This is a genomic window from Microbacterium sp. Leaf320 (assembly GCF_001423485.1).
Classification (GTDB): Bacteria; Actinomycetota; Actinomycetes; order Actinomycetales; family Microbacteriaceae; genus Microbacterium.
The window spans coordinates 110044-166331 of record NZ_LMOD01000003.1 but is presented as its reverse complement, the minus strand read 5'-3'; the positions used below and the strand labels follow the sequence as shown (position 1 = coordinate 166331).

54 protein-coding genes (2 of these 54 only partly in view) are annotated in these 56288 nt (G+C 68.3%); 28 read left to right on the top strand and 26 right to left on the bottom strand.

Annotated features, from left to right (window positions below; genetic code table 11):
* The 5 genes from glmU to ASF63_RS10630 form a co-directional block, all read left to right on the top strand.
* A protein-coding gene (gene glmU / locus ASF63_RS10650; protein ID WP_056513451.1) for a bifunctional UDP-N-acetylglucosamine diphosphorylase/glucosamine-1-phosphate N-acetyltransferase GlmU crosses the window boundary here: on the top strand, positions 1–953 show its 3' portion. It extends 478 nt beyond the left edge of the window; the window shows 953 of its 1431 coding nt (coding positions 479–1431); its start codon lies off the left edge, out of view; the stop codon is at positions 951–953.
* A 9-nt stretch (positions 954–962) separates the two neighbouring features.
* Complete coding sequence (locus tag ASF63_RS10645) at positions 963–1997, top strand: ribose-phosphate diphosphokinase (protein ID WP_056513449.1); 1035 nt, start codon at positions 963–965, stop codon at positions 1995–1997.
* Positions 1998–2082: 85 nt separating this feature from the next.
* Positions 2083–2550, top strand: a complete 468-nt coding sequence (locus tag ASF63_RS10640) for a hypothetical protein (protein WP_056513445.1) — start codon at positions 2083–2085, stop codon at positions 2548–2550.
* Positions 2551–2566: 16 nt separating this feature from the next.
* On the top strand, positions 2567–3424 hold the full coding sequence (locus ASF63_RS10635; protein WP_056513441.1) for an FAD:protein FMN transferase: 858 nt from the start codon (positions 2567–2569) through the stop codon (positions 3422–3424).
* A 27-nt stretch (positions 3425–3451) separates the two neighbouring features.
* Entirely contained in the window at positions 3452–5026 is a 1575-nt protein-coding gene (locus ASF63_RS10630; RefSeq protein ID WP_056513437.1) for an FAD-dependent oxidoreductase, read from the top strand.
* Between the two features lie 343 nt (positions 5027–5369).
* On the opposite strand, the gene ASF63_RS10625 is transcribed toward ASF63_RS10630, so the two are convergent.
* The 3 genes from ASF63_RS10625 to ASF63_RS10615 form a co-directional block, all read right to left on the bottom strand.
* Positions 5370–6203: a DUF559 domain-containing protein gene (locus ASF63_RS10625; protein ID WP_056513433.1), complete on the bottom strand. Its 834-nt coding sequence runs from the start codon at positions 6201–6203 to the stop codon at positions 5370–5372.
* 464 nt (positions 6204–6667) lie between these two features.
* Positions 6668–8152 carry a sensor histidine kinase gene (locus tag ASF63_RS10620; protein ID WP_056513430.1) on the bottom strand — a complete coding sequence of 495 codons (1485 nt, stop codon included), beginning with the start codon at positions 8150–8152 and terminating at the stop codon, positions 6668–6670.
* A 26-nt stretch (positions 8153–8178) separates the two neighbouring features.
* Positions 8179–8907: a response regulator transcription factor gene (locus tag ASF63_RS10615; protein ID WP_056513426.1), complete on the bottom strand. Its 729-nt coding sequence runs from the start codon at positions 8905–8907 to the stop codon at positions 8179–8181.
* 164 nt (positions 8908–9071) lie between these two features.
* On the opposite strand from ASF63_RS10615, the gene ASF63_RS10610 reads away from it, so the two are divergent.
* Positions 9072–10544, top strand: coding sequence for an ABC transporter permease (locus ASF63_RS10610; RefSeq protein ID WP_056513423.1), 1473 nt, complete (start codon positions 9072–9074; stop codon positions 10542–10544).
* 40 nt (positions 10545–10584) lie between these two features.
* The gene (locus ASF63_RS10605) at positions 10585–11310 is read left to right on the top strand and encodes an ABC transporter ATP-binding protein (RefSeq protein ID WP_200934013.1); all 726 of its coding nucleotides are present in this window, start codon (positions 10585–10587) and stop codon (positions 11308–11310) included.
* A gap of 56 nt (positions 11311–11366) precedes the next feature.
* Here the strand turns inward: ASF63_RS10605 and gndA are convergent, their stop codons facing one another.
* Positions 11367–12815 carry an NADP-dependent phosphogluconate dehydrogenase gene (gndA, locus tag ASF63_RS10600; protein ID WP_056513421.1) on the bottom strand — a complete coding sequence of 483 codons (1449 nt, stop codon included), beginning with the start codon at positions 12813–12815 and terminating at the stop codon, positions 11367–11369.
* A 124-nt stretch (positions 12816–12939) separates the two neighbouring features.
* Positions 12940–13065, bottom strand: coding sequence for a hypothetical protein (locus tag ASF63_RS19545; protein ID WP_268770598.1), 126 nt, complete (start codon positions 13063–13065; stop codon positions 12940–12942).
* A 222-nt stretch (positions 13066–13287) separates the two neighbouring features.
* On the opposite strand from ASF63_RS19545, the gene ASF63_RS10595 reads away from it, so the two are divergent.
* Both ASF63_RS10595 and pth read left to right on the top strand, forming a co-directional pair.
* A complete protein-coding gene (locus tag ASF63_RS10595; RefSeq protein WP_056513418.1) occupies positions 13288–13896 on the top strand; it encodes a 50S ribosomal protein L25/general stress protein Ctc in 609 nt (202 codons plus the stop codon).
* A 119-nt stretch (positions 13897–14015) separates the two neighbouring features.
* Entirely contained in the window at positions 14016–14597 is a 582-nt protein-coding gene (gene pth, locus ASF63_RS10590) for an aminoacyl-tRNA hydrolase (protein ID WP_056513415.1), read from the top strand.
* A 36-nt stretch (positions 14598–14633) separates the two neighbouring features.
* Here the strand turns inward: pth and ASF63_RS19540 are convergent, their stop codons facing one another.
* Both ASF63_RS19540 and trpS read right to left on the bottom strand, forming a co-directional pair.
* On the bottom strand, positions 14634–15395 hold the full coding sequence (locus ASF63_RS19540; RefSeq protein ID WP_268770595.1) for a hypothetical protein: 762 nt from the start codon (positions 15393–15395) through the stop codon (positions 14634–14636).
* A 24-nt stretch (positions 15396–15419) separates the two neighbouring features.
* Complete coding sequence (gene trpS, locus ASF63_RS10580; RefSeq protein WP_082478065.1) at positions 15420–16424, bottom strand: tryptophan--tRNA ligase; 1005 nt, start codon at positions 16422–16424, stop codon at positions 15420–15422.
* A gap of 57 nt (positions 16425–16481) precedes the next feature.
* On the opposite strand from trpS, the gene ASF63_RS10575 reads away from it, so the two are divergent.
* Positions 16482–16814: a hypothetical protein gene (locus ASF63_RS10575; protein WP_157534312.1), complete on the top strand. Its 333-nt coding sequence runs from the start codon at positions 16482–16484 to the stop codon at positions 16812–16814.
* 55 nt (positions 16815–16869) lie between these two features.
* Here ASF63_RS10575 and ASF63_RS10570 read toward each other — a convergent pair whose 3' ends face one another.
* The 6 genes from ASF63_RS10570 to sdhC all read right to left on the bottom strand — a co-directional run bounded on the left by ASF63_RS10570 (position 16870) and on the right by sdhC (position 22505).
* Positions 16870–17712: an exodeoxyribonuclease III gene (locus ASF63_RS10570; RefSeq protein WP_200934012.1), complete on the bottom strand. Its 843-nt coding sequence runs from the start codon at positions 17710–17712 to the stop codon at positions 16870–16872.
* 10 nt (positions 17713–17722) lie between these two features.
* Complete coding sequence (locus ASF63_RS10565) at positions 17723–18928, bottom strand: YihY/virulence factor BrkB family protein (protein ID WP_056513407.1); 1206 nt, start codon at positions 18926–18928, stop codon at positions 17723–17725.
* A gap of 83 nt (positions 18929–19011) precedes the next feature.
* On the bottom strand, positions 19012–19779 hold the full coding sequence (locus ASF63_RS10560) for a succinate dehydrogenase iron-sulfur subunit (protein ID WP_056513404.1): 768 nt from the start codon (positions 19777–19779) through the stop codon (positions 19012–19014).
* Between the two features lie 2 nt (positions 19780–19781).
* Entirely contained in the window at positions 19782–21608 is a 1827-nt protein-coding gene (gene sdhA, locus ASF63_RS10555; protein ID WP_056513401.1) for a succinate dehydrogenase flavoprotein subunit, read from the bottom strand.
* A 19-nt stretch (positions 21609–21627) separates the two neighbouring features.
* A complete protein-coding gene (locus ASF63_RS10550) occupies positions 21628–22071 on the bottom strand; it encodes a succinate dehydrogenase hydrophobic membrane anchor subunit (protein WP_056513399.1) in 444 nt (147 codons plus the stop codon).
* A complete protein-coding gene (gene sdhC / locus ASF63_RS10545; RefSeq protein WP_082478061.1) occupies positions 22071–22505 on the bottom strand; it encodes a succinate dehydrogenase, cytochrome b556 subunit in 435 nt (144 codons plus the stop codon). The genes ASF63_RS10550 and sdhC overlap by 1 nt, the downstream gene beginning before the upstream one ends.
* Before the next feature lie 176 nt (positions 22506–22681).
* Here sdhC and ASF63_RS10540 point away from each other — a divergent pair, with 176 nt between their 5' ends.
* The 10 genes from ASF63_RS10540 (at position 22682) to ASF63_RS10495 (ending at position 34203) form a co-directional block, all read left to right on the top strand.
* Positions 22682–23797 (top strand): mannose-1-phosphate guanylyltransferase, encoded by a 1116-nt coding sequence (locus ASF63_RS10540; RefSeq protein WP_056513397.1) that lies wholly within the window; start codon positions 22682–22684, stop codon positions 23795–23797.
* A gap of 148 nt (positions 23798–23945) precedes the next feature.
* Complete coding sequence (locus tag ASF63_RS10535; protein WP_056513394.1) at positions 23946–25058, top strand: BMP family lipoprotein; 1113 nt, start codon at positions 23946–23948, stop codon at positions 25056–25058.
* A gap of 161 nt (positions 25059–25219) precedes the next feature.
* Positions 25220–26734, top strand: a complete 1515-nt coding sequence (locus ASF63_RS10530; protein ID WP_056513392.1) for an ABC transporter ATP-binding protein — start codon at positions 25220–25222, stop codon at positions 26732–26734.
* Positions 26731–28047 carry an ABC transporter permease gene (locus ASF63_RS10525; protein WP_056513388.1) on the top strand — a complete coding sequence of 439 codons (1317 nt, stop codon included), beginning with the start codon at positions 26731–26733 and terminating at the stop codon, positions 28045–28047. The genes ASF63_RS10530 and ASF63_RS10525 overlap by 4 nt, the downstream gene beginning before the upstream one ends.
* Positions 28044–29330, top strand: coding sequence for an ABC transporter permease (locus ASF63_RS10520; protein WP_056513385.1), 1287 nt, complete (start codon positions 28044–28046; stop codon positions 29328–29330). Before ASF63_RS10525 ends, ASF63_RS10520 begins: the two co-directional genes overlap by 4 nt.
* A gap of 7 nt (positions 29331–29337) precedes the next feature.
* Positions 29338–29736 (top strand): cytidine deaminase, encoded by a 399-nt coding sequence (locus ASF63_RS10515; protein WP_042536471.1) that lies wholly within the window; start codon positions 29338–29340, stop codon positions 29734–29736.
* On the top strand, positions 29733–31025 hold the full coding sequence (locus ASF63_RS10510) for a thymidine phosphorylase (protein WP_056513382.1): 1293 nt from the start codon (positions 29733–29735) through the stop codon (positions 31023–31025). The genes ASF63_RS10515 and ASF63_RS10510 overlap by 4 nt, the downstream gene beginning before the upstream one ends.
* A gap of 51 nt (positions 31026–31076) precedes the next feature.
* A complete protein-coding gene (locus tag ASF63_RS10505) occupies positions 31077–32192 on the top strand; it encodes an adenosine deaminase (protein WP_056513379.1) in 1116 nt (371 codons plus the stop codon).
* Positions 32193–32210: 18 nt separating this feature from the next.
* Positions 32211–33314, top strand: coding sequence for a polysaccharide deacetylase family protein (locus ASF63_RS10500; protein ID WP_056513377.1), 1104 nt, complete (start codon positions 32211–32213; stop codon positions 33312–33314).
* 31 nt (positions 33315–33345) lie between these two features.
* Complete coding sequence (locus tag ASF63_RS10495) at positions 33346–34203, top strand: carbohydrate kinase family protein (protein ID WP_056513374.1); 858 nt, start codon at positions 33346–33348, stop codon at positions 34201–34203.
* Positions 34204–34256: 53 nt separating this feature from the next.
* Here ASF63_RS10495 and ASF63_RS10490 read toward each other — a convergent pair whose 3' ends face one another.
* From ASF63_RS10490 to ASF63_RS10455, 8 genes are all read right to left on the bottom strand, one after another.
* Positions 34257–35006: an alpha/beta hydrolase gene (locus ASF63_RS10490; RefSeq protein ID WP_056513371.1), complete on the bottom strand. Its 750-nt coding sequence runs from the start codon at positions 35004–35006 to the stop codon at positions 34257–34259.
* A 48-nt stretch (positions 35007–35054) separates the two neighbouring features.
* Entirely contained in the window at positions 35055–36362 is a 1308-nt protein-coding gene (locus ASF63_RS10485; RefSeq protein ID WP_056513368.1) for a flavin-containing monooxygenase, read from the bottom strand.
* Between the two features lie 85 nt (positions 36363–36447).
* On the bottom strand, positions 36448–37605 hold the full coding sequence (locus ASF63_RS10480; protein WP_056513365.1) for a mannitol-1-phosphate 5-dehydrogenase: 1158 nt from the start codon (positions 37603–37605) through the stop codon (positions 36448–36450).
* On the bottom strand, positions 37605–38036 hold the full coding sequence (locus ASF63_RS10475; RefSeq protein WP_056513363.1) for a PTS sugar transporter subunit IIA: 432 nt from the start codon (positions 38034–38036) through the stop codon (positions 37605–37607). The genes ASF63_RS10480 and ASF63_RS10475 overlap by 1 nt, the downstream gene beginning before the upstream one ends.
* Before the next feature lie 67 nt (positions 38037–38103).
* Complete coding sequence (locus ASF63_RS10470; RefSeq protein WP_056513361.1) at positions 38104–39630, bottom strand: PTS mannitol transporter subunit IICB; 1527 nt, start codon at positions 39628–39630, stop codon at positions 38104–38106.
* Positions 39627–41252, bottom strand: coding sequence for a phosphoenolpyruvate--protein phosphotransferase (ptsP, locus tag ASF63_RS10465; protein WP_056514843.1), 1626 nt, complete (start codon positions 41250–41252; stop codon positions 39627–39629). The genes ASF63_RS10470 and ptsP overlap by 4 nt, the downstream gene beginning before the upstream one ends.
* A gap of 56 nt (positions 41253–41308) precedes the next feature.
* Positions 41309–41590, bottom strand: coding sequence for an HPr family phosphocarrier protein (locus ASF63_RS10460; protein ID WP_056513358.1), 282 nt, complete (start codon positions 41588–41590; stop codon positions 41309–41311).
* The gene (locus ASF63_RS10455) at positions 41587–41904 is read right to left on the bottom strand and encodes a PTS sugar transporter subunit IIB (RefSeq protein ID WP_056513357.1); all 318 of its coding nucleotides are present in this window, start codon (positions 41902–41904) and stop codon (positions 41587–41589) included. Before ASF63_RS10455 ends, ASF63_RS10460 begins: the two co-directional genes overlap by 4 nt.
* A 169-nt stretch (positions 41905–42073) precedes the next feature.
* On the opposite strand from ASF63_RS10455, the gene ASF63_RS10450 reads away from it, so the two are divergent.
* A complete protein-coding gene (locus ASF63_RS10450) occupies positions 42074–43996 on the top strand; it encodes a BglG family transcription antiterminator (protein ID WP_056513355.1) in 1923 nt (640 codons plus the stop codon).
* A 29-nt stretch (positions 43997–44025) separates the two neighbouring features.
* Here the strand turns inward: ASF63_RS10450 and ASF63_RS10445 are convergent, their stop codons facing one another.
* The 3 genes from ASF63_RS10445 to ASF63_RS10435 are packed head-to-tail and all read right to left on the bottom strand — an operon-like array spanning position 44026 to position 46795.
* Positions 44026–44289 carry an HPr family phosphocarrier protein gene (locus ASF63_RS10445; RefSeq protein WP_056513352.1) on the bottom strand — a complete coding sequence of 88 codons (264 nt, stop codon included), beginning with the start codon at positions 44287–44289 and terminating at the stop codon, positions 44026–44028.
* A 5-nt stretch (positions 44290–44294) separates the two neighbouring features.
* Complete coding sequence (locus ASF63_RS10440) at positions 44295–45965, bottom strand: phospho-sugar mutase (RefSeq protein WP_056513348.1); 1671 nt, start codon at positions 45963–45965, stop codon at positions 44295–44297.
* On the bottom strand, positions 45962–46795 hold the full coding sequence (locus tag ASF63_RS10435; protein WP_056513344.1) for a purine-nucleoside phosphorylase: 834 nt from the start codon (positions 46793–46795) through the stop codon (positions 45962–45964). The genes ASF63_RS10440 and ASF63_RS10435 overlap by 4 nt, the downstream gene beginning before the upstream one ends.
* Before the next feature lie 48 nt (positions 46796–46843).
* Between ASF63_RS10435 and ASF63_RS10430 the strand changes: the two genes are divergently transcribed.
* Positions 46844–48298 (top strand): NAD(P)H-quinone dehydrogenase, encoded by a 1455-nt coding sequence (locus ASF63_RS10430; RefSeq protein WP_200934011.1) that lies wholly within the window; start codon positions 46844–46846, stop codon positions 48296–48298.
* Positions 48299–48441: 143 nt separating this feature from the next.
* Positions 48442–49242, top strand: coding sequence for a hypothetical protein (locus ASF63_RS10425; RefSeq protein ID WP_056513340.1), 801 nt, complete (start codon positions 48442–48444; stop codon positions 49240–49242).
* A 54-nt stretch (positions 49243–49296) separates the two neighbouring features.
* Here the strand turns inward: ASF63_RS10425 and ASF63_RS10420 are convergent, their stop codons facing one another.
* Together ASF63_RS10420 and ASF63_RS10415 are read right to left on the bottom strand one after the other, a co-directional pair.
* Entirely contained in the window at positions 49297–51063 is a 1767-nt protein-coding gene (locus ASF63_RS10420; RefSeq protein WP_056513338.1) for a biotin carboxylase N-terminal domain-containing protein, read from the bottom strand.
* A gap of 78 nt (positions 51064–51141) precedes the next feature.
* Positions 51142–51780: a Maf family protein gene (locus ASF63_RS10415; RefSeq protein WP_056513333.1), complete on the bottom strand. Its 639-nt coding sequence runs from the start codon at positions 51778–51780 to the stop codon at positions 51142–51144.
* 23 nt (positions 51781–51803) lie between these two features.
* Here ASF63_RS10415 and ASF63_RS10410 point away from each other — a divergent pair, with 23 nt between their 5' ends.
* From ASF63_RS10410 to ASF63_RS10390, 5 genes are all read left to right on the top strand, one after another.
* Positions 51804–53033 (top strand): class I SAM-dependent RNA methyltransferase, encoded by a 1230-nt coding sequence (locus tag ASF63_RS10410; protein WP_056513330.1) that lies wholly within the window; start codon positions 51804–51806, stop codon positions 53031–53033.
* A gap of 38 nt (positions 53034–53071) precedes the next feature.
* On the top strand, positions 53072–53734 hold the full coding sequence (locus tag ASF63_RS10405) for a response regulator transcription factor (RefSeq protein WP_056513327.1): 663 nt from the start codon (positions 53072–53074) through the stop codon (positions 53732–53734).
* Positions 53724–54956, top strand: a complete 1233-nt coding sequence (locus ASF63_RS10400) for an ATP-binding protein (protein WP_056513324.1) — start codon at positions 53724–53726, stop codon at positions 54954–54956. Before ASF63_RS10405 ends, ASF63_RS10400 begins: the two co-directional genes overlap by 11 nt.
* The gene (locus ASF63_RS10395; RefSeq protein ID WP_056513320.1) at positions 54953–55963 is read left to right on the top strand and encodes a hypothetical protein; all 1011 of its coding nucleotides are present in this window, start codon (positions 54953–54955) and stop codon (positions 55961–55963) included. Before ASF63_RS10400 ends, ASF63_RS10395 begins: the two co-directional genes overlap by 4 nt.
* Positions 55964–56265: 302 nt before the next feature.
* Positions 56266–56288, top strand: partial view of an ROK family transcriptional regulator gene (locus ASF63_RS10390; protein ID WP_056513318.1) — the beginning only. Its footprint extends 1177 nt past the window's final position; the window shows 23 of its 1200 coding nt (coding positions 1–23); its start codon is at positions 56266–56268; its stop codon lies beyond the right edge, outside the window.

Here is a 56288-nt window from a genome sequence, read left to right as displayed (position 1 = left end):
TCGAGCAGAAGGATGCCAGCGCCGATGAAGCGGCGGTTCGCGAGATCAACGCGGGCATGTACGTGTTCCGCGTCGGCACGCTGCGCAAGTACCTCCCGTCGGTGGGAGTCGACAACGCACAGGGCGAGATGTACCTGACGGACGTTCCCGGGCTCCTGCGCCGCGACGGCAGCCGCGTCGCGGCATCCGTGGTGTCCGACGTCACGGTGACCTACGGGGTGAACGACCGCGCGCAGCTCGCTGAGGTCGGCCGACTGCTCAACCGCCGCATCGTCCGCCGCTGGCAGCTGGAGGGCGTCACCGTCATCGATCCTGCGACGACCTGGATCGATGACGACGCGACGCTCGCACCCGACGTCACGATCCTCCCGAACACCCACATCCTGCGAGCCACCACGATCGCCGAGGGCGCCATCGTCGGGCCCGACACGACGCTCGTCGACTGCGAGGTGGGAGAAGATGCGATCGTCCGCCGCACCGACGCCACGCTCGCGGTGATCGGCGCCGAGGCCACCGTCGGCCCCTTCTCGTTCCTCCGCCCCGGCACCGTCCTGGGAGCACGAGGCAAGATCGGCGCCTACGTCGAGACGAAGAACGCCGAGATCGGCGAGGGCAGCAAGGTCCCGCACCTGTCGTACGTCGGCGACGCGACCATCGGGCGCGGCGTCAATCTCGGTGCGAGCACCATCACCGCGAACTACGACGATGTGAACAAGCACCGCACCGTGGTCGAGGACGAGGTGCACACCGGGTCGCACACGACCCTCGTCGCGCCCGTTAGGCTGGGAGCCGGCGCCAAGACAGGTGCCGGCGCCACGGTCCGCAAGGACGTTCCCGCCGGTTCCCTTGCCATGAGCGTCGCCCCTCAGCGCAACATCGAGGGTTGGGTCGAGAAGAACAGGGCAGGCACGGGCGCGGCAGACGCCGCAGCCCGATCCCGAGTGGCGGAATAGGCGAAAACGATGGCGCGCAAGAAGAAGACTGTCGATCTGGACCGGGACAACGGCATCGCCCCCGGACTCGTCGCCAAGACCAAGAAGCGGCTCGTGGTCGCGGGGGGTCGATCGCACCCCGAGCTCACCGCCGCGGTCGCCGCGTCGCTGGGCACCGAGGTCGTGCCCACCGAGCACCGTACGTTCGCGTCGGGCGAGATCTACGCCCGGTTCGACGTCTCGATCCGAGGGTGTGACCTCTTCCTCATCCAGACGTTCGGCGAGCCGGTGAACGAGTGGCTCATGGAAGCGCTCATCATGATCGACGCCGCGAAGCGCGCGTCGGCCAAGCGCATCACCGTCGTCGCCCCGTACTATCCGTATTCGCGTCAGGACAAGAAGGGCCGAGGCCGCGAGCCGATCAGCGCCCGACTGGTCGCCGACCTGCTGAAGACGGCCGGGGCCGACCGCGTGATGAGCGTCGACCTGCACGCCGCGCAGATCCAGGGCTTCTTCGACGGTCCCGTCGACCACCTCTTCGCCAAGCCCGTGCTGCTGGACTACTTCGAGCGCACGCTGAGCGCGGAGGATCGCAAGATCCTCACCGTCGTCTCTCCCGATATGGGGCGTGTCCGCGTCGCCGACACGTGGTCGGACAGCCTGGGTGCGCCGCTGGCCATCATCCACAAGCGCCGCGACCCGAAGGTCGCCAACCAGGTCTCGGTGCACGAGATCGTCGGAGCCGTCGAGGGACGCACCTGCCTCCTCGTCGACGACATGATCGACACCGGTGGCACCATCGTCAAGGCCGCCCAGGCGCTCAAGGCGAACGGCGCGCATCGTGTGATCGTCGCCGCGACGCACGCGATCTTCAGCGACCCGGCATCCGAGCGCCTCCAGGATGCATCGATCGACGAGGTCGTGATCACCGACACGATCCCGCTGACCGAGTCCCGCCGCTGGGACAAGCTGACGATCCTCCCGATCGCTCCGCTTCTGGGCCGCGCGATCCGCGAGGTCTTCGAAGACGGATCCGTCACGAGCATGTTCGGCGGCGACGCGTAAGCAACTCATATATCGGGCACAGCCCGCGCATAGATCAGGTCCCTACGGTCGAAGCAACACATCGATCAAGGCCGGGAGGACCATCATGATCCGCACGACTGTACCGACTTCTGTTCGCAAGGGCGCAGCTCTCGCCGGCGTCGCAGGACTCCTCGTCCTCGCGGGATGCTCAGGCACCGCTGACGCCGAAGACCAGTCCACCGACACCGGCACCGACACGAGCACCGAGTCGACCGATTCGGGAGCGTCGACCGGCGACTACGCCGACGGCACCTACACCGCAGACGGCTCGTACCAGACGCCCGAGACGGTCGAGTCCATCAGCGTGACACTCACGATCGCCGACGGCGTCGTGTCCGAGGTCGAGGTGACCGGCGATCCGCAGGCACGCGAGAGCGAGCAGTACCAGGGGCAGTTCATCGACGGCATCTCGGATGAGGTCGTGGGCAAGTCGCTCGATGAGCTGAACGTCAGCCGCGTCGCCGGCTCGTCGCTCACCAGCGGCGGGTTCAACGAGGCGGTCGATTCGATCAAGGAGCAGGCCGCCGCCTGAGGCGCCTGACACGGCCATGGCGATCTGGCGGTTCGACGCGATCGGCACGACCTGGGAGATCGCGACATCGAATGATCTCGGCGCCGACGCACGACAGCTCGTCGGCGCCGAGATCGAGCGGTTCGACCGGGAGTGGTCGAGGTTCCGTGAGGACTCATCGGTGACCCGTGTCGGTCGAGCCGGCGGCTCGATCTCGTCTCCCGATGCGGGAGCGATGCTCGATGCCTATCGCGACCTGTCGACGGCGACCGCAGGCGCCGTGAACCCCCTCGTCGCCGAAAGCCTGTCGGCCCTCGGCTATGACGCGTCGTACTCGCTCGTCGCGAGCTCCCCGATCGCCGCCCCGGATGACTGGACCGATCGGGTGCAGTGGACGGTGGGGGAGGCCCTGGCATCCGCTCCCGTTCTCCTCGACGTCGGAGCTCTCGGCAAGGGGCGTCTGGTCGATCTCGTAGTCGGCGTCCTCAGCGATGTTCCCGGTCACCTCGTGGTCGATGCCGGGGGTGACATGAAGGTCCGCGGAGACGCGGTGAGGGTGGGCCTCGAGCATCCGTACGACTCGACGAAGGCGATCGGCGTGATCGAACTGCAGGATGCGGCGTTGTGCGCCTCGGCGGTCAATCGCCGCGCGTGGGGCGATGGCCTGCACCACGTGCTCGACGCACGCACCGGGGTGCCTGTCCGGATGTGGGCGGCCACGTGGGCGATCGCACCCGACGCGATGCGAGCGGATGCGGTCGCGACCGCCCTGTTCTTCGAGGGTGGCGCCGAGCTGGCAGCGTCGTGGGGCGTCGAGTGGGTGCGCATGACGACAGACGGACGCGCGGAGCGTTCGCCCGGCTGCCCCGCACAGCTGTTCACCACCCGCCGATGAGGCATCGAAGTAGGGAAGAGTAGACCTGTGATCACCTCCATCACCGCGCTGCGGCAGCGGGTTCTCGCATTGCTCGGCGGCATCTCCATGTACCGTCTGGTGCTGTTCGCCCTGCTGACGCTGGCGCTCATCGCCGTGGTGCTGTCGGCTCTCGGCGTGATCGTCTCGCCGACACCGCTCGAGATACTCGCTTCCTTCGTCGTGCTGGCGGTGGTCATCTCGCTCGTGGATGCGGCAGCCCAGCGCATCCTGAGCCTGCCGTGGCGCATCGAGTCGTCGCTGGTCACCGCACTGATCCTGCTCTTCGTGCTCCGCCCCGGCATCGAGCCGAGCGCGTTGCTCGGGCTCGCCATCGCCGGAGCCGTCGCGAGCCTGTCGAAGTACCTGATCGCGTGGCGCGGTCGGCACATCCTCAACCCTGCGGCCTTCGGCGCGGCCGTCGTATCGGTCCTCGGATCCTTCGGGGCCTTCGAGTGGCTCGGGACCTCGTCGTCGTGGTGGGTCGGCACGCCGTCGCTCTTCGTGCCCGTTCTGATCCTCGGGCTCGCCGTCCTCTGGCGCACCGAGAAAGTGCGCATCGTCGTCGTCTTCCTCCTCGTGGCGATCGCGGTGTCGATCCTGCGACAGGCCGTGCAGGCTCAGGAGTTCGCGATCGCCTTCGATCCCGGCTCCGCCCTCTCGTTCGCGATCCTGCAGTCGCCGTTCCTGTTTCTCGGAGCATTCATGCTCTCCGAGCCCCTGACTCTGCCGCCGCGCCGGTGGCAGCAGTTCTCGGTGGCCGTTCTCGTCGGAGTGCTCGCCGGGTGGCCGATCGCGATCGGCGGCCTCTTCACTCTCGGACAGGAGCGCGCACTTCTCATCGGCAACCTGCTCGCGTTCGCCTTCGCGCTGCGAGGGTCCGTGCGGCTCGTGCTCGAGAAGCGGCAGTTCATCACGCCGACCGCTCAGGAGCTGACGTTCCGCGCGAAGGGGAAGCTGAAGTTCCTTCCGGGGCAGTACCTCGAACTCGACGTGCCGCACGCACGCCCGGATGCCCGCGGAACCCGCCGCGAGTTCAGCATCGTCTCGGCGCCGGCAGACCTCCCCACACTGCGCATCGCCTACAAGGACGGCGATCAGAAGCATCCGTCGAGCTATAAGCGCGCACTCGCCGCAGCCGAGCCGGGATCCGCGCTTGCCGTCACGGGCACGTGGGGAGACTTCCTTCTGCCGCGTTCGGAGACCCCCGTGCTCATGGTCGCCGCCGGGATCGGCGTCACGCCGTTCGTGTCGCAGCTGCGCCAGCTCCAGCTGACGGGGCAGCAGCGCGACGTCGTTCTCATCTATGTGGCATCCGACAGCTCTGAGCTGGCCTTCCGCGATGAGCTGGTTGCGACCGGCGCGCGCGTCATCGTGTTCACGCGCGACGAGCCGGCTGACCTTCCGTCGCATTGGACCTGGGCGCACGGCGCGCGCCTCGACGCCGCGGGACTCGAGCGCCACGTTCCCGACATCGGTGAGCGGCACTCGTACATCTCCGGTCCTCCGCGGCTCATCGCCGACCTCGCTCCCGCACTGCAGAAGGCCCGCTCGCTCACGACGGACGCGTTCGCCGGGTACTGAGTCCTGGCTGACCCTCGCGGCATCCGCGTCCTGACCGGAGCCCGTCTGCAGGACCGAAGCACGTTCTGCGGGGGAGCTCCGGTGCTTTCGTCCCGCATTCGTGCTTCGCTCCTGCAGACGGTGCGGGCGACGGCCGTCTCGAACGAGTGCAGAGCCGGATGATACGGGTGCGGGCCGCTGATCTCGGGCCGTTGATCTCGGGCCGTTGATCCCGGGCCGTTGATCTCGGGCCGTTGATCCCGGGCTGTTGATCTCGGGCCGTTCGCAGGACCCCGGCACGTTCTGCACGACGAAACCTCTGGTTTCGTCCCGCATTCGGTGCCTCGGTCCTGCATTCGGTGCGTCAGACGCGCGCGCGAAGGCGTTCGATGGCCGCGAGGACCGCGGCCATCACGACCGGCCAGTCGTGGACGATCATCGCGTAGTCGAAACGCAGAGTCTCGTACCCCTGTCTGGAGGCCTCCGCATCGCGGAGGAGGTCCCGATGACGATGCGATGGGCTGTCGTGGTTCTCTACCCCGTCGGCTTCGAGGATGAGCAGTCGGTCGACCACGAAATCCACTCTCCCGACCAGGGGGATCTCGACCTGGCATTCCAGACGGATTCCGAGCACGTGAAGCCGCAGGCGCAGAAGAGACTCAAGGCCGCTGTCGGCATCCATCCGTGCCAGATCGACGAGCCACCGCGCATTCGCCGGCAGGCGTGAGCGGATGCGGGCGCGACCTGCTGCCCCGATCTTGCGCAGCTGCAGGGTGGACTCGATGGCGACGAAGAACGACTTGTCGCCTCGGCAGCGGTAGACGTGCACAAGGGCGTCTTCGAGGGGAGCGAGGCCGAGCGCGGTCGGGCCGTCGAAAAAGTGGCCGGTGCACGCGCACTCGACGTGGTGGTTTCGACCGTGCGTGCCGAGCCAGACGTGCGGATCCGTATCATCGTCGAGAGTCCAGATTCCGTGCATCCGCAGCGCGCGAGAGCAGGTCAGCGCGCCTCCGTGCGCCGCAGCAGTGAGAACGTCGATGGGAGCGGATGGCGCCGCGAAGACACCGTTGCGGACACGTGTGATCGTGCCATCGCGCACGGCCGCCGAGAGCATCCGCCTGCTGAGCCCGAATCGGTGAAGTGTCGTACCTCTGGCGACATCGCCGATGTGAGAGAGGACGTGTGCGGCTGTCGGCATCTGACCGATCCTGCCGGTTCTGAGACGGGGGACGGGGCGGAATCGAGGGTCGGGGAGGGTTTCCGACGACAGCCCGACCTGTGCAGAAGAGAACCGACGGCTCGTGCAGTCGTCTTCGGCACCGACTGCAGGACGAAAGTACGGATGCAGGGCTGAAGTCATCCGTTCGTCCTGCAGACGTGCCCCGGTCCTGCAGACGTGCCCCGGTCCTGCAGACGGGACTGCGCGACCGAGCGGCACCGAACCGGGTATGTGCCGTCTGCAGGACGAAAGTACGGATGCAGGGCTGAAGTCATCCGTTCGTCCTGCAGACGTGCCCCGGTCCTGCTGACGGGACTGCGGGACCGAGCGGCACCGAACCGGGCATGTGCCGTCTGCAGGACGAGAGTACGGATGCAGGGCTGAAGTCATCCGTTCGTCCTGCAGACGTGCCCCGGTCCTGCAGACGGGACGACGGACCGGGATCAGCCCGCGACGTCAGCCGTCGGGGCCTGGGCCGGGCTCAGCGGGAGCCGCACCGTGAATGTCGTGTCGCCGGGTTCGCTGGAGACGGTGAGATCACCGCCGTGACCCTCGACGATCGCCGTGGCGATGGCCAGTCCGAGGCCGGTGCCGCCTGTCTGACGGGCGCGCGAGCTGTCGCCACGGGCGAATCGGGCGAAGAGCTCATCGCGCACGCCAGGGTCGATGCCGGGGCCGTCGTCGTGCACCCGCAGCACGGCCTCATCGCCTTCGCGACTCACGCTGAGAGTGATCGAGGTGCCCGCGGGCGTGTGTGTCCGGGCGTTGGCGAGGAGGTTCGCGACGACCTGATGCATCCGCCCGGCGTCGCCGACGACGACGATCGGCTCGTCAGGGGCTTCGATGTTCCAGTGATGGTCTGCCGCGGTCGGGCGCGCATCGGAGAGTCCCTCCAGCGCGAGCTGCGTCAGGTCGACGGTGCCGTAGACCAGCTCTCGGCCCTCGTCGAGGCGGGCGAGCAGCAGCAGATCCTCGACCAGGCTCGTCATCCGCAGCGACTGGGCCTGGATGCGCTCGAGCGAGGTCGTGGTGCTCTCGACGGCCGCCTCTCCTCCCTGCTGCTTCAAAGCGCGCAGCGACAGCTCCGAGTATCCTCGGATCGACGAGAGCGGAGTCCGCAGCTCATGGCTGGCGTCGGCGACGAAGCGCCGCATCCTCTCCTCGTTCTTCTGCCGCGAGGCGAGGGAGTCGTTGACGTGGTCGAGCAGAGTGTTCAATGATGCGCCGACGAGTCCGGTCTCGGTGCGCGGATCCGCCTCGGAGGCGGGTACGCGCTCAGTGATCTCGACCTCGCCGCGGTCCAGCGGCTGGTTCGCGACGCGCGTGGCGGTCGCTGCGACTGCCCTCAGCGGTCTCAGCCCCACTCGGATGGTGATGGCCGTCGTCAGCGCGAGGAGGATCAGTCCGCCGATCGTCGCCAGGGCGATCACGGTGAGCAGTGTGGCCAACTGATTCTGGATCTCGGTGCGGGGGAGACCCGTCACGACGTTGACGCCGTTGGCCGCCTTCTGCGCGATCACCATGTAGGAACCGAAATCGTCGAGGGTGACGGTGGCACTCCGTTGTCCGCCGAGCGCGGCGTCGATCCGTTCGAGATCGGCGCTGGTCAGCTTCTGCGACACACCGCCCCACTCGTCCTTGGTGTCGGGGAACAGGACGCCGCTCGTGCCGCCCTCCGTACTGGACACGGCGAGCAGGAGTCCGGGGACGCGGGCATCGTTGATCTCGAGGATGGTGTCCATGTTCGCGTACTGCGCCGGCACCTGGCTGACCCACCGCGTCACTTCGATCGAGTAGCTGTGCAGGCGATCCTCGAGCTGCCTCTCGAGAGTGCTGCCCAGCAGCGCACTGGTGATCACGGCGACGATCACGAGGATGAGCGAGACGAAGCCGATCACGGCTGTCATCAGCCGGGTCTGCAGGCTCATCGGCCGCCGAGTCATCCTCGTCGAGCTCAATGTGGCGCCTTGATCATGTAGCCGACACCTCGCACGGTGTGAAGCAGCGGGGTGCGTCCGGCGTCGATCTTCTTGCGGAGGTATGAGATGTACAGCTCGACCACCGAGGACTTGCCGCCGAAGTCGTAGCTCCAGACGCGGTCGAGGATCTGCGCCTTCGACAGCACACGGCGCTCGTTGCGCATCAGGTAGCGGAGCAGTTCGAACTCGGTCGCGGTCAGCTCGATCTCGGTGCCGTCGCGCACGACCTCGTGGCTGTCCTCGTTGAGGGTGAGGTCGGCGACCCGCAGGATCGACTGGCCGTCATCCGCCGTCGCGTGGCCGGTGCGGCGGATGATCGCCCGCAGACGCGCGATGACCTCTTCGAGGCTGAAGGGCTTCGTGACGTAGTCGTCTCCTCCGGCGGTGAGTCCGGCGACACGGTCGCCGACGGCATCCTTCGCGGTGAGGAAGAGCACGGGAACGAGGCTGCCGGACTCGCGCAGACGCCGCAGCACGGCCATGCCGTCGAGGTCGGGCATCATGATGTCGAGCACGAGCGCGTCGGGTTCGAACTCGCGGGCGACCTGAAGGGCTTCGAGACCGGACGATGCGGTGCGCACCTCCCAGCCCTCCATGCGCAGCGCCATCGCCAGCAGGTCGGTGAGCATCTGCTCGTCGTCGACGGCGAGGATGCGCAGGGGCGAGCCGTCGGGGCGGCGCAGTTCGGGGAGATCGGAGCTCATGAGTACATTCTGCGGAATCACCTATGGGGTTTCTATGGAGAGCGCTATGCGTCAGCTGTGAGGTGCGCGCGGCATAGGGTCCTCATCACTCCTCCCTCGATCTCGCCAAACTGCGCTCCTTAGCGTCGTGATCGGCCCGCGAACGGCGCGGCGTAAGGAGACACATGTACGGGACATATCTGCGGCGAGAGTTGGCGGGCCGCAAGAAGCAGACGTGGATCGTCGCGATCGGGCTCGCGATAGCGATCGCTCTGGTGATCATCGTCAACGCCCTCACTGCGGGCGTGCGCGATGCGCAGGCACAAGCCCTCGAGTCGGTGTACGGCGTCGGCACCGACCTCACGGTCACCGGTGCCGCGGCGGAACCGGGGGAGGGCGGCGGGCAGCGCTTCGACTTCGGGTCAGACGACGGATCCACCGACGGAGACACGACCACACTCAGCCAGTCGACGCTGATGACGGACTTCATGCGCGGGACGCTCGAGTCGTCCGCGCTCGACACCGTCACCTCCACTGAGGGCGTGACCGCGGCATCCGCGGCACTCAGCCTCACCAACTCGACCTTCTCGGGCGAGCTGCCGAGCGGCGGCTTCGGCGCGCAGGACGGCACGACCGAAGAAGCCGCACCAGCCGAGGGTCAGGCCCCGCCCCAGGGTGGCACGGACGGCGCGGGTGGCGGCTCGTTCGGCGTCGACTCGTTCACCGTTCTCGGGATCGACCCGGCCGTGACCTCCGTGGGGCCGCTCGCCTCCGTCGCGATCAGTGACGGTCGCGCTCTCGACACCGGTGACGCCGGGGCCCTCGTCGCCCTCGTCGACGCCACATACGCGACCACGAACGAGATCGCCGTCGGCGACACCGTCGATGTCGCCGGTTCCGATGTCGAGGTCGTCGGGGTCGTGGCCTCGACCTCCGACTCCGCCGACACCGCGGCGAACGTGTACCTGCCTCTCGACACCGCGCAGGAGCTCTCGGGCGCCGGCGACGTCATCTCGACCGTGTACGTCCAGGCGGAGTCCGCATCGTCGATCGATGCGGTGCAGGCGGCCCTCGCGGACGAGCTGCCCGATGCGACGATCACGTCGCAGTCCGAGCTCGCGTCGTCGGTCTCGGGTTCTCTGTCCAGCGCGACGTCGCTGATCACGAACCTCGGCACCTGGCTGTCGATCATCGTGCTCGCGGTGGCCGTGCTGCTCTCGGTGCTGCTCACCCTGTCCGGCGTCTCCCGCCGCACCCGCGAGTTCGGCACCCTCAAAGCGATCGGCTGGTCGAACGGGCGCGTCGTGCGCCAGGTCGCGGGCGAGTCCATGGTCCAGGGGCTGATCGGGGGCGCGGTGGGACTCGCGCTCGGGATCGCCGGAATCGTCGTCATCAACCTCGTGAAGCCGACGGTCGCCGCGGCTGTCGCGGGCAACGCGGAAGGCGGCCCCGGAGGCATGGGAGGAGGCCCCACCGGGGGAGGCGGCATGTTCCAGACCCAGCAGGCGGCGGACATCGTGCTGCAGGCTCCGTTCACCCCGTGGGTGCTGGTCGCCGCGGTCGGTCTCGCGGTGCTCGGCGGCCTCGTGGCCGGAGCATTCGGGGGCTGGCGCGCTGCGCGTCTCAGCCCGGCCGAAGCCCTGCGATCCGTCGCCTGACGGACTCGCGAACACACGTCACAGACAAGGAGACACGGACATGACCATCACAGATATCGCTCCGCCCGCGAACGGCACGGATGCCACGGCACCGCTGTACCGCGCACAGGATGTCACGCGCACCTACTCGCAGAAGGGGCGCACGGTGAAGGCCCTCACGGGCATCGATCTCACTATCCACCCCGGTGAGTTCGTCACCATCCAGGGTCCGACCGGAGGGGGCAAGTCGACTCTGCTGCAGATGCTCGGTGCGCTCGACAAGCCGTCATCCGGGTCGCTGAAGCTCGGTGACATCGAGCTGGCCTCGGCATCCGCGCGCGAGCTCAGTCGGATCCGCGCCGAGGAGATCGGATTCGTCTTCCAGGGGTTCAATCTGATCCCCACGCTGACGGCGGCCGAGAACGTGCACATGGCTCTCGAGCCGACCGACCTGAGCCGCACCGAGCGCGTGACTCGGGTCGCCGAGGCCCTCGCCCACGTGGGGCTCGCCGATCGCGGCGATCACCTGCCCACCGAGCTGTCGGGCGGTCAGCAGCAGCGTGTGGCGATCGCGCGGGCGATCGTGAAGCGGCCCCGCGTGCTGCTTGCGGACGAACCCACCGGCAACCTCGACGAGAGCATGCGCGATGAGATCCTCGCGCTGCTCGAAGGGCTGTGCGCGGAGGGGATCACCATGATCGTCGTCACGCACGACTCGGCGGTCGCCCGCCGGGCCACCAGGCGCCTGCGGCTCGTGAAGGGGACGGTGCAGGACATCACCCGATGAGACATGACGAAGGCCCCGGCGGAATCGCCGGGGCCTTCGTCATGGGCGAGACGCGCTCAGTGCGTGTCTTCGGCTTCGATCTCGGTGCGGTCGCCCGACCACTGCGTGTGGAACGTGCCCGGCTTGTCGATGCGCTTGTAGGTGTGCGCACCGAAGAAGTCGCGCTGCCCCTGAACGAGCGCGGCGGGCAGGCGGTCGGCGCGGATGCCGTCGTAGTACGACAGCGACGACGAGAACGCCGGAGCCGGGATGCCGGCCTGTGCCGCCGCGACCACGACGCGACGCCACGGCGCCTGAGCGCGTGTGATCGCCTCGGTGAAGTACGGAGCGGTCAGCAGCACGGGCAGGCCCGGCTCTGCCGCGTACGCGTCCGCGATGCGGTTGAGGAACTGGGCGCGGATGATGCAGCCTCCGCGCCAGATCTTGCTGATCGCGCCGAGGTCGATGTTCCAGCCGTACTCGGCTGCGCCTGCGCGGATCTCGTCGAAGCCCTGCGAGTAGGCGACGATCTTCGAGGCGTACAGCGCGAGGCGGACATCCTCGATGAAGGCTGCCTGGTCGGTGACGACGAACTCCTCGTCGGGGCCGGGGAGCGAACCCGCGACCTCGCGCTGCTCGGGGTGCGACGACAGAGAGCGGGCGAACGTGGCCTCGGCGATGCCCGAGACGGGAACGCCGAGCGACAGCGCGGTCTGCACGGTCCACGCGCCGGTGCCCTTGGCGCCGGCCTGATCGAGGATGACGTCGACGAGGGGCTTGCCGGTCTCGGCATCCACCTGGCGGAGCACCTCTGCGGTGATCTCGATCAGGTAGGACTCGAGCTCGCCCTTGTTCCACTCGGCGAAGATCTCGGCGATCTCGGCGGGGGACTTGCCGGTGCCGCGGCGGATGAGGTCGTAGGCCTCGGCGATCAGCTGCATGTCGGCGTACTCGATGCCGTTGTGCACCATCTTGACGAAGTGTCCGGCGCCGTCGTGGCCGACGTGCGTGACGCACGGCTCGCCCTCGGCGACGGCGGCGATCGACTTGAGGATCGGGCCGAGGGTGATCCAGGACTCATCAGAGCCGCCGGGCATGATCGACGGGCCGGTGAGCGCGCCCTCTTCGCCGCCGGAGATGCCGGCTCCGACGAAGTTGATGCCGGTCTCGCGAACGGCCTTCTCGCGGCGGATGGTGTCGGGGAAGTAGGCGTTGCCGCCGTCGACGATGATGTCGCCCGGCTCGAAGACCGAGGCCAGCGAGTCGATCACGGCGTCGGTCGGGCCGCCGGCCTTGACCATGATGATCGCGGTGCGCGGCTTCTGCAGCGAGTCTGCGAACTCCTGGTAGGTCTTGGCCGCGACGAAGCCGGCCTCAGGGTGCTCGGAGACGAGGGTCTCGGTCTTCTCGTAGCTGCGGTTGAAGATCGCCACCGTGTTCCCCTCGCGGCTGGCGAGGTTGCGGGCGAGGTTCGACCCCATGACGGCGAGTCCGACGACTCCGATGTTCGCTGATGCTTCGGGCACAGATGGCTCCTAGATCGAGAAGAAAGGGATGCATCCAGATTATCGCGACGGCAGGGGTGCTTCTCCCGTGTGTCGCCGGAATGCGTTTCTCGCGAGCGCGCTGTGACTGCCCGATCGGGGGCGGTCAGTCCTTGCGGTAACCCGAGCGGCCGAGCGAGAAGAGCGCGGCGAACGTGAAGCCGGCAGCGCACACGGTCATCGCGCCGATGACCCAGGCGATCGCGTGGGAGAAGAAGACGCCGTCGAGCATGAGAGGACTCCGTGTTCTGCAGAGAAGGGATCGGTGTCCTCAGCCTACCGGCTCATTTGGTACCATCAGAGGAGTACCTCGGCGAGGGATGCTTCTGCGCGTGCGCTGGCATCCGTTATCGACGCGGCGAAGCAAGCCGGTGGCTTTCCTCACGTGTCTGCGTTCGAGAACAATTCCAAGACCACCGCGTAGCTGTCGCTGCGTGCCCCGAAGGAGAACCCCATGTCTGAAGACACCAAGGTCAAGGCCGAGCTCCGCGAGAGCTTCGGCAAGGGCTTCGCCCGTCGTCTGCGCGCCGCAGGCAAGATCCCCGCCGTCATCTACGGTCACGGCACCGAGCCCGTGCACGTCGCGCTGCCGGGCCACCAGGTCTCGCTCATCATCCGCCGCGCCAACGCGCTGCTCGAGCTCGACATCGAGGGCAAGACTCAGCTCGCCCTGGTCAAGGATGTCCAGAAGGACCCCGTGCACCAGATCATCGAGCACATCGACCTCCTCGTGGTGAAGAAGGGCGAGAAGGTCGCGATCGATCTCCCCGTCATCGTCACCGGTGAGTCCGCTCCCGGAACGATCGTCAACCAGGACGCGAACACCCTGTCGATCGAGGCAGAGGCCACGCACCTGCCGCAGAACGTCGAGGTCTCGGTCGAGGGTCTCGAAGATGGCGCGCACATCACCGCCGCTGACGTCACGCTCCCCAAGGGCTCGACACTGCTGACCGACCCCGAGGTGCTCGTCGTCGCCATCTCGATCCCCGCTGAGGAGTCTCTCGGTGAGGACGAGGCCGGAGCCGATGAGGCTTCTGCCGAGGAGGCTTCCGCCGCGGAGTGATCTCCGCAGGCGCAGCGCACAGCTGACTGCTTCACAGAGGGGGCGCGAGCAGATCGCGCCCCCTCTGTCGTATTCTGACCCGGGAACCGCACGGCGCCCGCATCCGAGAGGACGAGGACATGGCATCCACCTGGCTCGTGGTGGGGCTCGGCAACCCCGGCCCGCGATACGAGGCGACGAGGCACAACATCGGCCAGATGGTGGTCGATGAGCTGGCTGCGCGACGAGGCGAGAGCTTCCGTGAGCACAAGGGCGGCGCGCGTGTCGTCGAGACCTGGCTGCGCCCCGGTGGCGACAAGCTCGTGCTGGCCAAGCCCAACACCTTCATGAACGTCTCGGGCACGCCGGTCGCCGCTCTGGCGCGGTTCTACTCCGTGCCGGCCGAGCAGATCATCGTCGTCCACGACGAACTCGACATCCCCTTCGACACCGTCAAGCTCAAGATCGGCGGCGGCCACGGTGGGCACAACGGGGTGCGCGATATCGCCCGCGCCATCACCACCCCCGAGTTCCCCCGGGTGCGCGTCGGCATAGGTCGACCGGTGGGCCGACAGGATCCCGCGGACTGGGTGCTCTCACCGTTCGGCAAGGATGAACGCGCGAACCTGCCTATCCTCGTGTCCGACGCGGCTGACGCCGTCGAGCTCCTCGTCGCCGAGGGGCTGCTGGCGGCGCAGCAGAAGCATCACGCTCCACGCTGACGGTCGGCCGATAGGCGTCGACCTGAGCACGACCGCTCAGGGCAGGAAGCCCGCCGCGGTGCCGGTCGAGACGGCGACGAAGAGCACGACCCAGAAGATGATCGGTCCGAGCACGGCGACGACCAGCGCGCCGATGCCGGCGCCGCGGGCCTGCTTCTTGCGGATGGCGAGGATGCCGATCACGATCGCGGCGATGCCGAGGATCGTGCCCGTCCAGAACGAGAGCTCGGCCCACAGCACCTGATCGCGTGCGGGGGAGAGGATCGACAGGAAGTCGGGATCCGTCGTATCGAGTCCGCCGGGGATCCGGCGTCCGATCTCGAACCCCGCGATTCCCGCGACGATCGGAGTGACCACGGCGGCGACGATCGCGAAGACCAGAGCGAGGATGCCGAGGAGTCCGGACTTCTTCTGCTCGCTCGAGGGTGCCTGGTATGCCCCCTCGGGGGCCGCGTAACCGCCGACGGGCACCTGATAGGCGCCGGGAGGGGCGGCCTGGTAGGAGGGAACGCCGGGCTGGGCTGCGGGAGGTGAAGCGGGGTACATCGGGCTGCCCGCCGGTGCGGGGTACGCCGGTGCGGGCGGGGCCGGGAAAGTGGGCTCGGACTGCGCGTACGGGGCCGCCGGGGGTGCGGGCTGGTACGCCGGCGGAGCCGCCTGGTAGGCGGGCGGAGCCGGAGGAGCGGGCGGCGCAGGAGCGTATGCGGGAGGAGCGGCCGGCGGCTGCTGGTCAGCGGGCTGGGGTGCCGGCGGCACGGGAGGAACGGCACCGGACGGGGGCAGCTGCGGATCAGTCACGCCCCCATCCTATGGCCGGTCGTGTCAGATGCGACGAAGCAGACCGACCCGGTCGTACACGGCGGCGAGAGTCGCGTCGGCGACGGCGTCGGCCTTGGCGGCGTTCGCCGCGAGGATCCGATCGAGCTCAGCGGGGTCGTCGAGGAGCTCGAGTGCGCGGGCGCGGACCGGCTCGAACTCGTTCACGACGACCTCAGCGAGACCCTTCTTGAAGTCTCCGTAGCCGCGACCTGCGTACTCGTCTTCGATGGCCGGCACCTGGCGACCCGACAGGGCGGCGTAGATCGTGAGCAGGTTCGAGACGCCGGGCTTGTTCTCGCGGTCGAAGCGCACGGAGCCCTCGTTGTCGGTGACGGCACGCATGATCTTCTTCGCCGACTTCGCCGGGTCATCGAGCATCCAGAGCACGCCCGCATCGCTCTCGGCGGACTTCGACATCTTCGACGTCGGATTCTGCAGATCGTAGATGCGCGCCGTGTCCTTCTGGATCACCGGTCGGGGCACGACGAACGTCTCGCCGAAGCGCGAGTTGAACCGATCGGCGAGATCACGGGTGAGTTCGACATGCTGCTTCTGGTCGTCGCCGACGGGCACGACATCGGTCTGATAGAGCAGGATGTCGGCCGCCATCAGGACGGGGTACGTGAACAGGCCGACGCTCGTGGCGTCGGCGCCGTAGCGGGCGGACTTGTCCTTGAACTGCGTCATCCGTCCGGCCTCGCCGAACCCGGTGATCGTGGAGAGGATCCAGGCGAGCTCCGCGTGGGCGCGCACGTGCGACTGCACGTAGAGCGTCGAGAGGGACGGCTCGATGCCCGCGGCGATGTACTGCGCGGCGGTGCGGCGGGTCTTCTCGCGAAGCTCCGCCGGGTCCTGCGCGACGGTCAGCGCATGCAGGTCGACGACCGAGAAGTAGGCGTCGTAGGAGCTCTGCAGGTCTCGCCACTGCAGGAGCGCCCCGATGTAGTTGCCGATCTGCAGAGAGTCGGCGGAGGGCTGCATTCCTGAGTAGAGGCGAGGTTTCGTCACGGTATCAATCCTATGGGGGTGGTGGTGATGCGCGAGCCCGCGGGGGAGACTCGCCTCATGACGACTGCCCCTGAATCCGCCGGCGTCCCCGGGGGCCGTCGGGATGTCCTCTCCCGCATCATCGGCGTCGTCCTGACGGTGCTGTTCGGCGCACCTTTCGTGCTGCTCGCGTGGATGGCGCTGAGCAGCCGGTTCGGGTGGACGAGCGGAGACCCGCATGGCTACGGGATGATCTTCGGCACGTTCCTCGCGCTCGTCACCGGCATCCTCGTCGCGATCGCGGTTCCGCTCGTCTTCCCTCGCGCGCACCGCGGAGCGGCCTATCTGTGGAGCATGCTCTGTTACCTCGCGGTCGCGGCCGGGTTGATCGTCGCTCTGGTCACGGCCTGATCTCTGCCCGAGGTCGCCGACGTTCGCCGCGCAGGTCGTCGGGCCGCGCAGGTCGTCAGTAGGTGTAGTCGACCACGACCGGCGCGTGGTCGCTCCACCGCTGGTCGTAAGCGGCTGCGCGAGCGACGTGGTAGGCGGTCGCTCGCTCCGCGAGCGCGGGGGTCGCCAGGTGGTAGTCGATCCGCCACCCGGAGTCGTTGTCGAAGGCCTGACCGCGCATCGACCACCAGGTGTACGGGCCCTCCACCTCGCCGTGGAAGGCGCGTCCGACGTCGATCCAGCCGAGTCCGGTGCCAATGGATCCGTCGACTCCCTCGACGGCCTCTCCTGCCGCACCGAGGAAGCGGTCGAAGTACGCGCGTTCGCGGGGTAGGAACCCGGCCTTCTTGCGATTGCCACGCCAGTTCTTGATGTCGAGCTCGCGGTGCCCGACGTTCAGATCGCCGGTGACGAGGGCGAGCGCGTCGTCAGCCTGGCCGAGCTCTGCGAGCCGGATGCCGAAAGCATCGAGGAACTTCCACTTCTCCTCCTGCTTCGGAGTGTCGGCCTCGCCGCTGTGCACGTAGGCGCTGACCACGGTGAGCGGGCGATCGCCGATCTGGAAGTCGGCCTCGATCCACCGGCCCTTCGAGTCGAAGTCGACGTCGCCGAAGTCGGTGCGCGATGCGATCGCCGGCACGCGGCTGGCGATCGCCACACCGGCGCGGCCCTTGGCCGTCGCCTCGTCGTGCACGAACGTCCAGCCGGGGAGCGCGGCTTCGAGGTGCTCGTCCTGCCCGCGCACCTCTTGCAGGGTCAGGATGTCGACATCGGCCGCATCGAGCCAGCCGCTCATGCCGTTGCGAGCCGCCGCTCGGATTCCGTTGACATTGACCGAGGCGATACGCAGATGAGGCATGCCCACAAGCCTAACGAGGGCCGCCGACATCCTTGGACGGACGCTGCAGCTCCGCGAGGAGACGCTGGGCGAAGGGGGTGCTCTCGTCGACGGGAGGGGGAGCGGATTCCTCGAGGGACTCGAGCTCCTTCTCGGCCGCACGCAGGGCGCGTTCGCTCTGCCAGGAGCGGTACCACGGCGCGTCGTCGCGATCGGCCTGCGCTTCGCGCACCCGGATCCGCGCAGCCTGCAGCAGCGTCTGATACTCCGCCAGCCGTCGCTCCGCCTCGGTCTGGGACAGCAGCGGGAGATCACGGTCCTGGGCGCTGACCGCGATCCACGACGACGCCACCAGCATCACCACGCCGTTGACCCGGAACCACAGCAGAAGGCCGATGAAGATCGCGAATGTGGCGAGCAGCGGATTCGACGGGGTGTAGCTCAGGAGGAACCCCGCGCCGAACTGGAGGATCGTCATCGCCCCGCCCCCGAGGAGGGCACCGGGCCAGATCGTGCCCCAGTGCAGAGACGTGCCGGTGAGGAAGCGGACCATCGCCGCGAGTGCGGCCGACAGCACCGCGAAGGACACCAGCACTGTGCCGATGCGGATGCTGGTCAGGCCGTCGAGGGCTGCACCCCAGCCGAGGAGGCTGAGGATCCAGGCCAGCGCGACGGCGCTTGCAGAGCTGAGCAGCGAGCCGACGATCAGCGAGACGCCGAAGATCAGCGCGGCCAGCAGGTCGCGCGCCTTCAGGATGATGTAGCTGCGGCGGTCGGGCGGCAGACCGAAGATGTCCCTGGTCGCGCGTCGAGAGAACGTCACCCATCCGATGGCGGTCCAGATCACCGTTCCGAGGGCGATCAGACCGGTGATGCTCAGGATCCCCGTCGTGCTGGCCGCGATCTCCTGCACCTGGTCCGGGGTGAACACCCCGCCCTGATCCTGGATCAGATTCGGGATGTAGCTGTTGACGATGTCGATCATGCCGTCGACCGCATCGCTGCTGCCTCCGAGCCAGAGGCCGGCGATCGCGAAGGCGAGGTAGATCGCCGCGAAGATCGCGAACAGCGCCTGATAGCTCACGCCCGCGGCGAGCAGGAATCCGTTGTGCTGCAGGAAGTGACGCCAGACTCGCACCGGGAAAAGGCCCAGCGTACGTCTCGTCAGTGCGGTCGCACGTTCGACGGCCGCGTCGAGGCGGCCCGACTCTGACGCCGCGGGATCGGGATCTGGCACGTCTTCACCTTATCCACACGACGAAAGAGGGCGGGATCCCCGTGGGGAGCCCGCCCTCTTCATTCCGAGAAGTGCGACTGAGATCAGGGACGCCCGCGCAGCACGGCCTGCTTGACCTCGGCGATGGCCTTGGTGACCTCGATGCCACGGGGGCACGCCTCGGAGCAGTTGAAGGTCGTGCGGCAACGCCACACTCCCTCCTTGTCGTTGAGGATGTCGAGGCGCACTGCGGCGTTGTCGTCACGCGAGTCGAAGATGAAGCGGTGCGCGTTCACGATCGCGGCCGGGCCGAAGTACTGGCCGTCGGTCCAGAAGACGGGGCACGACGAGGTGCACGCGGCGCACAGGATGCACTTGGTCGTGTCGTCGAAGATCTCGCGATCGGCGATCGTCTGGACGCGCTCCTTGCCCTTCTCGGGCACCGAGTTGGCGACGAGGAAGGGCTGCACCTCGCGGTAGGAGGCGAAGAACGGCTCCATGTCGACGACGAGGTCCTTCTCGAGGGGCAGACCCTTGATCGCCTCGACGTAGATCGGCTTCGAGATGTCGAGGTCCTTGATCAGCGTCTTGCAGGCGAGGCGGTTGCGGCCGTTGATGCGCATGGCGTCGGAACCGCAGATGCCGTGGGCGCAGGATCGGCGGAACGTGAGCGAGCCGTCGACTTCCCACTTGATCTTGTGCAGCGCGTCGAGCACGCGGTCGGTCGAGTACAGCTCCACGTCGTAGTCGACCCAGTGCGGCTCGGCGTCGACCTCGGGGTCGAACCGGCGGATGTTGAACGTGACGATGAAGGACTGGATGCCGGTCTCTTCGGTCGTGTCAGCGGGAGCTTCAGCGATGGCGTTGGACATGCTCAGTACTTCCTCTCCATCGGCGGGTAGTTCAATTCGCCCTGGTCGTTCTTGGTGAACACGACGGGCTTCCAGTCGAGCTTGATGTGGTCGCTCGGGGTGGAGGAGTGCGGATCGCCCGTCAGGTAGGCCATCGTGTGCTTCATGTACTTCTCGTCGTCGCGCGTCGGGAAGTCGTCGCGCATGTGGCCGCCACGGCTCTCCTCGCGGTTCTGCGCGGCGTAGACGACGACCTCGGCGATGTCGAGGAGGAAGCCCAGCTCGACGGCCTCGAGCAGGTCGGTGTTGAACCGCTTGCCCTTGTCGTCGACGTGCACGTTCTTGTAGCGCTCGCGCAGCTCGGCGATGACGCCGAGCACGTGCTGGAGGGAGTCGTGCGTGCGGAACACCTGCGCGCCCTTGTCCATCTCGTCCTGCAGCGCCTTGCGGAGCACCGCGATGCGCTCGGTGCCCTGGTTGTTGCGCAGTCCCTCGAGCATGTCGGACACGAAGGCGGCCGGGTTCTCCGGGAGCGGCACGAACTCGGCGGTCTTGACGTACTCGACCGCGTTGCGCCCAGAGCGCTTGCCGAACACGTTGATGTCGAGCAGCGAGTTGGTGCCGAGGCGGTTGGCGCCGTGCACCGAGACGCAGGCGCACTCGCCCGCGGCGTACAGACCGGGGACGACGGTGTCGTTGTCGGCCAGGACCTCGCCGTTGTTGTTGGTCGGGATGCCGCCCATCGCGTAGTGCGCGGTGGGCATGACCGGCACGGGCTCGACGACCGGGTCGACGCCCAGGTAGGTGCGGGCGAACTCGGTGATGTCGGGGAGCTTGGTCTCGAGGACTTCGGCGCCCAGGTGCGTGCAGTCCAGCAGCACGTAATCCTTGTGGGGACCTGCGCCGCGACCCTCCGCGACCTCCTGGACCATGCAGCGCGCGACGATGTCACGGGGAGCGAGGTCCTTGATGGTCGGGGCGTAGCGCTCCATGAAGCGCTCGCCCGAGGCGTTGCGCAGGATCGCGCCCTCTCCTCGCGCGCCCTCCGTGAGGAGGATGCCGAGGCCGGCGAGTCCGGTGGGATGGAACTGGAAGAACTCGAGGTCTTCGAGGGGGAGGCCCTTGCGCCAGACGATGCCGACGCCGTCACCGGTGAGGGTGTGGGCGTTCGAGGTCGTCTTGAAGATCTTGCCGAAACCGCCGGTCGCGAAGATGACGGCCTTGGCCTGGAAGACGTGCAGCTCGCCGGTCGAGAGGTCGTAGGCGACGACGCCCGAGACCTGGGTCTTGCCGTCGGCGTCCTTCACCGTGAGCAGGTCGAGCACGTAGAACTCGTTGAAGAAGTTGATGCCGAGCTTGACGCAGTTCTGGAACAGCGTCTGCAGGATCATGTGACCGGTGCGGTCGGCCGCGTAGCAGGCGCGGCGGACCGGGGTCTTGCCGTGCTCGGCGGTGTGGCCGCCGAAGCGACGCTGGTCGATCTTGCCCTCGGGCGTGCGGTTGAACGGCAGACCCATGTTCTCGAGGTCGATGACCGCGTCGATGGCCTCCTTCGCGAGAATCTCCGCAGCGTCCTGGTCGACGAGGTAGTCGCCGCCCTTGACGGTGTCGAAGGTATGCCACTCCCAGCTGTCCTCTTCGACGTTCGCGAGCGCAGCCGCCATGCCGCCCTGCGCCGCACCGGTGTGCGAACGCGTCGGGTAGAGCTTGGAGATGACCGCGGTGTTCGCGCCGGAGCCGGCCTCGATGGCCGCTCGCATGCCGGCGCCGCCGGCGCCCACGATGACGATGTCGAACTGGTGGTAGTGCACACCGTCGCGCACGACGGAATCCTGGGTCTCGGTAGTCACTTCTCGTATGCCTTCTCTTCTACTTGCCCAGCGTCTGGCACTGTTCCCACAGCGTGCTCGTCTCGGTCACGCCGAGGCACGGGTCGAACGTGAAGACGACCAGGGTGCCGAGGATGATGAGCAGGGCTGCTGCCAGGCCCAGGGCCCAGGTCAGAGCCTTGCGAGCGGTGTTGTTCGTGACGTAGTCGTTGACGATCGTCCGCATGCCGTTGGCGCCGTGGATCAGAGCCAGCCAGAGCATGATGACGTCCCACCACTGCCAGAACGGCGTGGCGAACTTTCCCGCGATGAAAGCGAAGTCCAGGGCGTGGATGCCTTCCCCGACCATCAGGTTGATGAACAGGTGGCCGAAGATCAGCACGACCAGCAGCACGCCGGAGCCGCGCATGAAGAGCCAGCCCCACTTCTCGAGGTTGAATCCGCGCTGACGGCGGACGGGAGCGGCGACAGTCTGAGCGGTCATCAGTGTCCTCCTCCGAAGCCGGCGAACGCGAGTGCGAGGTGACGCGGCACGAAGCCGGCCATGATCACGACCCACACCGCGAGCACACCCCAGAACAGCTGGCGCTGGTACTTGGCGCCCTTCGACCAGAAGTCGACGGCGATGATGCGGAGGCCGTTCATCGCATGGAACACGATGCCGGCGACCAGCACGACCTCGCCGAGCGCCATGATCGGGTTCTTGTAGGTGCCGATGACGGCGTTGTACGCCTCGGGGGACACCCTGATGAGTGCAGTGTCGAGCACATGCACCAACAGGAAGAAGAAGATGGCGACTCCGGTGATGCGGTGAAGCACCCACGACCACATGCCTTCGCGACCCCGGTAGAGGGTGCCACGAGGTGTCTTGGAAGTGGTTTCCGAAATCGACGGTGTCAAGCGAGCGCTTGTGGACACGGTCGTCCTCCCTGGATCGATGTGACTCGGTCGCGTGCGATGCGTGGTCCAAGCATGAGCCTGCTGCCAGGCACGGCCGATCGGACACCATCCTATTCCCGTGTGGCGCCCGTGGGCGACGAAGGGGAGCCTAAGTGTCTCGATGTCGAGATGTTCCGTCGGGATACCCTGACAGGGTGAGCCAACCCATCAAGGACTTCTACGCAGTGATCCCCGCCGGCGGCATCGGCAGCCGCCTGTGGCCTCTGTCCCGTGCCGACGCCCCGAAGTTCCTGCACGATCTCACGGGTTCCGGGCATTCGCTGCTCCGCGACACGTGGGACAGGCTCGAGCCGCTCGCCGGGCACGACCGCATCGCCGTGGTCACCGGACGGGCCCACCGGGCCGCGGTGGAGGCCGAGCTGCCCGGCATCGCTGATCTGAACGTCTTCCTCGAATCCGAGCCCCGCGAGTCCGCGGCGGCGATCGGGCTCGCGGCGGCGATCCTGCACCGTCGTGACCCCGACGTGATCATCGGCTCGTTCAGCGCCGACCACGTCATCCGCAGCACCCGCGTGTTCGAGTTCGCCGTCCGCGACGCGGTCGAGGTCGCCCGTGAGGGGTACATCTGCACGATCGGCATCTCTCCCACAGAGCCCGCGACCGGCTTCGGTTACATCAAGAAGGGGCCGGAACTCGTCGTCGACGGAGCCCGTGAGGCCGCCCTCGTCGAGAGCTTCGTGGAGAAGCCCGACCTCGAGACCGCCCAGGCCTATCTCGCCGACCGTGACTATCTCTGGAACGCCGGCATGTTCATCGCCAAGGCGAGCGTGCTCCTCGACGAACTCGCCGCGAACGAGCCCGCCCTGCACGCCGGGCTCCTCGAACTCGCCGAGGCGTGGGACGACCGTGAGCGTCGCGGCCCGGCGGTGGACCGGATCTGGCCAGGACTCAAGAAGATCGCGATCGACTACGCGGTGGCCGAGCCCGCTGCGCGCCGGGGGCGCCTCGCCGTCGTGCCCGGCCACTTCGACTGGGACGACGTGGGGGACTTCGCCTCGCTCACGAAGCTCATCAACAACGGCCGCAAGAACGACCTCGCGGTGCTCGGCCCGAAAGCCCGCGTGCTCTCGGATGCCGCCAGCGGCATCCTGGTCAGTCAGACGTCCCGCGTGATCAGCCTCATCGGCGTGCAGGACATCGTCGTCGTCGACACCCCTGACGCTCTGCTGGTCACCACGGTGCAGCACGCGCAGCGGGTGAAGGGCGTCGTGGAGTCGCTCAAGCTCACCGGACGGGGCGACGTGCTCTGATGAGCACCGACCGCCGCTCATCGGCTGTCTTGGTTTCAGCTTTGTAACCATTCGATTGCCGCTCGGGTGCGGGCATGCACAAAAGTCGAAACAGTAGGTAACTTTGAGCGATCCGCGAGGGCCGCGGGATCGTTGAGGGAGGCATGAGTTGACCATCTCCACCACCAAGAAGCTGCTCGGCGCCACCATCGCCGCGGGCGTCGTCTTCGCACTCGCCGGCTGTGGCCAGGCTCCGACCGAATCGGGCGGCAACGGGGGCGGGGATGCAGCATCCGACTTCCTCCCCTGCCTCGTCTCCGACGCCGGCGGTTGGAACGACAAGTCGTTCAACCAGTCCGCCAAGGAGGGCATGGACGCCGCCGCTGACGAGCTCGGCGTCAAGCCGCTCGAATTCGAGTCGGCGAACGACAACGACTACGCGCCGAACCTCGAGACCGCGGTCTCGGAGGGCTGCTCGCTGATCGTCGCTGTCGGGTTCAAGCTCTCGGCCGCGACCGTCGAGTCGGCACTCGCCAACCCCGAGATCGACTACGCGATCATCGACGACTATGCGGACAACGACTTCGACGGCACCACCGATGCCCCGAACATCAAGCCGCTCGTCTTCGACACGGCTCAGGCCGCCTACCTCGGTGGCTACGCCGCCGCAGGCTGGTCGTCGGCCGCAGGCGTGAACAAGGTCGGCACCTTCGGCGGAATGCAGATCCCGTCGGTCGCCGTGTTCATGGACGGCTTCCAGCTCGGTGTCGAGAAGTACAACGAGGACAAGTCGGGTGCGGTCGAGGTCTTCGGCTGGGACACCGCCACGCAGAAGGGCTCCTTCACCGGCGGCTTCGACGCGAACGACACGGCCAAGCAGACGGCTCAGGGCGTGCTCGACCAGGGCGTCGACGTCATCCTCCCGGTCGGCGGTCCCGTCTACCAGAGCGCGGCTGCGGCGATCGCCGACAGCGGCAAGGACACGCTGCTCATCGGCGTCGACAGCGACCTCGCGGTCGCTGACGAGTCCGTGGCCGACGTCACGCTCTTCTCGATCATGAAGGCGATCGACGTCGCGGTCCAGGATGCGACGATCGCAGCCTCGAAGGGCGACTTCGACCCGGCTCCGTACGTCGGCACCCTCGAGAACGAGGGCGTGAAGCTCTCGGGCTTCGGCTCGTTCGAGGGCGACCTGCCCGACGGCCTGCTCGACGAGATCGCCGCTCTGCAGACGCAGATCATCGACGGCGACATCACGGTGGAGTCCCCGAACTCCCCGTAAGTCATCGAGTTCCAGCGCGGGGCGAGTGGTGCAAGCGGCCACTCGCCCCGCGCCGTGGACGGACGACGATGACTGTTCACGGCGCACCCGGGCGATCCCCGGGGGATGCGCCGCAGATTCTTCAGACTCTTCTGGATGACACTTCTGGATAAGGTGCAGATATGAAGCTCGAACTCCGCGGAATCACCAAGCGGTTCGGAACCCTGGTGGCCAACGATCACATCGACCTGATCGTCGAGCCGGGGCAGATCCATGCGCTGCTCGGTGAGAACGGTGCAGGCAAGTCGACCCTGATGAACGTCCTCTACGGGCTGTACCAGGCCGACGAGGGAGAGATCCTCCTGGACGACGTCGTCCAGCGGTTCCGTGGCCCGGGCGACGCCATGAACGCCGGCATCGGCATGGTGCACCAGCACTTCATGCTCGTCCCCGTGTTCACGGTGGCCGAGAACGTCATGCTCGGTCACGAGCAGACGAAGGGCGTCGGCACCCTCGACATCGCGAAGGCGCGCGAGCACGTGCGCTCCGTCGCCGCGCGCTTCGGCTTCGACATCGACCCTGACGCGATCGTCGGCGACCTGCCTGTCGGAGTGCAGCAGCGCGTCGAGATCATCAAGGCCCTCTCGCGCGACGCGAAGGTGCTCGTGTTCGACGAGCCCACCGCCGTGCTCACCCCTCAGGAGACGGACGAGCTGATGGGCATCATGCGCCAGCTCCGCGACGAGGGCACCGCGATCGTCTTCATCACCCACAAACTGCGTGAGGTCCGCGAGGTCGCGGACACCATCACGATCGTTCGCCTCGGCCGCATCGTCGGCGAGGCATCGCCCACCGCGACGAACGGCGAGCTGGCCTCGCTCATGGTCGGACGTGCGGTCGAGCTCACCGTGCACAAGGACGCTCCGCGCCTGGGCGACGGCGGCCTCGAGGTGAGGGGCCTGCGGGTCCTGACCGCCGCGGGCGCGATCGTCGTCGATGACGTCGACTTCACCGTGCGACCCGGCGAAGTGCTCGCCGTCGCCGGCGTGCAGGGCAACGGACAGACAGAGCTGGTCGAGGCCATCGTCGGCCTTGCGGCCCGCGTCGAAGGATCCATCTCGCTCGACGGCACCCAGCTCGTCGGCAAGAGCGTGCGAGCGATCCTCGACGCCGGTGTCGGCTTCGTCCCCGAGGACCGCACGGAAGATGGCCTCGTCGCCGCCTTCTCCGTCGCCGAGAACCTCATCCTCGATCGCTCAGGCGACCCCGAGTTCAGCCGCGGCGGCACTCTGCGCCGCGCAGCGCTCGAGGAGTTCGCCCACGCGCGGATCAAGGAGTACGACATCCGCGCGCAGGGGCCGCATACTCCGGCGGGGACCCTCTCCGGCGGAAACCAGCAGAAGGTCGTGATCGCCCGCGAGATGAGTCGCGAACTCCGTCTGCTCGTCGCGGCGCAGCCGACCCGCGGAGTCGACGTGGGCTCGATCGAGTTCATCCACAAGCGCATCATCGAGACGCGTGACGCCGGCATCCCCGTCGTCGTGGTCTCGACCGAGCTCGACGAAGTCGCAGCTCTCGCCGACCGCATCGCGGTCATGTACCGAGGCACGATCGTCGGGATCGTTCCCGGCGACACCCCGCGCGAGACGCTGGGACTGATGATGGCGGGCGCCGCCGAGGGAGAGGTGGCCGCATGAGCGGTACGACGCCACAGGGCGACGGATCGACCGGGAACTCGGGCGACCAGCTCTCGGTGAACACGACGACGACGCTGCGTGACCCGGTCGACGTTCCGCCGCCCCCGCGCGGCAACGTGATCCTCAAGGAGATGCTGCGCGGCAGTGCGGTGACCACAATCCTGGCGATCTTCCTCGCCCTCGTGGTCGGAGGCATCCTGATCGCCTTCACCAACGAAGACGTGATCGAGGCCTCCGGATACTTCTTCTCGCGTCCGACCGACACGATCGCCGCCGCGTGGAACGCGGTCTACAACGGCTATGAGGCGCTGTTCCGCGGAGCGATCTTCAATGCGCGAGGTGCCGACTTCGCGGCGCAGATCCGCCCGCTCACGAACACCCTCGGATTCGCGGCCCCGCTGATCGCCGCCGGTCTCGGTGTGGCCCTCGCGTTCCGCGTCGGCCTCTTCAACATCGGTGCACGTGGCCAGATGCTGATCGGCGTCGCCGTGGCCGGACTGCTGACGTTCCAGCTCGACCTGCCGTTCTGGCTGCACATCCCCGTCACGCTGATCGCCGGCATCGCCGGCGGTGCTCTCTGGGGAGCGATCGCCGGCCTGCTCAAGGCGAAGACCGGCGCCCACGAGGTGATCCTCACGATCATGCTCAACTACGTGGCCTACTACCTGCTTCTGTGGATGATCCGCACCCCCGGGCTGCTGCAGAAGCCGGGCACGAACCAGGCGCTCGGGTACGCGACCCCCGAGAGCGCGCAGTTCCCCTCGCTCCTCGGCCCGCAGTTCCCCCTGCTCGACCTCGGATTCGTGATCGTCATCATCGCGACCCTGTTCGTCTGGTGGCTCATCGAGCGGTCCTCGCTCGGCATGCGCATGCGCGCCGTGGGTGAGAACCCGCACGCAGCGCGCGCCGCGGGCATCAGCGTGCAGCGCGTCTACGTGTACGCCATGCTGCTCGCCGGTGCTCTCGCAGGTCTCGCCGGCATGAACCAGGTGCAGGGTGCGGTCACGACGGGCATCACGGAGACGATCGACGCCGGTATCGGCTTCGACGCGATCACCGTCGCCCTGCTCGGACGCAGCCGCGCCTGGGGCACCTTCGCCGCCGGCATCCTGTTCGGTGCGCTGAAGGCCGGGTCGTTCTCGATGCAGGCGCAGGACATCCCCGTCGACATCGTGCTCGTCGTGCAGTCGCTCGTCGTGCTGTTCATCGCCGCGCCGCCGCTGCTGCGCACGGTGTTCTTCCTCCCGAAGTCCGACCTCGAGAAGGCGGCCAAGGCGAGAGCCAAGGCAGCGAAGAAGGCGGTGACCGCATGACCTCCCTCGTCCAGAGTGAAGCCGCCGACGGAACCGTGCAGCTCGCCACAGTGCGCGAACGGCACCTGAAGGCTCCGATCGTCCTCGCCGCAGCGACCGTGCTGCTGGCGCTCCTGTTCCTGCTGGTGCCGCGCACCGGCACCAGCAGCTTCCGGCTCAACGACCCGTCGTCGCCGTTCGCGCTGCCGGATGTCGCGCTGCCGACCGGGCCGACCAGCTGGGTCGTCATCGTGATCCTGGCGCTGCTGTCGGTCTTCGCGTTCCTGCGGGCCTGGGCGTATCGCAAGGCGTCGATGTGGTTGGTGATCGCGTTCAGCGTGCTCGCCGTCTTCGGGTTCCTCGTGTGGGCCGGTGCCGGCGGGCTCGTGCCCGTCAGCAGCCTGCTCTTCGGTGCGGTCTCGCTCTCGGTCCCGCTCGTGTTCGGTGCGCTCGGCGGCGTCATCGGCGAGCGTGCCGGTGTCGTCAACGTCGCGATCGAGGGACAGCTGCTCCTCGGAGCGTTCTCGGCCGCGCTGCTCTCGAGTGTCACCGGCAGCCCGTTCATCGGTCTGCTGGGCGCCATGCTCGGCGGCGTGCTCGTGGCCGCCGTGCTCGCCGCGTTCGCCATCAAGTACCTCGTCGAGCAGGTGATCGTCGGTGTCGTGCTCAACGTGCTCGTCAGCGGTCTCACCGGCTTCCTCTACGGCGCGCTGCTCGCGCCGAACGAGGCCGCCCTCAACACGCCGGTGCGCTTCAGCCGCATCGAGATCCCGCTGCTCAGCGACATCCCGATCATCGGGCCGGTGCTGTTCAACCAGACGTTCATCGTCTACCTCATGTTCGTCACCGTCGCGATCGTCGCCTGGGGTCTGTACCGCACGAAGTGGGGACTCCGGGTCCGTGCCGTGGGCGAGCACCCGCAGGCCGCCGACACCGTCGGCATCAAGGTGAACGCGACGCGATTCTGGAACGTGCTGCTCGCCGGTGCGATCGCCGGCATCGGCGGTGCGTACTTCACGCTCGTCTCGGTGCCGCAGTTCGGCAAGGACATGACGGCGGGCCTCGGCTTCATCGCCCTGGCCGCGGTGATCTTCGGACGCTGGGACCCGATCCGCGCGACCCTCGCCGCGCTGCTGTTCGGTTTCGCGACGAACCTGCAGAACCTCCTGTCGATCCTGAAGACGCCGATCCCCGGTGAGTTCATGCTGATGCTGCCGTACGTCGTCACGCTGCTCGCGGTCGCAGGCTTCGCCGGTCAGATCCGTGGACCCGCAGCCAGCGGCAAGCCGTACATCAAGTCCTAGGAGCGACATGACAGACATCGACTGGGATGAACTCCGCCAGGTCGCGACCGACGCCATGACGAAGGCGTACGCGCCGTACTCCCGTTACCGGGTGGGCGCGGCCGCTCTCGTCGGAGACGGACGCATCGTCGCCGGCTGCAACGTCGAGAACGCCTCCTACGGCGTGACGCTGTGCGCCGAGTGCGCGCTTGTCGGCGACCTGCACATGTCGGGCGGCGGCCAGCTCGTCGCCTTCGTGTGCGTCAACAACGACGGGCAGACGATCATGCCGTGCGGCCGTTGCCGCCAGCTGCTCTACGAACACGCGATGCCCGGAATGCTGCTGGAGACCGTCTCCGGCATCCGGACCATCGACGAAGTACTGCCGGATGCGTTCGGCCCCCGAGATCTGGAGGACGCCCGATGAGCGTTGAGCCCTTCGACGCCGTCGATGTGATCCGTGCCAAGCGCGACGGAGGCGTGGTGCCTGAGAAGGCGCTGCGCTGGATGGTCGACGCGTATACGCGCGGCTACGTGTCCGACGCGCAGATGGCGTCGTTCGCGATGGCCGTGTTCCAGCGGGGCATGGAGCGCGATGAGATCCGCGTGCTCACCGATGCGATGATCGCGTCGGGGGAGCGGATGAGCTTCGCGACGCTCGGCAAGAAGACCGTCGACAAGCACTCCACCGGCGGTGTCGGCGACAAGATCACCCTGCCGCTCGCGCCGCTGGTCGCGGTCTTCGGCGTCGCCGTGCCGCAGCTCTCGGGCCGCGGCCTCGGCCACACCGGCGGCACGCTCGACAAGCTCGAGTCGATCCCCGGCTGGCGCGCCGCGCTCAGCAACGCGGAGATGTTCGCCCAGATGCAGGGCGACGTCGGCGCCGTCATCTGCGCCGCGGGCTCCGGTCTCGCGCCCGCCGACAAGAAGCTCTACGCGCTGCGCGATGTCACGGGCACGGTCGAGGCCATTCCGCTGATCGCGTCGAGCATCATGTCGAAGAAGATCGCTGAGGGCACCGACGCCCTGGTGCTCGACGTGAAGTTCGGCTCCGGCGCATTCATGCAGGACATCGATCGCGCCCGCGAGCTGGCGCGCACGATGGTCGCTCTCGGCACCGACTCGGGTGTCGCCACGACCGCGCTGCTCACCGACATGAACGTGCCCCTCGGCCTCGCGATCGGCAACGCGAACGAGGTGCGCGAATCCGTCGAGGTCCTCGGCGGAGGAGGCCCCTCGGATGTCCGCGAGCTGACGATCGCCCTGGCTCGCGAGATGCTCTCGCTGGCAGGACAGCCGGATGCCGATGTCGAGGCCGCTCTCGACGACGGCCGTGCGATGGACAGCTGGAAGGCCATGATCCGCGCGCAGGACGGCGACCCTGACGCGCCGCTGCCGACGGCTCGGGAGACCCACGTGGTCACGGCTCCGTCCGACGGCGTCGTGTCGCAGATGGACGCACTGCCGTTCGGCATCGCCGCCTGGCGTCTCGGCGCGGGGCGCGCGCGGGCGGAGGACCCTGTGGTCTTCGAGGCCGGCATCGATCTGCATGCGAAGCCCGGTGACCGGGTCGTCGCGGGTCAGCCCCTGTTCACGCTCTCCGCGGCCGACGAGGCGCGGTTCCCGCGGGCACTCGAGGCGCTGGAGGGATCGTGGGCGATCGGCGACGAGGCTCCGGCTGCGGGCCCGATCGTGCGCGAGCGCATCACGGCCTGATCCGCTGACCGCTAGCCTGAACTGAGCGAATCAGCGACCGAGAGGATTTTCATGTCGATCGACGCGAACGGTGATGTCACCATCCAGGGAGCATCCCTGCGCAGCCTGCCCAAGGTGTCTCTGCACGACCACCTGGACGGCGCCGTGCGTCCGTCGACGATCATCGAGCTGGCGGATGCGATCGGGCTCGAGGTTCCGGAGTCGAAGCCCGCAGCCCTCGGCAAATGGTTCGCGAAGAAGAGCGACTCCGGTTCGCTGGTCGAGTACCTGAAGACCTTCGACCTGACGACCGCAGTCATGCAGACGACGGAGGGGCTGACCCGCGTCGCACGCGAGTTCGTTCAGGACCTCGCATCCGACGGCGTGATCTACGGCGAGGTGCGCTGGGCTCCCGAGCAGCACCTCACCCGTGGGCTCACTCTCGAGCAGACCGTCGAGGCCGTGCAGCAGGGCATCGAAGAGGGCGAGGATGCCGCTGATCGCGCCGGTCACAGCATCCGCGTCGGCCAGCTGATCACCGCGATGCGCCACACCGACCGCTCGCTCGAGATCGCCGAGCTCGCTGTGAGCTTCCGCGGTCGCGGAGCGGTCGGCTTCGACATCGCGGGCCCGGAGGACGGCTTCCCCGCCTCGAGCCACCGCAAGGCCTTCGACTACCTCGCCGAGAACTTCTTCCCCGTGACGGTGCACGCCGGTGAGGCCGCCGGCACCGCGTCGATCCGCTCGGCCCTGCTCGACGGACGTGCGCTGCGTCTCGGCCATGGTGTGCGTATCGCGGAGGACCTGCAGGTCATCACGCAGGAGGGCGACGAGGTGCAGGTGCAGTTCGGCGACCTCGCCCGGTGGGTGCGCGACCGCGAGATCCCGCTCGAGCTGTCTCCGTCGTCGAACCTCCAGACCGGAGCGATCGCGGCATGGGGCGACACGCTCGCAGACCACCCGTTCGACCTGCTCTACCAGCTCGGCTTCGCCGTCACGGTCAACGTCGACAACCGCACGATGAGTGCGACCTCGCTCACGCGTGAGCTCGCGAACCTGGTCGAGACGTTCGAGTACGACCTCGACGATCTCGAGACCTTCCAGTTCAACGCCGCGGCAGCGGCCTTCCTGCCTGTCGAGGAGCGCGAGGAGCTCGTCGAGATGATCGCAGAAGGATTCGACATCTGAGACATGGTCATCTGAATCATGGCTTCCGGGGGGAAGCGACGCCGAGCAGGCATCGCAGTCATCATCAGCGCCGTCATCGTGCTCGCAGGAGCTGCGGCCACGGCATACGCGTGGTTCACCCGCGCGCCTGAGGAGATCGTCCCGAGGACGACGGCGGCGGTCATCGAGCGTCCGCTGACGAAGGCCGAGCAGCTCGTCGCCGACGCGAACGATCCACTGGCGTGCGCGGTGAGCTTCATCGGCGACGGCACGCCACAGGAGCCGATGCTGCAGTGGCAGAGCACCCTCTACGCCGGCCTCCCTATCCCGGCGCAGGACGGACGCGTGTTCGCGGGCTGGTACGCGAGCGAGGCGGATGCGGCGGCGTTCACGGTCGCCGCGCGGATCAACGGGGCCGACCCCGTCGTCTGCGTCGATCAGCAGGTCGACCTGTTCGCGGGGTGGACGACTCCGGAGGCGAACGCCGCGGCCGCCGTGCAGGTGCCGATCCTGATGTACCACCAGTTCACGGCGAACCCCGAGGGCGAGACGGGCTGGCTGCGCGGCAACTACGCGTACATCGGCGACTTCGACGCGCAGATGAGCCACATCGCGACGACCGGGTTCTATCTCCCGACCTGGGACGAGCTCAGCGCGTTCATCGACGGTCGGCTCTCGCTGCCCGCGCGTTCGGTGATCATCACCGACGATGACGCCGATCAGACCTGGTTCGATCTGGCCGTGCCCGTGATCGACAGGTATGAGCTGCTCTCGACGTCGTTCATGATCACCGCCTACCGTCAGGATCCGCCTCCGTCGATCTACGTGCTGCGCCGATCGCACACGAACGACATGCATCAGGCCGGTGAGAACGGCAAGGGGCGGATGACGAACTGGACGGCCGACGAGATCGCCGCAGACCTCAACGCCTCGGCCGATGTGCTCGGGGTGCGCGAAGTGATCGCGTATCCGTTCGGCCACTACAACGACACCGCGAAGCAGGGCGTCGCCCAGGCAGGGTTCGAGATGGCCAGGACGATCGAGCCCGGCTACGTGGAGATCGGGACGGACAAGCTCGCGCTGCCCGTCGTCCGCATCGACTACGGCATGGGGCTGGACTCCCTGATCAAGAGGATCGGCTGAACGGGTGCTCGGGCGCGGCAGGATGGAGCCCATGACCGCATCCGTCTTCATCGCCGGGCCCGCCTCGTGGAACTCGATCGTCGTGCTCGACAGGCTTCCAGCGCCCGTGCCGCACATGCAGTTCGCGGAGGAGAGCTGGGAGACCCTCGGCGGCACCAGCGCAGGCAAGGCCCTCAGCCTCACGGCTCTCGGCCGCCCGACGGTGCTGTATGCACTGACGGCTGCGGACGAGTCGGGGGAGCGCGTGCGCGGCGCACTCGACAGGGCAGGCGTGGGCGCGGTGTGGGGCGACGGCGATGCCACCGAGCGACACCTCAACCTCATGACACGGGAGGGCGGCAGGGTGTCGCTCTACCTCGCGTCGCCTTCGGCCACGGACGGCGCCGATGACGGCGCGATCGAGGCCGCGATGGCCGTATCCGACGTGATCGTGCTCGACCTCGCCGCGGAGCCGCTGAGACTTCTCCCCGCGGCGAAGTCGACGGGCCGGCCGATCTGGGTCGACGTGCACGACTACGACGGCGAGGCCGACTTCCATCGTCCGTTCCTCGCCGCGGCCGATGCCGTGTTCTGCAATGCCGACCGCCTCGACGATCCGGTCGCGTTCCTCCGCTCGCGCATCGAGGCCGGTGCGTCACTCGCGGTGTGCACGCTGGGCGCGCAGGGCGCGGTGGCGATCGATGCCGACGGCACGGAGCACCGGGTCGCGGCGGTGCCCGCCGACGTGGTCGACACGAACGGCGCCGGTGACGCCTTCCTCGCCGGGGTGCTCGACGCCCGGCTCTCCGGCGCCGACGTGCGGTCGGCGCTCACCGCGGGGGCACGGACGGCGGCAGAGGTGCTCGGCACTCGTCACCTGCATCCGCTGCTCGATGCCGTCATCGTGTGAGACGGAGGGCGGCTGAGACGACGCGCAGCTGAGACGACGCGCGGCTGAGCAGATCAGCCCTGGGGGAGCCCAGCCATGAAGGAATTCAGGATCTCGGCGACCTCGGCGTGCATCTCGTCGTCCGTGATCGTCGGCGTCCCGTCGCCGGCCTGAGGGCCGTAGTCGCCGAACGATGCGTGGGATGCGCCCTCGATCTCGACCATCTCGGCGTCGGCCGGGAGCTGGTCGCGGGCCGCGTCGATCTTCGCGGGGGTCGAGAGCCCGTCCTCGCTGCCCGAGATGCTCAGAACGGAGAGGTCGGTGTCGGAGACGTCGTTCGAGCAGTAGGACCCGAACAGAACGAGCGCCTCGGCGTCTGCGGCGAGCTGGCACGCGCGCACGCCGCCGAGGGAGTGGCCGCCTACCGCCCATTCATCGATTCCCGGGGCCGCCGAGGTGAAGGAATCCAGGCCGCGCAGGTCGAAGAAGGCCAGGTTCAGCCAGGGCCGGGTGATCACGACGGTCACGCCCTCCTCAGCCAGGCTCTGGAGGATCGCGGCGTACGCCCACGGGTCCACCTTCGCCCCGGGGATGAACACGAGACCCGTCTCGGACTCCCCGTCCGCAGGCGTGAGCACGATGCCCTCATCGGCATCTTCGACGTGGATCGCGGGATTCTCGCGGACGCTCGCGAGCGGTGCCTTCTCGGCGGGCATCACACCGATCTGGCTCCAGGCGACGATGCCGCCGATTCCGAGCACGAGGACGGCGACGAGTCCCCAGACGATCACTCTCAGGACACGACGGCCACGCTTCTTCTGCACGGGATCAACGTTAGGGCCTGCGCATGTGAACAGTCTCGGGGCCGAGGATCACCCGCGACCGTGAGGCACGGGGCTCTCGAGCGCCTCCCGCTCGCGGCGGACCGCAGCGCGGTAGGCGTCCTTGTTGACGTAGTACGCCATGCGCGCGAGCCCGAGGTACTGGTAGCCGCCGGTGACATCCGGCCACGGCTTCGTGGTCACCCGGTCGCGGAACCGTGCCGCACTCGCCGCATCGTTGTCCACGGCGTCGAGATAGGTGGCGAGCAGATCCGCCTGCTCGTAGCGGCCCTGCCATCCGATGCCCGAGGCCTCGATCATGCCCATCACGTACAGGCCGTTGAACGAGGACGGAAACATGTTGAGGAACAGCCGGGGCGCGGCACCCTGCCACTGCAGATGCCGCCGATCGACGAACCGATAGTCGAGCGTGTAGCCGGTCGCGAGGAGCACGAGGTCGTAGTCGTCGGCCGTACCGTCGCGGAACCGCACGGTCGATCCGTCGAAGCGGTCGACGTCCGGTCGGATGCGCAGATCTCCCTGCCCCAGGTGGTTGAGGACCATGGTGTTGACGATCGGGTGCGCCTCGTAGATGCGGTAGTCGGGCTTCGGGAACCCGAAGCGCACGGGGTCGCCCGTGAAGGCCTTGAGCACACGGCTGTCGACAGCCTGCTTGATGCGGGCGGGGAGCGGTCTGCCCTGATTCAACGTGTCGCTGGGCCTTCCGAACAGGTAGCGCGGCACGAAGTAATAACCTCGGCGCACGCTCATGTCGACGGAGGCGGCATGGTGCACGGCGTCGACGGCGATGTCGCATCCGGAGTTGCCCGCGCCGATCAGGAGCACCCTCTTGCCGGCGAGCGGCGCGGGCGATCTGTACGAGCTCGTGTGCATCAGCTCGCCGGTGAAGCTGCCTGCGAACGGGGGGATGTTCGGCTCGGCCAGGGTGCCGTTCGCGAGCACGACGCCCGCATACCAGCGAGTCTCCTCGCCCGATGGCCCTGCGCTCGTGAGATCCCAGCCTCCGTCGCGCGGTTCGAGTCGGATGACCGTCGTCTCGAATCGGAACAGCTCGGTGAGCCCGAAGTGCTCGGCGTAGTCGTCGAAGTACTGCCGCAGCACGCGGTGGCCCGGGTAGTCGACCGTCGAGCGCATCGGGAACTCGCTGAACTCGGTGGTGGTGCGTGACGAGATCAGGTGCGCGGACTCGTACATGGTGCTGCGCGGGTTGTCGATGTCCCAGAGTCCGCCGACGCCCGACGAGGCCTCGTACCCGTCGATGCCGATTCCGCGCCTCGTGAGCGCGCGGGCGGCAGCGAGTCCTGACGGCCCTGCGCCGATGACGGCGTATCTGTTCATGCTGCTCCCGCACCTCGCTGTGCGCGCACCTGCGCCCTCCGCCGATCGTATCGGCAGAGGGCGCAGGTGAGGCGTGCTGCGGTGCTCAGGAGGCGTTCAGAGCCGTCTGACGCGAGATCACGGCGTCGAGCACCGCAGGGAAGAGCGGATGCTCGGGATCCAGCCCCGTCGCACGCGATGTGAAGGCGAGAGCGTCTTCGGTGCGCAGAGCCTCCAGCATCTCGACCGCCTGCTCGTCGTCGGGCGCTTCGAACTCCAGCGCGGCGGTGACGGCGCCGACCAGCGCGATGGTGGACAGCCCTCGCTCGGCGGCCATCGCCGCGGGCCCGATGAACCGCTCGTGCCGCGAGATCTTTCGCAGCGGCTGTCGCCCGACGCGCTGCACGGTGTCGACGAGCGCGGGATTGCGGAACCGCTCGAGGATCGTCGAGCGATACCGGGCGAGCTCGGCGGGGTCGAGGCCGTGTTCGGCGACGAGGACCGCGGAGGTCTCTTCGAGGGCGGCTGACACCCGAGCGGCGATGTCGGGATCCGCCAGCGCATCCGAGATGCGCTCGATTCCGGCGCGAGCGCCGAAGTACGCCGTCGCGGCGTGCCCGGTGTTCACCGTGAAGAGCTTGCGCTCGATGTAGGGCGCGAGGTTCTCGACGAAGTGTGCTCCGGGGATCTTCGGCAGTGCGCCGCCGAAGGCCTCCGACTCGATCGCCCACTCGAAGTACGGCTCGACGGTGACATCCACTCCGCCGTCTGCGGGCTGCCCCGGCACGATGCGGTCGACCGCGGTGTTCGCGAAGACCGCACGGGAGAGCAGCTCTTCCGCATCGACTCCCGCCGCCTTCTCGATCTCCGCACGGAGCGTGTCGGTCGCGCCGATCGCGTTCTCGCAGGCCATCACCTGCAGCGGGGCGGCACCGGCGGCGCGGCGGGCGAGACCCGCGACGATCGTCGGAGCAACGAAGCGCAGCACCGTCGGCCCGACGGCCGTCGTGACCACGTCGGCGGTCGCGACCTCGTCGGCGACGGCATCCGGATCGGTCTTGCTGTTCACCGCGCGGAAGCCCGTGACCACGTGGTCGGTGCCGCCAGGGCCCGCCTCGTGCACGGTGTAGGAGTCGACGGCGTTGATCGCGTCGACCAGAGCGTCGGCGACGTCGGAGAACACGACCTCGTAGCCGCCCTCGTGGAGCAGCAGTCCGACGAAGCCTCGGCCGATGTTGCCGGCGCCGAAGTGGACGGCCTTCATCAGTCGTTCACCGCCGAGAGCAGGGCGTACAGCTCGTCGGGGGTCTGTGCGGCGTTGAGCTTCGCGACGTCGTCGTCATCCGAGAACAGGATCGCGATCTGCGACAGGATCTCGAGGTGCTCGTCGCCGCGTCCGGCGATGCCGACCACGAACGTCGCGGGCTCGCCGTCCCAGTCGACGCCGCCGTCGTAGCGGACGACCGACAGCGCGGAACCGAGGATCGCGTCCTTCGCGTCGTTCGTGCCGTGCGGAATCGCCAGACCGTTGCCCATGTAGGTCGACACGGTCTCCTCGCGCTGACGCATGGCGTCGACGTAGGCGGGAGTGACGGCACCGGCCGCCACGAGGATGTCGGTGGCTTCCTGCAGGGCGGCATCCCGGGTGCTGCTGCCGGCGTGGATGCGAACCTGGTCGAGGGTGAGAACGCTCATGGTGATTCCTTCTTTCTGAGAATGTGGGGGCGGGGCGGATGCCGAAGCACCCGCCCCGCCCGGTCTGTCACGCGTCGGTGTCGCGCTGCTCGCGCACCATCTCGACGACCTCTTCGTACTTCGGAGAGTTCATGAAGTTGTCGACCGACACATGGACGGAGTTCGGCGACTGCGCCTTCGCGCGATCCGTCAGCTGCTGCTGCGTGATCACGAGGTCGGCGGTGCCGTCGAGGTTCGCGATGGCCTGGTTCGTGACGGTGACGCCCTCGACCCCTGCCTTCTTGAACTTGTTGCGCAGCACGCTCGCGCCCATGGCCGACGAGCCCATGCCGGCGTCGCAGGCGAACACGATGTTCTCGATGCGGCGGTCGGTGGCGACGCCAGCATTGGTACCAGCACTGGCAGCGAGTCCGCTCAGCGCGTCAGAGGACTTGCCCTTGTTCGCCTCGGTCTGCGCCACAGCTGCGGCGAATGCGTCTTCCTTGGCCAGGTCCTTCTTGCGGCTTGCACGAAGGATCAGCATGGAGATGATGAAGGTAACCGCTGCCGACAGGACGACGGAGAGGATGACTCCGAGATAGTCCGTTCGGAAGGTCTGCCCGAGCACCGCGATGATGCTTCCTGGTGCGGCTGGTGCGATCAGGCCGGTCTGGAAGATCATGTTGGTGGTGACGCCGGTCATGCCGCCTGCGATCAGCGCGACGATCAGGACGGGCTTCATCAGCGCGAACGGGAAGTAGACCTCGTGGATGCCTCCGAAGAACTGTATGACGGCGGCGCCCGGAGCCGATGCGCGCGCGGCACCAATGCCGAACAGGGTGAAGGCGAGGAGCAGGCCGACACCGGGGCCGGGGTTCGCTTCGAGGAGGAACAGGATCGACTTGCCGTCCTCCGCCGCCTGCTGCGTGCCCAGAGGCGTGAGAACACCGTGGTTGATCGCGTTGTTCAGGAAGAACACCTTGGCGGGCTCGATCAGGATGCTCGTCAGCGGAAGCAGGTTCGTCTCGATCAGCCAGTTCACGGCGGTCGACAGCACATTCATCAGCCCGTTGACCAGCCATGCGACCGGGTAGAAGCCGATGACGACCATGACGAAACCCCAGATACCGGCCGAGAACATGTTGACGAGCATCTCGAAGCCCGACTTGATCTTGCCTTCCCACAGCGAGTCGAGCCACTTCATCGTGTAGGCGGCCAGCGGTGCCATGATCATGGCACCGATGAACATGTGGATCTGACCCAGTTGGTTGTCGGCAGGGAGTGTGGCGTTGACCTGGGCGATAAGGTAGTCCGATCCCGCGATGGCACCCATGACGGCGATGGCTGCGACGACGCCCCCTCGGGTCTTGTAGACGATGGTGCCGCCGGTGTAGGCGATGACGATCGGCAGCAGGTAGTGGATGATCGGACCGACCAGGGTGGCGAGCTGATCGTTCGGCGTCCAGCCCACCGGGATGAAGAACGCGGTGATGATGCCCCACGCGATCAGCGCAGGGATGTTGGGCATGATCATGCCCGAGAGGAACGTGCCGAAGCGCTGCACGCCCGTTCGGAGGCCGCCTGCCTTCGTGGCGGCCGGTGACGTCGTCGTCATGATGTCGTCTCTTTCTGGTGGGGGGGAAGGGTTGCTGTGGCATCGGCCACGGCGAGGCGGGCTCCGGCGGCGTCGTCCGCCGCCAGCGCCAGTTCGGCGAGGTTGCGGGCCTCGTCGAGGGTTCGGGTGGAGAGCATCTGACGCACGTCCGCGAGCGCCGACGGAGCCATCGAGAGGCTCGTGGCGCCGAGCCCGACGAGCACGACGGCGAGCATCGGGTCTGCCGCGGCTTCGCCGCATATCCCGACGGGCTTGCCGAGACGGGCGCCTGCCGCGCCGACCTCGCGTACGAGTCGGAGCACGGCGGGGTGCCAGGGGTCCTGGAACGCGGCGACCGAGCCGAGCATCCGGTCGGCGGCCATCGTGTACTGGGTGAGATCGTTCGTGCCGATCGACGCGAAGTCCGCGTGTGCGAGGATTCGGTCGGCGAGCAGCGCGCTGGACGGAATCTCGACCATGACGCCAGCGGTCTTGAGGCCGTATTCGCGAGCGAGTGAGGTGAAGTACTGCGTCTCCTCGACGGTCGCGACCATGGGAGCCATGACCCAGAGGTCCGCCGATGTCGCCGCATCCGCCTCGGCGAGAGCGGTCAGCTGCTCGCGCAGGATGTCCTCGCTCGCGCGGAGGGCCCGGAGGCCGCGGAGTCCCAGTGCCGGATTCTCCTCGTGCGCGTCGTTGAGGAAAGCCAGCGGCTTGTCGGCCCCGGCATCCAGCATCCGCACGACGACCTTCTTGCCCGGGAAGGCTGCGAGCAACTCCCGGTACGACTCGCGCTGCTGCTCCACCGTCGGCGCCTGCGCCGATGAGAGGAACAGGAACTCGGTGCGGAACAGCCCGACGCCCTCGGCCCCGCGTTCGACGGCATCGGATGCGTCTGCAGGTTTCCCCAGATTCGCCAGCAGCGGGATCAGCGTGCCGTCGGCGAGGGCGCCGGGAGTCAGTGGTGCGTCGTCCGCGGAGCGTCGGGCGGCGGCGCGCTGTTCGGCGCGCTCCTTCTCGTCGTCGGTCGGATCCAGAGTCACGAGTCCGGCGGCCGCATCGACGATCACGGACTGACCTGTGGCGAGGGAGGATGCCGAGGCCGCGCCGACGATCGCGACGATGCCCTTCTCGCGGGCGAGGATCGCCGTGTGCGAGGTGGGTCCGCCGTCGAAGGTGATGAGGGCGAGCACCTGGTCGAGGTTCAGCAGCGCCGTGTCAGCCGGGGCGAGGTCACGCGCGACGAGGACGAAAGGATGCCCGGGGTCGGGCACACCGGGCGCATCCACGCCCCGCAGCCGTGCGAGCACCCGCTGGGCGATGTCGTCGAGATCGGCCGCGCGCTCGCCGAGGTAGCCCCCGACCGCCTCGAGCGTGGCGCGGAAGCCGGCGAAGGCGTCGTGCACGGCCCACTCGGCGGTGGCGCCGCCATCGATCCTCGCGTCGACCTCGTCCTGCAGTGTGGGGTCCTCCGCGATCATCGCCTGGGCCTCCAGCACCTCCTGGGCCGAGCCTCCGGCCGTTTCGCCTCGGGTTGTCAGCTCCTGAGCCACCGCGGCGACGGCCTCGCGCACCCTGGCGCGCTCGGCATCGATGCCCTGCGTGCTCGGTGTGTTCTCCGGAGCAGGCAGCGCTTCGGTCATCCGCACGACGACGCCCTGGGCGACGCCGAGACCGATCCCGACTCCTCGCAGTTCGCTCACGCGCCGGCATCCTGATCGTGGTCGGTCGTCAGCAGCTCGGTGAGCGTGTCGAGCACGCCTTCGGCGCTGTCGCCGTCCGCGGTGAGCGTGACGTAGTCGCCGTACTCGATCGCGAGCGCGATGACGCCGAGGATGCTGGCCGCGTTGACCGCCTTGCCGGAGTCCTTCGCGATGGTCACGGCGATGCCCGAGTCTTTGGCCGCCTGTGCGAACAGCTTCGCGGGGCGGGCGTGGAGTCCGTGGGATGAGCCGATGCGTACGGTGCGGGAGACGGTCATGATGTTCCTTTCGGGGTGTTCCTGGCGTCGGCGAGGATCGAGCGGGCGAGCGCGAGGGTGCGGGTGCCGTCGCGGTCGGCGAAGACGTCATCCGGGAGGACGACCACGGGCGCGGCGGCCGCATCGCGGATGGCGTCGAGGCGGTCGGCGAGATGAGGGCCGACGAGGACGAGGTCGTGATCGCCGCCGGTGACGGAGTGCTCCATGCCGGCTGCCGCGTCCCAGTCGAGTCCGGCGTCGGAGGCCGCTCTGCGCAGTCGCTGTGCGACGAATGTGCTCGACGCGCCGGCGCCGCACACCACAAGGATCTTCATCGATGCCCACTACCTTTCCTGAGAACAGTCTGGGAACTGGTGCGCGCGCTCGCCAACAGGTTCCTTTCCGCCCCTGCGGAACATCGGTTTCGGAGCGGGGCCACGCGCTTACTGACATCATGGGAGTCACGTCAGGACAGTGCAGTCGGCACGGAGGAGGGGGAGGATCATGTCGCGTCAGCGCCAGGACCAGCTCCTCTCGACCCTGCTCCGCCAGGGCGACTGGGCGACGGCCTCGAGCCTCGCCGATCAGCTCGGGGTCACCCCCCGCAGCATCCGCTCGTATGTGGCGGCGCTGAACGCCCGGACGGGCGGTGCGGATGCCGTCGAGTCAGGGCCCGCGGGTTACCGCGCGGGCTCAGCGGCGCGCGATGCCCTGCGAACCAGGCAGGGTGGCGAATCCGCCCCCAGAGACCGGCTGCACGGCATTGTCCGCACACTGCTCGACCTGCCGGGCGGCGTCGACGTGTTCGCGATGGCCGACGAGCTGCACGTGAGTGAGGCGACTCTCGAATCCGACCTCGCCCGGGTCCGCGGACTGCTGGACGGCACCGAGCTGACTCTGGAGCGCGACCGTGAGATCGTGCGCCTGCGCGGCAACGAGGCGGCACAGCGCCGTCTTCTCAGCCGGCTCGCGCACGACGAGATGGACGCCGCGTCCTTCCACCCCGAGACCTTCCGTCGAGCCCTCGCCGGCACTGCCGTCGTCGCAGGCTCCGTCGCTCCCTTCAAGTCCGAGCTGGTGCGCGAACTCGGCGAGCTGGGCTATTACGTCAACGAGCTCGCGATCTCGGACGTCCTCCTGCACATCGCGATCGCCGCCGAGCGGGTCGCGGCCGGTCACTCGCTCGAGGCCGGTCCTGCCGGCGCGCGCGAGGAGATACCGAGAGTCGGCGCGATCATCGCCCGCCTCGCCCAGGAGCACTTCTCCGTCGCGCTGGGCGACGGCGACAGCGGTCACCTGGCCTCCCTCGTCCTCACCCGCATCGTGGCCCCCGGGGAGGACGCTGCCGGCGATGTCGCTCGCAGCGGCGTCGCGCCTGCCGTGGAGGCCGCGGTCCGCGCAGAGATCGCCAGGGCGGCCGACGACTTCCAGGTCGACCTGGTCGACGAGACCTTCGTGCTGCGCCTCGCCCTGCACGTGCAGAACCTGCTGCGCCGCGCCGAGGAGAGCGCCCTCACCCGCAATCCGCTCACGAGGTCGCTCAAGACCTCCTATCCGATGATCTTCGAGGTGGCGGTGTCGATCGCGAGCGGTCTGCACGACCGGCTGGGCACGCCTATCCACGACGACGAGATCGCCTACATCGCGATGCACGTCGGCGGACGCCTCGAGCGCAGCCGCAAGGCCGAGTCGATCCTCACTGCGACCATCGTGTGCCCCGGTTACTACGAACTGCATGAGCTGCTCCGCTCCAGCGTCGACCGGTCCCTGGGATCCGCCATCGAGGTCACCAGCGTCGTCACGAACGTCGACCCGGAATGGGCCTCCTTCGACACCGATCTGGTGCTCAGCACGATCGAGCCGGGTGCGACCGGTGACCGGTTCGTGCGCATCCAGCCGTTCCTCACCGATGCCGACGTCGATCGCATCCAGCAGGCCGCGGCACGGGTCAGAAGAGGGCGGCGCCTGACGCGCCTTCGCGCAGAGCTCGCGCGGTACTTCGTCGCGGATGCGTTCGTCTATCCGCTCCCCGACGAGGGCGAGGAGGCGATCATCCGTCGTCTCGGCGGCCTGCTCGTGACCGCAGGGCTCATCGGCGAGGACTACGTCGAGAACACGATCCTGCGCGAACGGATGTCGTCGACGGCGTTCACAGACGCCCTCGCCGTGCCCCATGCGCTGCAGATGACGGCGTCGAGGACCGCGATCGCGATCGGCGTCGCCGACGGCTCGGCGGCCTGGGGGGAGGGCAGGGTGCAGGTGGTCGCGCTCGCCGCGTTCAGCGAGAGCGACCGAGCCGCATTCCAGACCGTCTTCGAGCAGCTCGTCGAGGTGTTCAGCGAGCGCGACAGCGTGCAGCGCATCGTTCGACGGGGCACCAGCTTCGAGGCTTTCCTCGACGAGCTCGTGGCCGTCATCGACGGCTGACCGCTCAGGTCCGGACCCGAGGGTGCAACTCAGCGCCGAGGGTCGAGCACGCCGGCCAGCGCGTCGAGCACGGCGACGGCATCTGCCGACTCCGCCGTCTCGAGCACCACGGCGTCGCCGGGCGCGAGTGCGAGATCCATCAGCGCGAGAACGCTGCTGAGGTCCACGACCGCGCCCGACGACGTGCGCAGGGTCACCGCGTGCGGGTGCGCCTGCACGACGCGCACCAGCTCGGCGACGGGGCGCGCGTGCACCCCGTTGTGCGCGCTGATGACGACATGTCTGCTCGGCATGCGACCTACGAGCGTTCTTCCAGGAGACTCCGCACGGCGGCATCGAGCTCGCGCACGATCTCGGCGGCGCGTGCGGCCGACTCGGCCTTCGCGTCGATGTAGACCTTGAGCTTGGGCTCGGTGCCGCTGGGGCGCACGATGATCCGGGATCCGTCGGTGAGGCGGTAACGCAGCACGTCGCCGGACGGCTGCCCTGGGTCCGCCTGCAGCAGATCCTCCGTCGAGGCGATGGAGTGCCCGCCGAACTGCGACGGAGGCAGCGTGCGCAGCGACAGCATCACGGTGCCGATCACCGAGAGATCGTCGACGCGCACCGACACCTGACCGCTGGCGAAGTGGCCGTAGGTGTCGCCGAGCTCAGCCAGGAGATCTGCCAGCGACTTCCCTCGCTCGTGCGCCTCGGCCGCGAGACCGAGGATCGCCACGGCTGCCGAGATGCCGTCCTTGTCGCGAACCGTCTCGGGGTTCACGAGGTAGCCGAGGGCTTCCTCGAATCCGAAGACGATACCGGGGGCGCGCGAGATCCACTTGAAGCCCGTGAGCGTCTCGTGGAAGTCGAGGCCGTGATGCGCCGCGACCGCGCCGAGACCGGGGGAGGAGACGAGCGAGCAGGCCAGGGATGCGCCGGGTGTGCCCGCAGCCGCCTTCGCGGCGCGCGCTCCGAGCAGGAGGCCCACCTCGTTGCCGGTGAGGCGACGCCAGCCGTTCTCGGACGAGGCATCGGGGATCGCGACCGCGAGGCGGTCGGCGTCCGGATCGTTCGCCAGGATGAAATCCGCCTGGACCCGCCGGGCCCGGGCGAACGAGAGATCCATCGCCCCCGGCTCCTCCGGGTTGGGGAACGACACGGTGCGGAACGTGGCGTCGGGCTTCAGCTGCTCTCCGACGACCATCGGCTGAGGGTAGCCGGCGGCGGCGACGATCTTCGACAGGGTCTCCCATCCGACGCCGTGCATCGCGGTGTAGACCCACCGGATGTCCGACGCGGATGCGGGAGCAGGTGCCACCGCGGCGGTCGCCGCGACATACGCGTCGACGACGTCCTCGTCTGCCGTCTCGTAGTCGTTCGACCGGGGGAGAGCAGCGACGTCATCCGCGTCGGCGATCCGCTGGATGTGTGCGGCGATCTCGGCATCCGCCGGTGCGACGATCTGCGAGCCCTGATCGGCGCCGCCCAGGTACACCTTGTAGCCGTTGTCGTTCGGGGGATTGTGCGAGGCCGTGACCATGACCCCGGCATCCGCCCCGAGGTGCCGTACCGCGAAGGCGAGCACCGGGGTGGGCAGAAGGCGCGGGAGCAGGATCGCGCGGAGCCCGGCACCGGCGAACAGCTCGGCGGAGTCGGTGGCGAACACCCGGGAGTTGCGGCGACCGTCGTAGCCGATGATCACGGTCGGGGTGCCGCCATGCGCCCGCTCGCGCAGGTAAGAGGCGAACCCGGCCGCCGCCTGGGCGACGAGCACGCGGTTCATGCGGTTGCTGCCCGCCCCGAGCGCGCCGCGGAGCCCTGCGGTGCCGAATGCGAGGCGCGTGCTGAAGCGATCGTCGAGATCGGCGATCGCTGTCTCGTCGCCGCTCGCTGCGCGGGTGATCACCGCGGCGAGCTCGTCGCGGGTCTCGTGGTCGGGGTCCTGCCGCATCCAGGCACGAGCCTGTGCGAGGCGCTCGTCGCTCACAGCGCCTCGACCACTCGGGCGAGCAGAGCCGAGATCACAGGCTCCGCCTCGCGACCGGCCTCGATGACCTCGGCATGGCTGAGCGGCGTCTTCTGGATGCCGGCGGCGAGGTTCGTGATGAGCGAGAAGCCGAGGATCTCCATGCCGGCTTCTCGTGCGGCGATCGCCTCGAGCGCGGTCGACATGCCGACGATGTGGCCGCCGATGTGCTTCGCCATCTGCACCTCGGCCGGGGTCTCGTAGTGCGGGCCGCGGAACTGCGTGTAGACGCCCTCGTCGAGCGAGGGGTCGACGCTGCGAGCGATGTCGCGCAGGCGCTTCGCGTAGAGATCGGTGAGGTCGATGAAGGTCGCGCCCTCGAGCGGGGAGTCGGCCGTGAGGTTGATGTGGTCGCTGATCAGCACGGGCTGTCCGGGCGTCCAGGTCTCGCGGATGCCGCCGGCACCGTTGGTGAGGACCATGATCTTTGCCCCCGTGGCCGCGGCGGTGCGGACCGAGTGCACGACACGGCGGACGCCGTGGCCCTCGTAGTAGTGGGTGCGGGCGCCGATGACGAGCACGTTCTTGCCGTCAGGGGTGCGGATGCTGCGAAGGGTCCCGACGTGGCCCTCGAGAGCGGGCTTCGAGAAGCCGGTGACCTCGGTCGCGGGGATGGTCGCGATGGTCTCGCCGATGATGTCGGCGGCCTTGCCCCAGCCGCTGCCGAGCGTGAGGGCGATGTCGTGATTCTCGACTCCGGTCAGGCGCGCGATGTCGGCGGCTGCGTCGGCTGCGACCTCGAACGGGTTCGCATTCGGGTCGTCGAGGGGGTTGCTGTGTGTTTCGGACATGGATCCACTCTAGGAAGGTGCAGGCTCCGGGGCCAGGATTGCGGAAGAATGGAGATCATGTCTTCCACCCCTTTTGAGCGCACTCAGCGCGTCGCCGTCCTCGGTGGCGGTCCCGGCGGTTACGAAGCGGCACTCGCAGCCGCTCAGCTCGGAGCCGAGGTGACCCTGGTCGAGCGCGTCGGCGTGGGTGGTGCGGCAGTGCTCACCGACGTCGTCCCCTCGAAGAGCCTGATCGCCACGGCGGACGCCGCGGTCGCGATCTCCGAGGCCTCGGATCTCGGTGTGCAGTTCTACGCCAAGGGCGAGCACGGCAAGCCGCTCAAGCCCGAGATCGCGATCAACCTCGCAGCCGTGAACAAGCGCCTCATCGCCCTCGCCGGTCAGCAGTCCGAGGACATGCGCACCACTCTGCTCGAGGCCGGTGTGCGCATCCTCTCCGGCCACGGTCGGCTCGAGGGGCCGAACGCGATCATCGTGTCCACGGGGCAGAAGGGCACCGACTTCGACCGCATCGAGGCCGACACGATCATCGTCGCGGTCGGTGCGTCGCCGCGCGAGCTGGATTCGGCGAAGCCCGACGGCAAGCGCATCCTCACCTGGACCCAGCTCTACGACATGAAGGCGCTCCCCGAGCACCTCATCGTCGTCGGCTCGGGTGTGACCGGTGCAGAGTTCGCCTCCGCCTACATGAACCTCGGCGCGAAGGTGACGCTCGTCTCCAGCCGCGACCAGGTGCTGCCTGGCGAGGACCAGGATGCCGCACGCGTGCTCGAGAAGGTCTTCAAGCGCGGCGGCATGACGGTGCTCTCCAAGGCCCGAGCCGAGAAGGTCGAGGTCACGAAGGACGGCGTGACGGCGACGCTCTCCGACGGTCGCACGGTCGACGGCAGCCACTGCCTCATGGCCGTCGGCTCGATCCCCAACACCGCGGGCATCGGCCTCGAGGATGCAGGAGTCGAGCTCGACGAGACCGGGCACGTCCGCGTCAACCGCGTGGCTCGCACGTCGGTGCCGAACGTCTACGCCGTCGGCGATTGCACGAACTTCTTCCCGCTGGCATCCGTCGCATCGATGCAGGGCCGCACTGCCGTGTTCCACGCACTGGGCGACATCGTGATCCCGCTCGAGCTGATCAAGATCACCTCGAACATCTTCACGGCTCCCGAGATCGCGACGGTCGGCTACTCCGAGAAGGATGTCGAAGACGGCGTCGCGGACGGACTGGTCTTCAAGCTGCCGCTGGCTGCGAACCCGCGCGCCAAGATGATGGGCATCAAGGACGGCTTCGTGAAGCTGATCGCACGCAAGGGCTCGGGCACGGTCATCGGCGGCGTGATCGTCGCACCGAAGGCCTCCGAGCTGATCTATCCGATCGCCGTCGCCGTCGAGCGGCGTCTGACGGTCGACCAGGTCTCGCGTGTGTTCGCGGCGTACCCCTCGCTGTCGAGCAGCATCACCGATGCGAGCCGCGCGATGCACCTCGTCAACGCGAACATCTCCTAGGTGCCGGTGGCCGTGCTGTCTGCCGATCCCGTGCTGCCGTTCGACTTCGCGGGGGAGGCGCTGTGACGGATTCGTTCGCGTCGCCACGGTTGCCGGGATGGCCGGCGAAGTGGGCTGAACGTCGACCCCGACGCAATACCGGCATGCTCTGGCTCGGCGTAGTCCTCTTCGCGGCCGCGGCCGCCATGATCGGATTCTCGGGCGGCGCCGCCGGCCCGCTGTGGTCGGGTGCGTTCGTCGCGCTGTTCGGTCTCACGGCCCTCGCCGTCGCTGCCCGCAGACCTTTCGTCGAAGGGCGCGCGCGTCTGGTCGACGCGGCGACGCTGACGCGCGGGCGGATAGGAAGCCCAGATGCGCGCGTGCACTTCGTGCCGGAGCGGCGGCCGGGCGTCGTCACCCTGGCGCTGTGCGTTGCATGGGCCATCGTGCTCACTGCCGCGACGATCGTGGCGGTCGGAATCGGGCTGACCGGCCGACCCGAGGCCTTCCTCGGAGTAGCGGTGCTCGCGGCGACCGCCGCGCTGTTCGTCTACACGGCCGTGCGCGCAGCCATCACGCAATACCGCTCCGATTCTTTCGGCCGTCGGCCGATGGGACTGGGCATCGGCCACGACGGGGTGCTGCTGATGCGTGTCACCGAGACCCTGTACGTGCCGTGGAGCGCGATCCGCAGCGTGGAGCCGGACATGACCGAGCCACGACGCGGCATGGACGAGCTCCCGCTCATCAGACTCCGCGTGGATCCGAGTCGCGTGACCGCATCCGACGGGATGCGTGTTCCCGCCACGGTCACCGTGGCCCCGGCGATGCTGAAGACGCATCCGCAGGTCGTCTGGTCCGCGCTGCGGGGGTTGCACGATTCGCCGGCGGCACGCGCTGCTCTCGGCACACCGACAGGGCAGCGGATGTTCGACGAGTGGTGCGCTTCTGCCGCGGCGGACTGATGGAATGACGAAGGCCCCGCCTCGAGGCGGGGCCTTCGTCGTGACTCTGTGCGATCAGCTGATCGTGAGCAGCTGGTGGCCTGCGGCGACGGTCGCACCGGCGGTGGCCGCGATGCTGCCGACCGTGCCGTCCTTGTGCGCCTGCAGCGGCTGCTCCATCTTCATCGCCTCGAGGACGACGACGAGGTCGCCCTTGACGACCTGCTGCCCCTCTTCGACGGCGACCTTGACGACGGTCGCCTGCATGGGCGACTTCACGGCGTCACCGGATGCGCCGGCGCTGACCGAGGTGGCGTGGCTGCGACGAGACGGCGGCACAGCGGCCGGTCGCCCCGCGGTTCCCGCGGCGACCGCGACCCGGTCGGGCAGGCTCACCTCGAGCCGCTTTCCGGCGACCTCGACGACCACGGTGTGGCGGTTCTCGGCGGCGGCAGGGGACTCGAGCTCGCCGTCCCACGCGGGGATGTCGTTCTCGAACTCGGTCTCGATCCAGCGGGTGAAGATGCCGAACTCGCCGTCGTCGGCGGTGAAGGCCGGGTCGCGGACGACCTTGCGGTGGAACGGGAGAACGGTCGGGAGTCCCGCGACCTCGAACTCGTCGAGGGCCCGGCGCGAGCGCTCGAGGGCCTCGGCGCGGTCCTTGCCCGTGACGATGATCTTCGCGAGCAGCGAGTCGAACGCTCCCGAGACCGAGTCGCCTGCGGTGACGCCGGAGTCGAGACGGATTCCGGGGCCGCCGAAGGTCTTGAAGACGTGGATCGGGCCCGGCTGGGGAAGGAAGCCGCGACCGGGGTCTTCGCCGTTGATGCGGAACTCGATCGAGTGTCCGGTCGGCTTCGGATCGTCGTAGTCGATGGTGCCACCGGCCGCGATTCGGAACTGCTCCCGCACCAGGTCGATGCCGGTGACCTCTTCGGAGACGGGGTGCTCGACCTGCAGGCGGGTGTTGACCTCGAGGAACGACACGGTGCCGTCGGCGCCGATGAGGAACTCGCAGGTTCCCGCGCCGACGTAGCCGACCTCCTTGAGGATGGCCTTGGAAGCCGAGTACAGCAGGTCGTTCTGCTCGTCCGTGAGGAAGGGAGCCGGTGCCTCCTCGACGAGCTTCTGGTGACGGCGCTGCAGTGAGCAGTCGCGGGTCGAGATGACGACGACGTTGCCCTCGGAGTCCGCCAGGCACTGCGTCTCGACGTGGCGGGGCTTGTCGAGGTACTTCTCGACGAAGCACTCGCCGCGGCCGAAGGCCGTGACGGCCTCACGCGTCGCGGATTCGAACAGCTCGGCGACCTCGTCGAGTTCGCGGGCGACCTTGAGCCCGCGTCCGCCGCCGCCGTAGGCGGCCTTGATCGCGATCGGCAGGCCGAACTCCTTCGCGAAGGCGACGACCTCGTCTGCGCCGGCCACGGGGCCGGGGGTCCCGGGGGCGAGCGGGGCGCCCACCTTCTCGGCGACGTGACGGGCGGTGACCTTGTCTCCGAGTGCCTCGATGGCCTCGGGGGAGGGACCGATCCAGGTCATCCCCGCACCGATGACGGCGCGGGCGAACTCGGCGTTCTCGGCGAGGAAGCCGTACCCAGGGTGCACGGCGTCTGCGCCGGCACGGCGGGCGATCGAGAGGATCTTCTCGATCTGCAGGTAGGTCTCGGCGCTCGTCGCTCCGCCGAGGGCATAGGCCTCGTCGGCGAGGCGGGTGTGCAGAGCGTCGCGATCCTGGTCGGCGTACACGGCGACTGAGGCGATCCCCGAGTCACGAGCGGCACGGATGATGCGGACGGCGATCTCGCCGCGGTTGGCGATGAGCACCTTGGCGATATCAGGCATGGTTGCCAGCCTAGCGAGAAGGCACTCGATCTCTTTGACGACTCTCCACAAGAAAGAAGGAGAAACGTCGACGAGACCCTACGACCAGAGGTCGGTCCAGTCGACGCCCAGCTCGGTGGCCAGTCGTCGCACGGTCGACAGCGACATCCCCACCACGGTCGACGGATCCCCGTCGACGCGGGTGATGAAGGCACCGCCGAGGCTGTCGACCGTGAACGCGCCCGCGACGTGCAGGGGCTCGCCGGACGCGACGTAGGCGGCGATCTCGGCATCCGTGATGTCGTCGGCGAACGTCACAGAGGCTTCTGCGGTCGCGGTGGCCTCGACGGGCGCGGCACCGGGGGACACCCGGAACACCGAGTGGCCGGAGTGCAGGATGCCGGTGGCGCCGCGCATCTCGTGCCAGCGCCGGGTGGCTTCCTCGGGTGTGTAGGGCTTGCCGTACACACGGCCTCCGAGTGCGAACATCGAGTCGCCGCCGATCACGATGCCGTCGAAGAGGCCTTCCGCGGCGAGCTTGTGCGCGACGTCGGCGGCCTTCGCTCGGGCGAGCAGCAGCACGAGTTCGGCTGGGGGCAGTTCGGTGCCGCGTGCTGCCGCGGCGACGGCCGCCACGGCATCCTCATCCACGGCCGGCGACTGCGTGAGCGGCTCGATTCCTGCCTGTCGCAGCAGCATCAGGCGGGCAGGGGAGGTGGAGGCGAGGCAGACGCGCATGTGCACCACCGTATCCTCGAAGGATGACTTCTTCCGCAGCCCTGCTCGATCTGGACATCACCGGCATCGCGCACGGCGGTACGTTCATCGCCCGCCACGAGGGACGCGTCGTGTTCGTCTCCGATGCGATCCCCGGAGAGCGGGTGCGTGCGAGGCTGACCGAGGACTCGACGGACGAGTCGAAGAGCTTCTGGCGCGCGGAGACGGTCGAGGTCCTCGAGGCGTCCCCGCACCGCCGACCGCACATCTGGTCGGAGGCCGACGTCTCCCGCGCTCCGGAAGAACGCCCGGGAGGTGCGGACCTCGGACACATCGACCTCGTGCATCAGCGGGTCCTGAAGCGCCAGGTGCTGACCGAGGCCCTCGACCGGTTCGCGGGTGCGGGGCTCGAGGCCCCCGAGATCGAGGCGGTCGACTCCTCCGACGGAACCGGATGGCGAACCAGGGTCACGCTGCACGTCGACGATGACGGACAGGTCGGCCCCTATGCCGCGCGCAGTCACCGCGTGATCCCCGTCGGCTCGCACCCCCTGGCGCGTCCGTCGATCGCTCGGGCCGCGCTCGCGCTCGCCGGCGGCGAGGCGGGCAGCGTCGACCTGGTCGAACCCGGCGACGGCAAGGTCCGGATCATCCGTCGGGAGCGGCTCGATGAGCGTCCCGCGCGAGGACAGGGCCGACGTCCCGCGCCCGAGGTCGTCTACGAGCAGGTGGGCGATCGACGCTTCCAGGTCGATGCCGGCGGCTTCTGGCAGGTGCATCCGCGCGCCGCATCGGTGCTCGACGGTGCCGTGTACGGCATCCTCGACGGCCATGTCGACCCCGAGAAGAAGCACTTCGACCTGTACGGAGGCGTGGGGCTGTTCGCCGCATCGCTCGCGGACCTCGGCGGCACCGACATCGTCACGGTCGAGTCCAGCAGGCGCGCGACGGCCCATGCGCAGCAGAACCTCGCGCAGCTCGGCGTCAGCGCGGTCACCGCGCGTGTCGACCGCTACATCGCAGGAGCGCCCGCGGGAACGAAGGCGGGTGCCGTGGTCCTGGACCCGCCGAGAGCCGGTGCCGGACGCGCGGTGGTCGATGCGCTCGACGCGCTCGCGCCCGACGCGATCGCCTACGTCGCGTGCGATCCCGTCGCACTGGCGCGCGATCTCGGCACCTTCCGTGAGCGCGGATGGAACGTGGGGACTCTCCGCGGCTTCGACCTGTTCCCGCACTCGCATCATTTCGAGGTCGTCGCGCTGCTCACGCGGTGACGGGGATCGACACCCGCGCGAATCACTAGGCTGGGTGGATGAGCAGGGTCGCACTCATCGACGATCACGAATCCGTCCGCCTCGGTCTGGAGGCAGCGTTCGCCCGTGATGGCGCGCAGACGGTGGTCTTCTCCGGCAGCACTGTCGTGTCGTACATCGAGTGGCGATCCGCTTCCGCGGCCCCGCCCGCAGACGTGGTCGTGCTGGACCTCACTCTGGGTGACGGCACGACGGTCACCGAGAACGTCAGATCGCTCGTCACCGACGGTGCGAGCGTCGTGATCCACAGCGTCGCCGACCGTCCGGCGGCCGTCCGCGAGGCGCTCGCCGCCGGCGCCGCCGGAGTCGTCAGCAAGTCCTCGGCGCTCGACGACGTGCTCGATGCGATCCGCACGGTCGCCGACGGCGAGGCTCTCAACAACGTCGAATGGGCGAGTGCCGTCGACGGCGACCGTGACTTCGCGGATGCGCAGCTCTCCTCTCGCGAGCGCGATGTGCTGCGCCTGTACGCGGCGGGTCTGCCGCTGAAGGCTGTGGCCGAGCGTCTCGGGGTCGCGTACTCGACCGCCAAGGAGAACATCACCCGGATCAGGGTGAAGTACGTCGAGGTCGGGCGCCCGGCGCCGACCAAGGTCGACCTTCTCCGCCGCGCGATGGAGGACGGGATCGTCGCCGCAGACGGAGCGCCGAGTGCCCACTGACCCGCTCAGCATCCGCGATGCCTGGAGCAAGATCCCTTCCCCGGGGAGCGTCGAGACAGAATTCGAGCGATTCACGGGCAAGCGCATGGAGCGCATCCTCGCGACGGTGGTCGCGATCGGATCGGCGATCCTCGGAGCCCAGGCGCTGATCGCCGGCATCACGACGATGTCGTGGTCGGATCCTGGGAGGATCGCGATGCTGCTGGTGGTGTTCACACCACTCGTCGTGATGCTGATCGCCTGTGTGGTCGGACGAGGGGTGCGCACCGCGTCGGGTGCGTTCGCGATCGTCTACACCCTTGCACTCGGAGCCTGGCCGAGCTTCGTCGACCCCGTGGGCAAGGCGGCGGATCAGCCGTGGATCTTCTTCCTCGTCAACGTCGGCGTCGTCGCCGCGATGCTCGCGTTCCCGCTATGGCTGCAGTTCGCCTGGGCCGTGGGCCTCCCCTTCGTCTACGGGTACGTTCGGCTGGTCGAGGGGGAGTTCTCGCGGGATTTCTGGGTGACCACGGCGTTCGACGTGTCGTTCACACTGATCCTCGGCATCGTGATCATCGCGCTGGGCTGGATGTTCCGATCTGTGGCGGCCGGCGTCGACGAGGCCCGCGCGCACGCTGTGGAATCCTATGCATCGGCCGCGGCGGCTGCCGCTGCGGAGGAGGAGCGTGCGACCATGTCGGCGCTCATGCACGACAGCGTCCTCGCCGCTCTCATCGCTGCGGAGCGGGCAGAGGGGGAACGTGCACAGGAGCTCGCCGTCGGCATGGCGCGCGAGGCGTTGACCCGGCTCGCGAACACCGAAGCCGCGGTGGCGCAGGAGGGGAGCGATGAGCCGGTCGGAATCGCGCAGATCGTCGTGGAGCTGCGGCGGGCGCTCTCCGAGCTCGGAGCGGATGCGATCGTCGAAGAGCGCGGGGGGATCGGACTGATCCCGGGTCGCGCCGCGAGGGCGCTCGTGCTCGCCGCCCGACAGGCCCTCGGCAACGCCGTGACGCACGCGAACGGACGGGGGCTGCACATTCTCGCCGAGGGGAGGGGCGACGAGGGGATCAGCGTGACGATCACCGACACCGGTCCCGGGTTCGACCTCCAGGCCATCGGTGCTGACCGCCTCGGCATCAGCGCGTCGATCCTCGCGCGCATGGCCGGCGTGGCCGGGACGGCGGACATCGACTCGAGCGAGTGCGGCACCACCGTGACGCTCGGCTGGGAGCGTCCATGAACCGGACGGTGCGCAGCGTCGCGACCTCTCTCGCGGTCGGATTCGCGATGTACTTCGCCGCCAGAGGCGTCTGGTGGATCGAGCAGCCCACCGGGCCGCTGCTGATGGTGGCAGCGATCGGCCTGTATCTCGTGGTCGTGAACGCGGCGATCCTCTGGGACTCTGCGACGTCGGTGCGGATGCCCCTGTGGGTCGCCCTCGTCACGCTGGCATCCAGCGTGCTTATCCCCATCCTCGTGACGCTCTCGCTCGATCCGCTGACTCTGACCGCGCCGTTCGCCACGTGGTACATCGGTGCGCTCGGCCTGGTGGGCATCGTATGCATCGTGCGCCGCCGATTCGTGATCGGCTGGCTCGTCGTCCTGGTCCTCGTGGTCGCCTCGTCGGCCTATCTCGGGTTCTTCGTGGCGCTGTCGCTCGGCCTGGTCGGATCCTTCATGTGGGTCGCGGTGGCCCACCTGCTGGTGATGTTCTGGGATCGGGCGGTGCGTGACACCGAGCGACTCGCCGGCATCCAGCAGGCGGTATCCGCGTGGCACGCGACGCAGCAGGTGCGGCAGAAGGAGCGGCGCCTGCGCACGCAGTTCGCGCTCGCCGTCGCCGGACCTGTGCTCAGCCGCGCCGTCGCGTCCCGTGGTGCGCTCGACGCCGAGGAACGGCTCCAAGCGAGGCTGGCCGAGGGGCGGCTCCGCGACGAACTGCGCGGCGCCGACCTGCTCAACGATGCGGTACGGGATGCGATCGAGGATGCCCGGCGGCACGGTGCCGTCGTGACCGTCTTCGACGAGGGCGGTCTGGACGATGTCGACGAAGCGCGGCGAGCCGTGATCCGTGACGAGCTCGCCAGGGTGCTTCGCGACGCCGACGCCGAGCGCTGGATCATCCGTGCCGCACGGGATCCGCTGACGGCGGTGACGGTGGTCGGTCGGGCCGGCGCCGGCGGGCAGAGCGATGACGACGCCGTGGACGTCTTCCACGAGATCCCCCGCGAGGCGACCGAGCACTGAGATGCGGCCCCTGCCCTCGGCTCTGGCCGGGGGAGGAGGTCAGAGTCGAGGTCAGACAGAGTGGGCGAGGGGCGGCGAATCCGCCAGCCCCTCGCCATGCGGACAGTTACCCGAAAACCATCCGCTGGTGGCCGGTCTGCGTCTGTCTACCCTGGGACAGAGAGACCAGCCGAACGCGAAGCGTCTTACTCAGTCTCGTGGTTATTCAAATCGTTGTCTGTAGGTATTTTGGGGGACACGGGAATGGCCCCCATGCGAGAAGATGGGGCATGGGAATGCGCCGAGGAACCAACCTCCCCCGAATGGGCGACTTCAACCAGTCGGT

What these genes read in the sequence shown, in the direction of transcription:
- ASF63_RS10620 (WP_056513430.1), bottom strand. Translation starts at nt 8,152, where the DNA reads ATGAGCCTGCAGACCCGGCTGATGACAGCCGTGATCGGCTTCGTCTCG.
- ASF63_RS10480 (WP_056513365.1), bottom strand. Translation starts at nt 37,605, where the DNA reads ATGAAGGCCGTCCACTTCGGCGCCGGCAACATCGGCCGAGGCTTCGTC.
- ASF63_RS10420 (WP_056513338.1), bottom strand. Translation starts at nt 51,063, where the DNA reads ATGCCTGATATCGCCAAGGTGCTCATCGCCAACCGCGGCGAGATCGCC.
- ASF63_RS10500 (WP_056513377.1), top strand. Translation starts at nt 32,211, where the DNA reads ATGGCTTCCGGGGGGAAGCGACGCCGAGCAGGCATCGCAGTCATCATC.
- ASF63_RS10415 (WP_056513333.1), bottom strand. Translation starts at nt 51,780, where the DNA reads ATGCGCGTCTGCCTCGCCTCCACCTCCCCTGCCCGCCTGATGCTGCTG.
- ASF63_RS10550 (WP_056513399.1), bottom strand. Translation starts at nt 22,071, where the DNA reads ATGACCGCTCAGACTGTCGCCGCTCCCGTCCGCCGTCAGCGCGGATTC.
- ASF63_RS10510 (WP_056513382.1), top strand. Translation starts at nt 29,733, where the DNA reads ATGAGCGTTGAGCCCTTCGACGCCGTCGATGTGATCCGTGCCAAGCGC.
- ASF63_RS10645 (WP_056513449.1), top strand. Translation starts at nt 963, where the DNA reads ATGGCGCGCAAGAAGAAGACTGTCGATCTGGACCGGGACAACGGCATC.
- ASF63_RS10445 (WP_056513352.1), bottom strand. Translation starts at nt 44,289, where the DNA reads ATGCCGAGCAGACATGTCGTCATCAGCGCGCACAACGGGGTGCACGCG.
- ASF63_RS10405 (WP_056513327.1), top strand. Translation starts at nt 53,072, where the DNA reads ATGAGCAGGGTCGCACTCATCGACGATCACGAATCCGTCCGCCTCGGT.
- ASF63_RS10520 (WP_056513385.1), top strand. Translation starts at nt 28,044, where the DNA reads ATGACCTCCCTCGTCCAGAGTGAAGCCGCCGACGGAACCGTGCAGCTC.
- ASF63_RS10610 (WP_056513423.1), top strand. Translation starts at nt 9,072, where the DNA reads ATGTACGGGACATATCTGCGGCGAGAGTTGGCGGGCCGCAAGAAGCAG.
- ASF63_RS10640 (WP_056513445.1), top strand. Translation starts at nt 2,083, where the DNA reads ATGATCCGCACGACTGTACCGACTTCTGTTCGCAAGGGCGCAGCTCTC.
- ptsP (WP_056514843.1), bottom strand. Translation starts at nt 41,252, where the DNA reads ATGACCGAAGCGCTGCCTGCTCCGGAGAACACACCGAGCACGCAGGGC.
- ASF63_RS10505 (WP_056513379.1), top strand. Translation starts at nt 31,077, where the DNA reads ATGTCGATCGACGCGAACGGTGATGTCACCATCCAGGGAGCATCCCTG.
- ASF63_RS10605 (WP_200934013.1), top strand. Translation starts at nt 10,585, where the DNA reads ATGACCATCACAGATATCGCTCCGCCCGCGAACGGCACGGATGCCACG.
- ASF63_RS10430 (WP_200934011.1), top strand. Translation starts at nt 46,844, where the DNA reads ATGGAGATCATGTCTTCCACCCCTTTTGAGCGCACTCAGCGCGTCGCC.
- ASF63_RS10460 (WP_056513358.1), bottom strand. Translation starts at nt 41,590, where the DNA reads ATGACCGTCTCCCGCACCGTACGCATCGGCTCATCCCACGGACTCCAC.
- ASF63_RS10560 (WP_056513404.1), bottom strand. Translation starts at nt 19,779, where the DNA reads ATGTCCAACGCCATCGCTGAAGCTCCCGCTGACACGACCGAAGAGACC.
- ASF63_RS10425 (WP_056513340.1), top strand. Translation starts at nt 48,442, where the DNA reads ATGCTCTGGCTCGGCGTAGTCCTCTTCGCGGCCGCGGCCGCCATGATC.
- ASF63_RS10455 (WP_056513357.1), bottom strand. Translation starts at nt 41,904, where the DNA reads ATGAAGATCCTTGTGGTGTGCGGCGCCGGCGCGTCGAGCACATTCGTC.
- ASF63_RS10515 (WP_042536471.1), top strand. Translation starts at nt 29,338, where the DNA reads ATGACAGACATCGACTGGGATGAACTCCGCCAGGTCGCGACCGACGCC.
- ASF63_RS10495 (WP_056513374.1), top strand. Translation starts at nt 33,346, where the DNA reads ATGACCGCATCCGTCTTCATCGCCGGGCCCGCCTCGTGGAACTCGATC.
- ASF63_RS10485 (WP_056513368.1), bottom strand. Translation starts at nt 36,362, where the DNA reads ATGAACAGATACGCCGTCATCGGCGCAGGGCCGTCAGGACTCGCTGCC.
- ASF63_RS19545 (WP_268770598.1), bottom strand. Translation starts at nt 13,065, where the DNA reads ATGCTCGACGGCGTCTTCTTCTCCCACGCGATCGCCTGGGTCATCGGC.
- ASF63_RS10635 (WP_056513441.1), top strand. Translation starts at nt 2,567, where the DNA reads ATGGCGATCTGGCGGTTCGACGCGATCGGCACGACCTGGGAGATCGCG.
- ASF63_RS10475 (WP_056513363.1), bottom strand. Translation starts at nt 38,036, where the DNA reads ATGAGCGTTCTCACCCTCGACCAGGTTCGCATCCACGCCGGCAGCAGC.
- pth (WP_056513415.1), top strand. Translation starts at nt 14,016, where the DNA reads ATGGCATCCACCTGGCTCGTGGTGGGGCTCGGCAACCCCGGCCCGCGA.
- ASF63_RS10435 (WP_056513344.1), bottom strand. Translation starts at nt 46,795, where the DNA reads ATGTCCGAAACACACAGCAACCCCCTCGACGACCCGAATGCGAACCCG.
- ASF63_RS10575 (WP_157534312.1), top strand. Translation starts at nt 16,482, where the DNA reads ATGACGACTGCCCCTGAATCCGCCGGCGTCCCCGGGGGCCGTCGGGAT.
- ASF63_RS10595 (WP_056513418.1), top strand. Translation starts at nt 13,288, where the DNA reads ATGTCTGAAGACACCAAGGTCAAGGCCGAGCTCCGCGAGAGCTTCGGC.
- ASF63_RS10395 (WP_056513320.1), top strand. Translation starts at nt 54,953, where the DNA reads ATGAACCGGACGGTGCGCAGCGTCGCGACCTCTCTCGCGGTCGGATTC.
- ASF63_RS10450 (WP_056513355.1), top strand. Translation starts at nt 42,074, where the DNA reads ATGTCGCGTCAGCGCCAGGACCAGCTCCTCTCGACCCTGCTCCGCCAG.
- ASF63_RS10625 (WP_056513433.1), bottom strand. Translation starts at nt 6,203, where the DNA reads ATGCCGACAGCCGCACACGTCCTCTCTCACATCGGCGATGTCGCCAGA.
- ASF63_RS10410 (WP_056513330.1), top strand. Translation starts at nt 51,804, where the DNA reads ATGACTTCTTCCGCAGCCCTGCTCGATCTGGACATCACCGGCATCGCG.
- ASF63_RS10570 (WP_200934012.1), bottom strand. Translation starts at nt 17,712, where the DNA reads ATGCCTCATCTGCGTATCGCCTCGGTCAATGTCAACGGAATCCGAGCG.
- ASF63_RS10530 (WP_056513392.1), top strand. Translation starts at nt 25,220, where the DNA reads ATGAAGCTCGAACTCCGCGGAATCACCAAGCGGTTCGGAACCCTGGTG.
- ASF63_RS10470 (WP_056513361.1), bottom strand. Translation starts at nt 39,630, where the DNA reads ATGACGACGACGTCACCGGCCGCCACGAAGGCAGGCGGCCTCCGAACG.
- ASF63_RS10615 (WP_056513426.1), bottom strand. Translation starts at nt 8,907, where the DNA reads ATGAGCTCCGATCTCCCCGAACTGCGCCGCCCCGACGGCTCGCCCCTG.
- ASF63_RS10525 (WP_056513388.1), top strand. Translation starts at nt 26,731, where the DNA reads ATGAGCGGTACGACGCCACAGGGCGACGGATCGACCGGGAACTCGGGC.